This window comes from Thiomonas sp. DCM-2 (assembly GCF_056820905.1).
The window spans coordinates 2,962,960-3,017,712 of sequence record NZ_CM165962.1 but is presented as its reverse complement, the minus strand read 5'-3'; the positions used below and the strand labels follow the sequence as shown (position 1 = coordinate 3,017,712).

Sequence of the window (54,753 nt, the reverse complement as noted above, 5' to 3'; positions counted from 1 at the left end):
CCCAAACTGCGCAGCGTGCAGCCGCGACTGACCATCAACGCGGCGGGCGGCATTCGCCCGGACAACGCCGCGCAGTTTGCCGCCAGCGGCGTCGACGTGCTGGTGACCTCCAGCCTGTACAACGCCAAGGCGGCCGATTTTGGCGCGGTGATGCGGATGGATTGACCTTGGCTGAGCTCAGGGCCGAAGCAGCAGCGCCTCCAGCCGGGGCCACAACCAGGGCAGAATGAGCAGGCCGACGAGTGCAGCCGTCAGGTTGAACAGGGTATGCACCATGGCGACCTGCTGCGCCGCGGTGACAGGCAAGAGCAGCACTTGCGCAATGACAGGCTGCAGCACGCTGGCAAACAGCAGCACGCCCAGCAGATTGAATGCGGTGTTGACAAGTCCCAGACGCCGGGCCAGAGGGCCCAGGCTGGTGCTGGCCAGCAGCGCGGTGGAGGTGGTGCCCAGATTGGCGCCCGCCACCATCCACACGGCGACGCCCGGCTCCAGAATGCCCTGGGAAGTGGCCACCACGGCAAAGCCACTGACCACCGAGGAGGACTGCACAAAGGCGGTCAGCAGGGTGCCAAACAGCAGCGCCACCACAGGCGATTGCAGCAAAGGATGCCACGCCGCAATCTGCGGGCTGTGCGCCAGCGGCGCCAGGGATTGCGCCACCAGATCAAGCGCCAGAAAAATCAGGCCAAAATAAAAAATGGCCTTGCCATACGGCCGCCACGACCGCGGGCCGAGCAGCGACCAGAGCCCGCCCAGCGTGACAAAGATCGGCCCCAGCCCCTCGATTTTGTAAGCCACCAGCCAGGCCGTGACGGTCGTCCCGACGTTGGCGCCGATCATCAGGCCAATGGCGGCCCGCGTGCTCAGAGCGCGCTTTTGCGCCAGCCCCACCACCATCGAGGTGACGGCCGAGGAAGATTGCACCACCGCCGTGACCAACCCGCCCACCAGCGCCGCACGCCAGTCACTTCGCGTGATGCGGTCCAGGGCACGGCGCAGGCGGTCACCACCCAGGCGGGTGATTTCATCCGAAAACGCTTCTAAACCATGCAGAAACAAAAAAATGGCGGCCAGAGCGGAAAACCCCCAGAGCAATATCGTGTTCATGCACTCCTCGCTCTCCCAGGTGAAATGGACTCTTCGCTTGCCACGCTCGCCTCACTTCAAGGGGCTATACATTCCGCACGGCAGTTCTGAAGGAACTCACATGCGCTGCAGGCCCGCACGTCGCCAGGCCCACTTTTCGATCTCGACAGCGGCAAAGACCGTCAGGCTCAGTGCGGCGATCATGGCCCAGGACGAGGCACAGAGCGGTGCGCTGGACAGCAGTTGCTGCATGGGTGGCGCGTAGGTGAAGGCCAGTTGCAGCAGCACCAGCAATGCCGCGACGAGCAGGGCGACCAGGTTGCCGTGCAGCAGGGTGCGGTGCAGGGCGGACGCGGTGTAGGCGCGTACCTGAAACAGGTAGGCCAGCTCGCTGAATGCCAGCATATTCACGGCGGCCGTGCGTGCCACGTCCAGGCTCTGGCCGCGCGCCAGTTCCCACTCAAAGACGCCGAAGGTGGTTGCGCCCATGAGGATGGCGACAAACACGATGCGCGCCAGCATGGTGCGGGTGATGAGCGGCTCGGAGGGCGGCCGGGGCGGTCGCTGCATGATGTCCGTCTCGGCAGGCTCGAACGCCAGCGCCAACGAGAGGGTGACGGCCGTGACCATGTTCACCCACAAAATCTGACTGGCAGTGACCGGCAGATCCAGCCCGGCGAACAGGGCGAACACGATCACTCCAGCCTCGCCGAGATTGGTCGGGAGGATGAACAGCATCGACTTCTTGATGTTGTCGAACACCAGCCGCCCTTCACGCACGGCACGCGCAATGGTGGCGAAGTTGTCGTCAGTCAGCACCAGATCGGACGCTTCGCGCGCGGCGTCCGTGCCTTTGTTCCCCATCGCCACACCGATGTCGGCGGCCTTGAGGGCTGGGGCGTCGTTGACGCCATCGCCCGTCATCGCGACGATCTCGCCATCGGCCTGCAGGGCCGAGACCAGCCTGAGCTTGTGTTCAGGGCTGGCGCGTGCAATCACATCCGTGTTGCGCAGGCTGCGGCGCAGCGCGGCGTTGTCGAACTGGTCGATCATCGCGCCGTCCAGTGGTTGTGCGGTGTTCAGCCCGATCTGCGCGCCAATCGCGGCGGCGGTTGCCGCGTGGTCGCCGGTGATCATCTTCACCCGCAGCCCGGCGCGCTGGCAGTCGGCCACTGCGGCGATGGCTTCGGCGCGTGGCGGATCGATCATGCCCACCAGGCCCAACAGGCTGAAATCTGCGCGGATGTCGGCAACGGTGAGTTGCGTGGTGTTTTCGGGCGCCGTGCGGCGGGCCAGTGCGAGAACCCGCTCCCCCGCCTGCGCTGCCCGCGCGATGGCCGCCTGCCAGTCGTCACGGCGCAGCGGCGCGCCGTCAGCCTGCGTGCGGCACAGCTCGAGCACTTGCTCCGGCGCGCCCTTGAGCAAGACAAAAGCGCCTCCAGCTGGGTCGCGGTGCAGCGTGGCCATATAGCGCAGCTCAGACTCAAAGGGAATGGCGTCGAGACGCGGAAACTGTGCACGCAGGTGCGGCCCCTCCAGTTTGGCCTTATGGGCCAGCGCCAGCAGCGCGCCTTCGGTCGGGTCGCCGAGGAGCTGCCAGGCGCCGTTTGCATCCTGCTGCAATTGCGCGTCGTTGCACAGCAGCGCGCAAGTGGCGAGGGCCTGCAGCGCGGCGTGCTGATGCGCTGTGCGCTGCGCTCCACCGCAAGTGAAGTCGCCATCCGCCGCGTAGCCCGTGCCGCTCACGGTCAGATCGCAGCCCGGCAGCATCACGCGCACTGCGGTCATTTCATTGCGCGTCAGGGTGCCGGTCTTGTCGGTGCAGATCACGGTGACCGAACCCAGGGTTTCGACCGCAGGGAGTTTGCGCACCAGGGCGCGCTGCCGCGCCATGCTCCGCGTGCCGATGGCCAGCACGATGGTGACGATGGCCGGAAGTCCCTCGGGGATTGCGGCCACAGCAAGCCCAACCACGGCGAGAAACACCTCGAAGGTGGGAAGCTGGCGGACCAGTACGCCATAGAGGAAGGCGGTCGCGCCTACGGCAAGAATGGCCCAGGAGATCTGCCGGGCAAAACGATCGAGGCGCCGCGTGAGCGGCGTCTCCAGTGAGGGTGTGCCGCCAACCAGGGTGCCGATACGCCCGATTTCGGTCTCTCGACCGGTTGCGACCACCAGGCCGCGTGCCTGGCCGTAGCGCACTACGGTTCCGGCAAAGGCCATGCTGCTGCGCTCGGCAACGGGTGCGGTTTGCGGCACTGCGGCACTGTCCTTCTCGGTGGCGACCGACTCGCCCGTGAGCGCGGACTCGTCGATGCGCAGGTTTTTGGTCTGGAGCAGGCGCAGGTCGGCGGGCACCCGCGCGCCCGATTCCAGCAGCACCACATCTCCTGGAACCAGATCCGATGCATCCACCTCGGTGCGCTGCCCATCACGCAGCACGATGGCGCGGCTGGCCAACATGGCGCGCACCGCGTCGAGGGCCTTTTCTGCCTTGCCCTCCTGCACGAAGCCAATGACCGCATTGATCAACACGACGCCCAGGATGACTGCAGTATCCACATCGTCGCGCAGCGCCAGAGTGACCAGCCCTGCGGCGAGCAGCACATAAATCAGGGGATTGTGAAACTGGATGGCAAAGCGCAGCAGCGGGCCGCGCCGCGGTGCGCTCGGCAGGCTGTTGGGGCCATGCTCGCGCAGGCGGCGACTCGCCTCAACTGCGGCAAGGCCGCGTTGCGCATCGCTGTGCAACGCGGCCACTGCGGCGGCGGTTTCGATGGCGTGCCAGTGAGCTTGTTCAAGGGAGGACATGGGAAGCCTGCTGACGGCCTGGGTGCGTAAAGAGTAGCAGTGCACGTCACGGGTTCCCATGACACGGCGCACACTTCTGCAAACTGCTTGTCACATCTTCTCACCGCAACGGCTTGGCAGTCGCAGCACAATCAAAAAGCGCCATCGCGCACCCCACGAGGAGACATCGATGTTCCTACTGAAGAGTTCATCACGACTGCGCAGTTCCGCACTCTGGATTTCCGCCCTGGCGCTGTCCGCAGGGCAGGCATATGCCGCAACGGCTCCTGCAGGCAAATTCACCGCAACCGCCAAGGTGTCGTCGATCGACGAAGCAGCGGCGCAGGGCGCGCAGATCTTCGCCAACGACACCTTCGGCACCAAGCAGACCTGGGTGCCGCCCAATGCCTTCAGCAGCCATGCCATGACCTGCGCCGCCTGCCACACCGACGGCGGCAAGACCGAGGGCACCACCCCTGCGGGCGCGCACCTGCCCAGTCTGATCGGCGCTGCGGCCAAGTACCCCAAGTACAAGGCCAAGAAGCACGCCGTCTACACCCTGGAGCGGCAGATCGTGCATTGCGTGCGCGCTGGCATCATGGGCAAGCCGCCTGCCTACAACAGCCCGGAAATGATCGACCTCGTGGCCTATCTCACCCAGCTCTCCAAGGGCGCGACCATGGGGCAGCAGTTCAAATGAGATTGTCGGGTCTGGCGGCGGCGCTGCTCATCTGTGCCGCGACGAGCGCGACTGCGCAGGCGGCGTCTGCCGCCGATATGCACAGGCTGGCGCAGAGCGAGGGATGCTTTTCCTGTCACGCCATCGACCATAAAAAAGTCGGCCCGGCCTACACGGCGGTCGCGCAGCGCTATGCCCACAATCCCAATGCCGCCGCCATCCTGCAGGACGCCATTCTGAATGGGCACCAGGGCACATGGGGCGTCATTCCCATGCCGGCCTACGCGCCCGATGGGTATCTGAATTCCCATCAGGCGCTGGGTCTGGCGCAGTGGATTCTGAGCCTCAAACCCAAATCCTGAGGCGGCTGCCTATCACCCGCGGCTCATTTTTTCTTGTGCCGATCGGGCACGATGGTGACGATTTCCGGCCGTACCGCCTGCGGCGAAATCGGCTTGGCAGGAGACTTGTCTGCCTTGGGTTTCTTGACTTCCTTGTTGGTCCGCTGTTGGCCTTTGGGCATGATGACTTGTCCTTGTCGGGTGCGTGGATGGACGCGGGAATAAAAAAACCGCAGCCGGGGCTGCGGTTTTTTGTCTGAGTCTTGTCAGATCAGAGAGCGGTCACGTTCGAAGCCTGCAGACCCTTCGGGCCTTGCTTGACTTCGAATTGCACGCGTTGGTTTTCAGCCAGGGTCTTGAAGCCATTGCCTTGAATTTCGCTGAAGTGCACGAACAGATCGGCATCGCCGCCGTCCTGGGCGATGAAGCCAAAGCCCTTGCTTTCGTTAAACCATTTGACGGAGCCAGTTTGCATAGCCATTTTTGAGTTCCTAAAAAGTGAATGAGCTGCGCAGCAACATGCCAGCGCAGTGCAGAAACACGCCAGAAATCACTTGGGGAATTCAATCAGGCCGCAATCTGCTGCAAAACAGTCAGACTGGGTTTCGACGATCTTCTTCAAAACGACCTACTTTTGCGTTTACTACGTCGAGCATGGTAATCGATTCTCGGAATGCGTGCCGGGTTGAAGAAAAATAGATTGCCAGATCCTGGCCGGGCAGAGGTCAATCGGGCGGAGTACCGAACGCTTGCTGCGCCCCATGCGGTGCCCGGCTGCGGGCGCATCGCGGGCATGACTTATGCTCCGTTGCCCGACTACAACCCGATTTCCCGACCTGCCGTACCGACTGTCCCGCTTCGATGACTGGCCTCGAACTCACCCTGCTCTACCTCGTTGCCGCCGTGATTGGCGTGGCCTTGTTTCGTGCCATGTCCATGCCGCCCATGCTGGGTTATCTGGCCGTGGGCGTGGTCATCGGCCCCAACACGCTGGCGCTGGCTGGAGACACGACCGGGCTGCAGCATCTGGCGGAATTCGGCGTGGTGTTCCTGATGTTTTCCATTGGCCTGGAGTTCAGTCTGGGCCAGCTCAAGGCCATGCGTTCGCTGGTGTTCGGGCTGGGCGCTGCGCAAATGGCGTCGGCCCTGGCTGTTGCCCTGATCGCCAGCCTGCTGTTCGGCCTGCTGCTGCCGCAACTCTGGCGACAGCCCATCGGTGCGGGCATCGCCATCGGCGGGGCGTTTGCCATGTCCTCCACCGCCATCGTGGTCAAGCTGCTGGCGGAAAAAATCGAACTCGACTCGGAGCATGGCCGTCACATCATCGGCGTGCTGCTGTTTCAGGATCTGGCGGTGGTGCCGCTGCTGATTCTGATTCCGGCGCTGGCCTCGCACAGCGCCGATCTGCCGCGCCTGCTGCTGTTTGCCGCGATCAAGGCGGTGCTGGTGCTGGCGGTCATTCTGCTGGCGGGCGGGCGGCTGCTGCAGCCCTGGCTGCGCATCGTGGTCAAGCGCAAGTCGGATGAGCTGTTCATGCTCAATCTCTTGCTGCTCACCCTGGGGCTGGCGTGGATCACCGAGTTGGCCGGGCTGTCGCTGGCACTCGGCGCCTTTCTGGCCGGGATGCTGATTGCCGAGACGCCGTACAAGGCGCAGGTGGAGGCCGACATCCGCCCCTTCCGTGACGTGCTGCTGGGCTTGTTCTTCATCACCATCGGCATGTTGCTCGACTGGCGCCTGGTGCTGGCGCAATGGTGGCTGGTGCTGCTGCTGGCCTTGCTGCCGCCGGTACTCAAGGCGGCGCTGGTGTTCGGCATCGAGCGCTTGCGCAAGACGCCGCCTGGCCTGAGTCTGCGGGTGGCGCTGTGGCTGGCGCCTGCGGGGGAGTTCGGCATCGTGCTGCTCAATATCGCATCGGGCAACAGGCTCATCCCGCCCGAGGTGCTCAACCCGGTGCTGGCGGCGATGGTGATTTCCATGCTCTATACACCGCTGCTGGGGCAGTACGTCGACCGCATCGTGCTCAAGGTGTCGTCGGCGGACTGGATGCTGGCATCGCTGCAGCTCACCAATATCGCGCGCAGCACCATCAAGGCGCAGAACCACGTCATCATCTGCGGCTTTGGCCGTTGCGGGCAGAATCTGGCGCGCCTGCTCGACACCGAGCACATTCCGCACATCGCGCTCGACCTCGACCCCGACCGTGTGGCGCAGACCAAGGCCGCCGGGCAGAACGTGGTGTATGGCGACTCCACCCGCCTGGCCACGCTGCAGGCGGCGGGGCTGCAGCGGGCCAGCGCGGTGGTCATCACCTATGTGGAAACGCATTCAGCGCTGCGCATCCTGCATCTCATGCGCGAACATGCGCCGCATGTGCCGGTGGTGGTCCGCACCATGGACGATGGTCCGCTGGAAGAGCTGCGTCAGGCCGGCGCTGCCGAGGTGGTGCCCGAGATTCTGGAAGGTTCGCTGATGCTGGCTTCGCACACTCTGGCGCTGGTGGGCGTGCCGTTGCCGCGGGTGCTCAAGCGGGTGCGGCATGCGCGTGCCGCACGCTATGGGCTGTTGCGTGACTGGTTTCATGGCAGCGACGATGCCTCGCTGGAAGATGCCGATCAGCCGCGTCTGCAATCCGTGACCCTGTCTGCCGAGGCGGCCGCCGTGGGGCAGATGCTGCGGGCCGTCAGCCGCGAGGGCGCGCGGGTGACTCAGGTGCGCCGCAGCGACGGGCAGGTGCTCAAGCCAACCCCGACCCTGCAACTGCGCGAAGGCGATACCGTGGTGCTCTCTGGCCTGCCCGACGCGTTGGCCGTGGCGGAAGAAGCGCTGCTGCGCGGTTGATCTATGCTGTGCGCATTCCCAGTTCTTCGCTGCGCCCGCCGTGCCTATCCAACCTGATGCATTCGCCCCCGCCTCGACGCGGCTGATCGACGCCGCGCCGGTGTCGCCGCAGGAATCGGTGGTGGAGCGCGCGCTGCGCCCGCAGCAGCTCGACGACTACGTTGGTCAGACCCGGGTGCGCGAGCAGCTCGACATTTTCATCGGCGCGGCGCGCAAGCGTGCGGAGGCGCTCGACCATGTGCTGCTGTTCGGCCCGCCCGGGCTGGGCAAGACCACGCTGGCGCACATCGTCGCGCGCGAGATGGGCGTGAATCTGCGCTCGACTTCCGGCCCGGTGCTGGAGCGCGCCGGCGATCTGGCGGCGCTGCTCACCAATCTGGAGCGCAACGACGTGCTGTTCATCGACGAAATTCACCGGCTCTCGCCCGTGGTCGAGGAGATTCTGTATCCGGCGCTCGAGGACTATCAGATCGACATCCTCATTGGCGAAGGGCCGGGCGCGCGCAGCGTGAAAATCGACCTGCAGCCCTTCACCCTGGTGGGGGCCACTACCCGCGCCGGCATGCTGACCAACCCGCTGCGCGACCGCTTCGGCATCGTCGCGCGGCTGGAGTTCTACACGGCGGAAGAACTCTCCCGCATCGTGCTGCGCTCGGCGGGGCTGCTCGGTGCGGTCATCGACCCCACCGGTGCGGCAGAAATCGCGCGCCGGGCACGCGGCACGCCGCGCATCGCCAACCGCCTGCTGCGCCGCGTGCGCGACTACGCCGAGATGAAGACCTCCGGGCAGATCACCGCGCCGGTGGCCGACGCCGCCCTGAAAATGCTCGACGTCGATCCGCTGGGCTTTGACGTGATGGACCGCAAGCTGCTCGAGGCCGTGGTGCATCGCTTCGATGGCGGCCCGGTCGGTCTGGACAACCTGGCCGCAGCGATCGGCGAGGAGCGCGACACCATCGAGGATGTGATCGAGCCCTATCTCATCCAGCAGGGCTATCTGCAACGCACCCCGCGCGGGCGCATCGCCACAGCCGCCACCTATGCCCACCTGGGCCTGGCCGCGCCGCAGCGCCCGGGCGGCGATCTGTTCGGTGGTCAGTAAAGCAGGAAGCCGTTGGGCGCGCTGCTGTTGGTGCCTTCCAGGCCGGTGGCGATGGAGCGGCCGTAGAAAAACGGCAGGCCGAGATCGACCAGACCATTGATGGCCGATGTGCCGCCCAGCGCGGGCAAAGCCGCATTTCCGGTCTGGAACATCGACTGCGCATTGCCGATGGTGATGCTCTGCGCCGTACCCGCCACGCCGCCGCTGGCCTGCAGGCTGACTGCGAGGTTGAATGCCTGCGGCGGACAGTAGAAGCCCGCTGCGCTGGAACAGGTCTGAACCCCGCTGAGGGCAAGGTAATAGCCATTCGAGCCGCTGTCGACAAAGCCGGTGCCGACCACGCCGTTGACCGTGAGCGTGAGATTGCCCGAGGTATCGAGCGGATACAGTTGCGCGGCGGTGAACGTATTGTTGGCCTGGGTGTTGATGCCAAAGATCAGCGTTCCGTTCGCACTCGGTGCACCATTTGGCAGCGGGACGCCCGGCAGGGCCAGGACGCTGCCGTTGTTGTCCGTGGCAAATGTGGCAACCGGATTGATGCCTTGCTGGCTGGTGGCGGCGGTCGTGCCCGTGCATGTGCGGCCGCTGCAGGAGAAATACACGCCATTGCTGGCACTTCGCGCGCACGCAGCGCCGCAGTCGTACTTGAAATTGCTGATCCCCAGGATCCCGTTGGCGATGCCGTAAAAATTGCTGGCAAAGTCCACCCCCTGGCTGGCGCAACTCGCTGGTGCGGAGGGCAGCGCCAGATCGTCCATCACTTGCACCGGAATGGCGGTGGTCGAAGCCATCCCCCCCAGTTGGACTGACGCCAGCCGCATGCTGCCCCAGGCATAGCCGGAGGCGAACTGGGCACAGGCCGCGAGCGATCCGCCGCCATTGGCGATCGGGGGCAGGCTGCTGAGCATGGCGCTGTTGAGCGCGCCGGAAAACAGCCGCAATCCGGCCGATCCGGTATCGACCAGCACGTCCGGAATGGTCTGACAGGTGCTGCTCCCCGACGCGCAAACAGTCACGCTCACATAGGGGGAGTTGGCGGTCAGGGTCGTGCTGTTGCTCGTCAGTTGGCGAATGGTGACTGGGACGACGTTGGTCCCGCTCACGGCGGAGACGCTGGGAACGTTCGCTGAATTTGAGCTGTTGGTCGATGTCGGTGCGCTGGCCGTTCCCCCGCCCCCGCCACCACAAGCGCTGAGCAGCAGTGCGGTGCCGAAGGCGGCTGCGATGGACAGGAGGCGGTGCGACAGTGGGCGTTGCGGTGGAGGCATCATCGCGGCGTTCGGTTCAGGTCAAGGGAGGGCGTCAAGGTCTGTGCATTGAAGGCTGATTTGATGACAGCATCATGCAGGCTCACAACGCCCAGTACCCGTCAGGTGCGTTGGAATTGGTGCCCTCCAGCCCGGTGGCGATGGGCCGTCCATAGAAAAACGGCAGGCCGAGGTCGGCGAAGTTGGCGATGGCTGCGGTGCCAGCCAGCGCGGGCAGGGCGGTGAATTGGGTGTTGAACATGGCGCTGGCGTTGCCGATCAACAGGGTTTGCGCGGTGGAGGCCCCCGCGAGTTGAACGGACAGGGCCACTGGATTGCTCGGGCAATACCAGCTGGACGGGTTGTTGGGGGTGCAGCGGGTGACGCTGGAGTCGAGGTCGAGGAAGTAGCCGTTGGAGCCGCTGTCGATGAAGCCCCGGCCCGCGACGCCGTCGATCATGCCGCTGATGTAGGCATCCTGACCGATGGGGAACAGTTGTGCACCGGCGGGCAGAGCGTTGTTGGCCTGGGTGCCGATGCCGAAGGTCAGCGTGCCGGTGGCGCTGATCGCGCCGCCGGGCAGCGGCACGGCCGGTAGGGACAGGATGCTGCCGTTGTTGTCCACGGGGAAGGTGCTGATGGGATTGGTGCCCTGCTGGGACAACTCGGCGCTGGCTTGGCTGCATGCCCCATTGCCGCAGGCGTAATACATCGCCGGGCGCTGACTGGCGGGAGTGGACGCCGTGCAGCTCGCGCCGCAATCGTGGATGAAATTGCTGATGCCCAGAATGCCGTTGGCCACCGGGGCAAACCGGGCCGCGAAGTTGGTGCCCTGCGCGGCACAGGTCGATGGCGCGGCAGGTAGTGCGGGATCGTTCATGAACTGCACGGGGATGGCAGTGGTGCTGGTTTCACCGCCCATGCGGACGATGGCCAGGTGCATGCTGCCCCAGGCATAGCCCGAGGCGAACTGCGCGCAGGCTGCAAGCGTGCCGTTGCCGGAAGCAATGCCGGGCAGGTTCAGGCTGACCTTGCTGGCAAACAGCCGCAGCCCTGCCGAGCCGGTGTCCACCATCACATCGGGAATGGTCTGGCAGTTGTTGTTCGCGTCGCAGACGGTCACGCTGACATACGGCGTGTTGGCGGTGATGGTGTTGGGATTGGTTTCGAGCTGGCGAATGCTGACCGCCACCACGTTGGGCCCCGTTGCCGCGTTGGCGAGCGAGGCGGAAGGCGTGGCGGGCGGTGGGGCGCTGCCGCCGCCACCGCAGGCGGCGAGCTGCAGGCTGGCGAACAGGGCGAGCGCGCACCCCGCAAGACGCCTGCTGGTCGACAGCGTGTTCATGCGCATGGTCACGATGCGCTCAGGGCTGCAGTCTGGAGGGGTCGAACCCGGCGGGGACGAGCGTGGGCACCCAGGCCACACCGAGGAAGCCGCGCATCCGGCCGGCGCTGTGCACGACGATATTTTGGCCCTGGACCATGGACAGATTGAGTTGCTGGGTCTGGGTGTTGGCCGCCTGGATGTAGGGGGAGAAATAGCTGCCGAGAAGTTGCTGCAGATCGGGCTTGAACGGCCCTTTCCAGGTGATGGCAAACACGGTGCCCGCCGCATTGGCATATTCGGTGACCGTGACGCCCTGGGCGGTTTGCACCGTTTGGGTCTGAACGCTGGCTGTCGTGGCCGTCGCGCCTGACGCGGCCTGCGCTGCGTAGCGCTGCACCTGCGCCACCGGCTGTCCGTCTTGCGCGGCGTCGGACAGCGGCCGCCCCAGTCCAGCCTGGGCCGATGCACCCAGCAGCGCGAGCAGCAGGCCGACGGGAAGCAGGAACAACTGGGAACGGAAGGACGTCATGGCTAAGGGTTGGACTAAAAAACACCGTCACAGTCTAACCAACGCCCCAATCAGATCGGGCGCAAAGCTGAAGAAATCTGTCCCGGCCGTGACTTACTCCACGCCTTCATTGAGGCTGCGGTCGAGATGTGCGGTGTCGCCCCATCCCACCAGGGTGAGCTGGCCCTGGGCGAAGAGCAGGCGGTTGAGTGCGGCGTTGCGCAACTCGAAGCTGCGCGGCGCCTGAAGCTCCTGCCCCGTGGCGGCGCGGTAGAAGGCGTCGAGCACGCCGCCATGCACGACCACCACGATGAGCTGGCCGGGATGGCGCACGGCGATGTGCCGCAGGGCGTTCTGCGCGCGCGCGGCGAAATCCCGCAGGGTTTCTCCACCGGGGGCGGCGAACGCCGGGTCGCGGTGGCGCCAGCGGGCGCACAGTTCGGGGTGCTGCGGCTCCAGCGCGGCAAAGCTGTGGCCCTCGAATTGGCCAAAGCAGCGTTCACGCAGGGCCGGATCACGCACCACGGACAGGCCGTGCGGCGTGGCGATCGCTTCGGCGGTTTGCCACGCGCGCTGCAGATCGCTGGCATAGACCGCATCGATGGCCTCGTCGGCCAGCGCCTGGGCGGCGAGTTGCGCCTGCTCGCGTCCGCGCGCGTTCAGGGGGATGTCGGTATGGCCCTGGATGCGCGACGCGGCGTTCCAGTCGGTTTCGCCGTGGCGGATGGCGATGATGCGGGTCGGTTCAAGCTGGCTGTCTGACATGGTGCGCGCATTGTGCCGCACCAGGCCGATGGGTCTTTGGGCTCAGTCGTAGCTGTAGGCCACGCGGACCTGGAAATAGTCTTGCCCGGGGTTGGGCCGCTTGATGTCGGCGTTGGAGTAGTGGGTGAACCGCGCGCCGAGAGTCCAGGGCGTGCCGGAAAAACGGTGCAGCAGGCCGATGGAATCGCCGAACTGGTAGGCGGTGGAGATTTGCTTGCTGCCGATATAGGTGCCGGAGAACACATTGGCGCCGATGCCGAACTCCATCGCGGTATCCGGAGCGAACCACCAGCGCGCAAACGGCGTGAGGCCCACATGGGTGAGGCTGTGGTGGGCAGAACCCGACGGCCCGGTGACCTGGCCCAACGAGCCCTCCAGCACCACATCGAGCGTGCTGTGCGCCAGATTGCGCGTCCACAGCGGGCCGGTCTGCACGGCCAGGGTGGCGTTGTTGTCGCCCCCTTTGCCGGCGCCCCAGAGGGCGGAGACTTCGGCGGCCCGGGTCTGCGCCATGCAGGCAAGGGATGCGGCAGACATCAGCAATGCGGCCAGCGCAGGGCGCAGCAAACGCCTTGCGGGCTGAGACCTCGCCGGTTGATGACGCGGGATTGCCTTGGGTGGATTGACTTGCATGATGGCCTCTTTCTGGGTTTTGAACAACAGATCAATGCGCTGCGGCTGCGGCGTCGCCGCCAGTGGCGCCCTTGGATGGCTTGATGAACCAGACCAGCGCGATCATGGCGAGAAACAGCCAGGCGCTCAGGCGGAACATGTCGTCCACGGCCAGGGTATACGCCTGTTGGTCGATCAGGCGGTTGATCACGCCCAAGGCCTGCTCGTAACTGAAACCCTGCGCCTGCATGCCCTGAATCACCGGGCTGGCCACCGGGCTTCCTGCGTAGATGTGGGTGACCAGTTGCTCATGGTGCAGATCGGCGCGGTCCGTCCACCAGGTGGTGTAGATCGAGGTGCCGAACGACCCTGCGGTGATGCGCGCAAAGTTCGACAGTCCGGAGGCCGCGGCGATGCGGTGCTGCGGCAGGCCGCCGAGAATGATGCCCAGCAAGGGGATGAAAAACGTCGCTGTGGCAATGCCCTGGATCACCGTGGGCACGGAATACTCCCAGTAACTGTCGCCCGTGGTGAACTGCGATCGCATGTAGAACACCACGGCAAACACCACGAAGGAAAACGTGGTGACCCAGCGGGAATCGAGCAGGGGCAGAAACCGCCCGATGATGGGGGAGAGAATCAGCGCGAACAGGCCCACCCAGGCCAGCACCTCCCCGGCATCGGTGGCGGTGTAGCCGATGAATTCCTGCAACCACAGCGGCAGCAGCACCAGGCTGCCGAAGAACATGCCGTAGGCCAGCGCCAGCAACAGGGTGCCGATGGTGAAGGTGGGGATCTTGAACAGGGTGAGATCGACCACCGGATGATCGTCGTAGATTTCCCAGATCAGAAACAGCACGAAGCCCACCACGGCAGCCGCAGCCAGCGTGAGGATGACCGGGGACGAGAACCAGTCGAGCTCCTGCCCCTTGTCGAGCATGATCTGCAGCGAGCCGACCCAGATGACCAGCAGGCCCAGCCCGGTCCAGTCGATCGGCAGTTTGCGGATGGGTGTTTCGCGCCGGATGTAGATCGAGGCCGTGACCGCCGCGGCGATGAGGCCCACCGGCACGTTGATGTAGAAGATCCACGGCCAGGAGATGTTGTCGGTGATCCAGCCGCCGAGCAGCGGCCCCATGATGGGGGCGATCAGCGTGGTCATCGACCACATGGCGATGGCCATGCCCGCCCGCTGCGGTCTGTAGCTGGAAAGCAGCAGGGTTTGCGACAGCGGAATCATCGGTCCGGCGCTGGCGCCCTGCAGCACGCGGAACAGAATGAGGATTTCGATGCTCGGCGCCTGCCCGCAGAGAAACGAGAACAGGGTGAACAGCAGGATGCTGGCGAGGAACACCTTGACCGCGCCAAAGCGCTGGGTGAGAAAGCCCGTCAGCGGCACGGCGATGGCATTGGCCACGCCGAAGGATGTGATGACCCAGGTACCCTGCGACGAGCTCACCCCCAGGTCACCGGCAATGGCGGGAATCGACACATTCGCAATCGAGGTGTCGAGCACGTTCATGAAGGTCGCCAGCGACAGGGCGATGGTGCCCAGCACCAGCGTGCCGCCAGTCAGCGGGGTGAGGTGCGATGCGGTGGTCGGCGCGGCAGGGGTGGCCCCGGCTGCGCTTTCCTCGATTTCCTGTGTGGTGGCCATGGCCTGCCCCCGATCAGCGCTTGCCGCCCGCGTTGGCCGCGATGATGGCGTTCACCAGGGTGTCGGCCTTCTGCCAGTCGGCGGCGTACACATCGGTGCGTGCGGCGGGTTTGGTGGGTGGCAGGTCGGTGACCAGCGGGCCCTTGTGGTCAGCAATGTCGATGGTCACCTCGGTGGACATGCCCACGCGCAGCGGGTGGCTGGCCAGTTGCTGCGGGTCGAGCGCCACGCGCACCGGCAGGCGCTGCACCACCTTGATCCAGTTGCCGGTGGCGTTCTGCGCAGGCAGCAGCGAGAAGGCCGCGCCGGTGCCCGCAGACAGGCCGACCACATGGCCGGTGTAGGTGAAGCTGCCGCCGTAGGTGTCTGCCGTGACCGTGGCCTTCTGGCCGATGCGCACGTTGCGCAACTGGGTTTCCTTCAGGTTGGCGTCGATCCACACATCGTTCAGCGGCACCACCCACATCAGCGGAGCACCCGGCCCCACGCGCTGGCCGAGCTGCACCGTGCGCCGCGCCACCACACCGCTGACCGGCGCGGGAATCATGGTGCGCTCATAGGCCAGATAGGCTTCGCGCACCTTGGCCGCAGCCAGCTTGACGGCCGGGTTGTTGGCGATCACCGTTCCCGCAGTGAGTGCCTCGCCGCTGGCCAGCTGTTCCTGCGCGGCCTTGACCCCGGCCTGCGCCGTCTGCAGCTGCGCCTGCGCGGTGGCGAATTGCGCCCTGGCCGCCTGCAGTGCGATCTGCGCCTGGCGCAGTTCCTCGGCACCGACCGCGCCGGTGCCTGCCAGTTCCTGGCGGCGGCGCAGCGCATCTTCGGCCTTGGCGACATTGGCCTGCGCGGTCTGCAGATTGCTCTGCGCCGTGGTCACGTCGGTCTGACGCACCGCGACCTGCGCGGCCAGGGTGCCGTTGTTGGCAAAGCTCACCCGCACCTGGCGCACCGCCTGTGCCAGCATGGCCTCGGCCTGCTGCAGGGCAACGTGGGTGTCGGCGCCATCGAGCTGCACCAGCGGTTGTCCGGCCTTCACCAACTGGGTGTCGTCGGCGTCGATGGCGATCACCGTGCCGCCCACCTGGGGCGTGACCTGCACCAGATTGCCCTGCACATAGGCGTCGTCGGTGTAGGCATAGCGCAGCGACTGCCAGTAGTGATAGGCGCCGTAGATCAGGCCGACGATGATGAAAAAAACGATGGCGCTGAGCATCAGGGTACGGCGCCGGGCTGCCTTGCCGTTGCCGTTCTGGGGCGGCGTTGCCGCGCTGCTGTTGTCGGGGGTACTCATGGATGCGCTCCGTGGGGATTCGGGTTGTTGTTGGATGGAGGAATCATTGCGCCTGGGCGGTTGGCCCAGGGAGGTTCGGCGCGGTGTAGCCGCCGCCCAGCGCGCGGATCAGCGCCACGTCGTCGGCCAGGGCCTGCGCCTTCAGGTCCACGCCCGCCTGCTGCAGCTTGAGCACGGCAGACTGCACGGTGAGCACCGTGAGGTAGTTGGACAGTCCGGCCTTGTAACGCTGGTCGACCAGGCGCATCGCGTCCTGCGCGGCGGCCAGCGCCTGCTCCTGCTGCGCGATCTGCCGGGAGATGGACTGACGCGCGGCGATGGCATCAGCCGCTTCATGTACGGCGTCCACCAGCGTGGCGTTGTATTGCGCGATGGCCTGATCGGCCAGGGCGGACTTGCCGCGCAGCTGCGCGCGCAGCGCCCCACCCTCGAAAATGGGCAGGGTCAGCGCCGGACCGACGCCCAGCGTCTGCGCGTTGCCGGTCAGCCATTGGCTGAAGCCCAGTGCGCTGAAACCCGCAAATGCGGTGAGGTTGATGTCGGGGTAGAACGCGGCGCGCGCGGCCTTCACGCCATGCAGCGCGGCTTCCACCTGCCAGCGGGCAGCCACGATGTCGGCGCGGCGGCCCATCAGCGCGGCGGGCAGGGTGTCGGGCAGGCCCAGGGTTGGAAGGCTGTCCAGACGCGGGCTCAGCGTGGCCGTGGCCTGCGGGCCCTGGCCCGTCAGCGCCGCGAGCAGGTTGCGCGCCTGCGTGATCTGCACGGCGGTCTGGTCGAGCTGCAGCCGGATCTGCGGCACTTCGGCCAGGGCCTGCTTTTCCTGCACCGTGGTTTCCAGGCCCGCGCGTACCCGGTCGCGCACCAGAGCAAGCATTTGCTCGCGCTGCTGCAGGGTTTGCTGCAGCACGTCCTGTACCGCCAACAGCCGGGCCAGGTTGACATAGGCGCTGGCGACATTGGCCGACAGCAGCACCCGCGCGGCCTGCTCCTGCGCGGCGGCAGCGTGCGCTTCGCCAATGGCGGCCTGCAGGGTCTGGCGGTTCTTGCCGAAAAAGTCCAGCTCCCAGCTGCCTTGCAACAGCGCGGAATTGTCGGTGTACCAGTTGCCGCCAAACGGGCCGTAGATGGAACTGTTGCTGAACTGCTGGCGGGTGGAGCTGACCGCGGCGCCCAGTTTGGGTTCGAGGGCGCTGCCCGCGCCCTGCACCTGCGCGCGGGCCTGCGCCAGCCGCGCCTGCGCAATCTGCAGGCTGGGGTTGTCGGCCAGCGCGGTGGCGATCAGACGGTCGAGTTCAGGATCATCAAAGGTGGTCCACCAGTTGGCCTTGGGAAAGGCGGTCTGCGCGGGCTGCAGGCCGAGTTGCTGCGGCTGGGTCATCTTGGCCGTGGGCGCAATGCCTTCGGTGCTGGCGCAGCCTGCGAGCAGCAGGGCGGCCAGCAGCGGGGCGGCCAGCGTGGCGCGGGAGGGCATCAATCGTGTGGGGAACATGATGGGAACGAGTCAGGAGTCGATCTTGTCGTCTTGGCTTTCCAGGGTGCGCTCCTGCACCACCAGATCGGGCCCGGGCGCGGCCTGGTTGGCCTCCGCCAGCGCCTCGCCATTGGCGATGAAGCGTTGCAGCAGGGTGAGCATCTGCGCGAATTCCTTGGGGCTGAACCCGCGCAGGTGCTCGTTGAGCACCTCGGCGAGCACATGCGGAATCTGCGCGGCCACTTCGGCGCCGCGGGGGGTGAGCGCCAGGTTCACCACCCGGCGATCGGTACTGCTGCGTTCGCGCACCAGCAGCCCCTTGGCTTCCAGACGGTCGAGCATGCGGGTCATCGCCCCGGCGTCGGTCTGCATCTCGCGGGCGCAGGCGGCCACGGTGTCGCAGCCCTGATGCACATGCAGCAGCGGATGCCACTGCGTGCCGGTGAGGTCGAGCGCCTGCATCTGATGTTCCAGATTGCGCACCAGAATGGCCAGTCCGCGCTTGATCAGAAAGCCCACGGACTGTTCCTTGCAGTACTGCGAGCCGTCGTAGTAACGCGGCGGTGGCGTGTCGGGGTGAGGGTTCGGTGAATGCATGCCGTGCAGTTTATTGCTTAGGCAAATACTGCCGAACACACAATTTGATACCTGTGTCGAAATCAGGGATTTGGCTGCCGCCCGGCGTGCCTTGCCCCTGCGTGCAGCAGCATGCGGTCTTACCATCGCGTGTCATCTCGTCACTGCCTCATTCGCCACTCATGGATCGCGCCCCGGATTTCGTGGCTTCACTCCAGCATGCGCACAGCCTGTTACGCGCGGCGTTCGACGCGGCACCCTACCCGGATTGGGCCTTGCGCCGCGACCGCCTGCAGCGTCTGCAGGCGCTGTTGCGCACGCATGCGGCCGAATTCGCCGAGGCGATCGATGCCGACTTCGGTGGGCGACCGCCGCCGGAAACCGGGCTGCTCGAAATCGTTCCCAGCCTGGAGAGCATTGCCGACGCGCTGCGCCACGGCAAACAGTGGATGCGGCCCCGCGCGGCCCCGGTGTCGCGCTGGTTTCTGCCCGCGCGGGCGCATGTCCTGCCACAGCCCCTGGGCGTGGTCGGCATCATCGCGCCGTGGAACTACCCGCTCGTGCTGGCCGCCGCGCCGCTGACGGCTGCGCTGGCGGCGGGCAACCGGGCGATGGTCAAGTTGTCCGAGTTCTCCCCGACTTTCAGCGCCGTGTTCGCGCAACGCGCCGCGCAGGCGTTCGCGCCAGACGAGGTCGCCGTGGTGCAGGGCGACGCCGACGTGGGCGCGGCGTTCAGCGCACTGCCGTTCGATCATCTGCTGTTCACCGGCTCAACAGGCGTGGGCAAGCGCGTCATGGCGGCGGCTGCGGCCAATCTCACCCCGGTCACGCTGGAACTGGGCGGCAAGTCCCCGGCGGTCGTCACCCCTGGCTATGACCTGCGGCACGCGGCGCAGCGCATCGTCTACGGCAAGCTGATCAACGCCGGGCAGACCTGCATCGCGCCCGATTACGTCTTGCTGCCGCGCGGGCAGGAGGCGGCGTTCGTGGACGCCTGCCGCGCTGCGGCGCAGCGGCTCTATCCGCAAGGCCTGCGCAGCCCTGACTACACCAGCATCATCGACCATCGGCAGTACAGTCGTCTGCTCAGTCTGCTGGGCGAAGCCCGGGCGGGTGGGGCGCGTGTTCATGCGCTGTTCGACGGGGTACAGGCCGACGACCTGCGTCACCGCCTCGCACCCGCGCTGGTGTGCGACGCGCCGCCCAGCGTGCGGCTGATGACCGAGGAAATTTTCGGCCCGCTGCTGCCCGTGGTGTCTTACGACGACATGGCGCAGGCGCTGGCCATCCTGCGCAGCCAGCCTCGGCCGCTGGCGCTCTACTGGTTCGACCACGATCGCCGCCGCGTCCATGATGCGCTGCTGCACACCCATGCCGGCGGGGTGACGATCAACGACACCTTGCTGCACTTCGCGCAGGAGGGGTTGCCCTTTGGTGGCGTCGGCGCCTCGGGCATGGGGAGCTACCACGGCCGGTGGGGTTTCGACACCTTCAGCAAGCTCAAGCCGGTGATGCTGCAGTCGCGTCTGTCCGGCGTCGGTCTGGCGGCGCCGCCATACGGCCAGCGCACCCGCTGGCTGATGAAGCTCATGGGGCGGCTGTGATGTGCCGGTGCGGTGCCGCCCTCATCGCCGGAATGCTGCTTTGGGCAACTGCGGCGCATGCGGACGGTGCAACTGCGGTGCCGGCGCAGGCGGCGTCCCAGGTCTCCCGCGTCGCCGCCCCAGGGTTGCGTTTCGCCACCCCGGCCGCTGCGGCGGCGCAGACCGCAGACAGCCTGCAACTGCTCAGCCCCATCGGCGTGCCGGTGCCTGGACTTCTCAGGATCACGGGCGATCTGGCGGTGATCGAACCCGACGTGCCGCTGTCCGGCTGCACCACTTACACCCTGCAGCGCACAACCCCCACACAACGCAGCGCCTTCACCACGACCTGCAGTGCGTGGAGCGCGCCCGTGCAGATCGACGAGGCCCGCACCGCGCGGCAAGTCGATCTTCCGGTCAATGGCGTGCAGGTGGCGGCCACACAGGACGGCGGTTTTGTCGCCGTGTGGTTTCAGGACGATGGGGGACGCCGCGCCATCCTCGCCAGTCACTTCAATGCCGACACGCAGAACTGGAGCGCCCCGCAGGCCATCGACCTGCACGGTCCGCAGGCCGGGGCGTCCAGCATTCCCGCCATCGTTGCCGATGCGCAGGGCCAGATCACCGTGGTCTGGTTTCAGCTGGTGGATGGGCGCGACGGCATATTTTCCGCCCGGTGGCAGGGGGCAGCATGGACGCCGCCGCAGCGCCTCGACTCCTCCACATTGCCCGGCAATGCCACCAACCCCCAGCTTGCCGCAGACGCCGCTGGCAACGTGACCGTGGTCTGGCAGCAACCCGATGGGCGCCACACCGGCATCTATGCCGCCCATTGGCTCAGCGCGCGGCATCGCTGGCAGGCGGCGCAGCGTGTGGACCGGCTCTCGGCCAGTGCCTACAACCCGGTGGTCGCTGCCACGCCCGGCGGGTCTGTGGTGGCGGCGTGGCAGCAGGGGATGTCCGGGCATGAGGGGGTGTATGCGGCGGTGCTGCCGGAGGCTGGCGGGAAGTGGGTTGCTCCCAAGCGTCTCAGCCCGGCTGGCGCGACAGCGACGTCTGCGGCACTGGTCGCCACACCGCAAGGCGAAGTCGTTGCAGCATGGATCCAAGGGCGCGGGGATGCACGACGGATCGCAGTCCGCAGCGCATTGCCCGGCGCGGGGGCGCAGTGGAGTGCGGTGCGCCTGCTGCAGAGTGCCGCATTCAACGGCCCGGCGGTGTCCCCGGTTCTCGCGGCAGATGCAGCGGGCAACATCGTGCTGGTCTGGGGGCAGGCCGACGCGGCGCGAAGCAGTGTGCAGCGCGAGGCCATGCTCTGCGCCCGTTGGCAGGCGGCAACCCGGCGCTGGACGGCGCCGCAACAGATCGACAACCCCGCCCTGCGCAGCGCAGGCAATCCGGTGGTCGTGGTGGATTCAGCGGGCAATGTCCATGCCGCCTGGTATCAGGACGGGCCGCAGGGCATGCAGGTGGAGACGGCGCGCTACGACCCGTCGCAACACCGCTGGCTGGCGCCGCAGACCCTGTCAGACCCCGACGCCACGGTGCAGGCCAGTTTTCCGGCGCTCGCCGTCAACGCGGCGGGCAGTGTGATGGCGGTGTGGCAGCAGTTCAACGGTTGGCGCACCATTGCCGTGGCGCGCTGGTTGCCGTGAGGTGCAAATTTCAGGCCGTTTCCGGGCAGCGGCCAAACAGCCAGAAACAGCGCCACTGCCGCATGGCCGACTTGAACCAGTAGTCGATCTGCCCGGTCTGGTTTTCCACCAGGGCGTCGAGGTGACTTTGGTAGTTGTCTTCTGGCAGCTCCAGATAGGCCTCGGTTTCGCCGCCCTCGTTGTGCACCGTCATGCCCGCGCGGCGGGCGATCTTGAGCATGGCGCCATTGCTGCTCAGACATTGCATGTACAGCACCCGCAGGCCACGGTTGCGCGCATCCACCGCTGCGCGGGCGAACAGCCGTGTGCCAATGCCCAGTCCCCGGCCGCGCGACAACACCGACACGCCAAATTCCGCCCGCTCGGTCTGCCCCGGCTCGATCGCGATATGCGCCACGGCGAGCAGTTCCAGCTTGCGGTTGAACACGCCGAAAATCTCGTCCTGGCCGAAGCGGATGGAGTCGACATAGGCGCGAATGCGCTCGTCGCTGGCGGCGTAACCGAAGCGCAGGTAGCGGTCATCCGTGCTCAATGCCAGAAAATGCCGCAGCAGCTGGGCGCGATGCTCCGGCCCGATCGGGCGGATCGGCACGATGGGGGCTGGCGCCTGGTTGAAATAAGGCAGAACGACGGGCGTGCTGCCCGGGTCTTTCGCCCGTGACGGATCGGGAATCGTGGGCATGATGAGGGGTTTGCTGGATTTGCTGCAGTGCAACATAGTTTAGGCGCTCGGCGTCCAAATGCAAGACACAGAGGTGTCCGCAGGGCGCAAGCCGCAAGCAAACCACAACGTTTCAGAAAATCAACGACTTGGCCGCGACAAAACCGCGCGCATGTCTATAATGGTGGGCTTGGCTTTGAGCGAGGGCCAAGACAGCCCATGCCGGTGGGCGCGGTTTTGCCCGACGGCGTTGCCCGAACGCGGCAGCCGCACATCACTGGTGGGTGCCTTCATTTCTCGCTCAGCAATCGTTCATAGGAACAACCATGAAAACCTTCAGCGCCAAACCGGCCGAAGTCGTGCATGAGTGGTTCGTGATTGACGCCGCAGACAAGGTTCTCGGTCGGGTCGCCAGCGAAGTGGCCCACCGTCTGCGCGGCAAGCACAAGCCCATCTACACCCCGCACGTCGATACCGGTGACTTCATCATTGTCGTCAACACGTCCAAGATCCGCGTGACCGGCAACAAAGCCAACGACAAGACCTATTACCGTCACACCGGCTATCCCGGCGGCATCTATGCCACCAAGTTCAAGGACATGCAGGCGCGTCACCCCGGCCGTGCGCTGGAACTGGCAGTCAAGGGCATGCTGCCCAAAGGCCCGCTCGGTTACGCCATGATCAAGAAGCTCAAGGTCTATGGGGGTGCCGAGCATCCGCACAGCGCCCAGCAGCCCAAGACCCTCGACATCTAAGGACAGGCGATGATCGGAAACTGGAATTACGGCACAGGCCGTCGCAAGAGCTCCGTGGCCCGCGTCTTCATCAAGAAGGGCAGCGGCAAGATCACGGTCAACGGGAAAGACGTCGAGCAGTATTTCGGCCGTCAGACCTCCATCATGATCGTCAAGCAACCCCTCGTTCTCACCGAGAACGTCGAGAACTTCGACATCAAGATCAACGTCCATGGCGGTGGTGAAACCGGCCAGGCCGGTGCCGTGCGTCACGGTATCACCCGCGCGCTGATCGACTACGAGGCCACCCTCAAACCCGCGCTGTCCAAGGCCGGCTTCGTCACCCGCGACGCCCGCGAAGTGGAACGGAAAAAAGTGGGCCTGCGCGGCGCCCGTCGCGCCAAGCAGTTCTCCAAGCGCTGATTTTCGCTTTTGCGCTGTCCCCCAAGAACCCGCCTCGTGCGGGTTCTTTTTTGGGTCGACTCGCCCTGTGCGGATCTTCTGCCCGGCCAAATCTCCCTGCTGACATTAAAGTCTTTAGTTGACTATAAACTTTGGATTCGATCCTCGATTGCTCATCCCCATGCAGGTCACCACGGATTCCCCCGACACCACACGCCTGACCATCGGCGCCCTCGCGCAGCGCGCGGGGCTGGGGGCGGAGACCCTGCGGTATTACGAGCGCCTGGGACTGCTGGCGCCGGTGCGGCGCACCGCCAGCGGCTACCGGCAATATGCCCCGCAGGCGCTGGAGCGGCTGGATTTCATCCGCCGTGCGCAGGCGCTGGGGTTTTCGCTGGCGCAGATCGGCGAGCTGCTCGATCTGCACGCGCGTCCCGAGGCCGATATGGGCACGGTGCGTGCCGTCGTCGCGCAGCGTCTGGCCGAGATCGACGCCAAGATGGACGACCTGCAGCGCATGCGCGCCGGGCTGGAGGCGCTGCTGGCCGCCTGCCCTGGTCATGGGCCGAATGCGCAGTGCCCGATTCTCGCCGCGCTGCGCGGCGAACCCCCCACGGAGGTTGGGCATGCGCACGACTGAGCACATCACAGAACCAACCGCCTGCCCGGTCGAACTTCGACCGGAGGTTGCGCCGCAGCCCGCGCCGCCATCCTCGGCGCCGCCCGCTGGCCCGACCCAGGTGCTGCGGCTCGGGGTGGACGGCATGACCTGCGCCTCCTGCAGCGCGCGGGTGGAGCGCGCGTTGCGCAAGCTCCCCGGGGTGCGGGCCGCCAGCGTCAACCTGGCGATTGCGCAGGCCGAGGTCGCCTACGACCCGCAGACCGTCACGCCGCAGGCGATCGTTGATGCGGTGGCGGCTGCGGGCTATACCCCACTGGTCTCCGAGGCCACGCTGGATGTGGAGGGCATGACCTGCGCGTCGTGCGTGGGGCGGGTGGAGCGGGCGCTGCGCAAGCTGCCCGGTGTGCTCGCGGCGACGGTGAATCTGGCGGTCAACCGGGCGCAGGTGCGGTTTCTTTCGGCGATGCTGCAGCCCGACGCGCTGGCGCAGGCGGTGGTCGCCGCGGGCTATGCCGCGCGCGTGGTGCAGGACGGCAACGCGCTGGCCGAAGACGCCAGCGCCGCAGCGCACGCCCGGGTTCTGGCGCGCATGCGCCGGGATGTGATCCTGGGCGCGGCGCTTGCGCTGCCGGTGTTGCTGCTGGCGATGCTGCCCATGGTCTGGCCCGCGCTCGATGCCGCGCTGCTGCGCACCGCGCCCGTGCCGCGGTTCTGGGACGGGGTGCAGTGCGCGCTCACCACCGCGGTGCTGTTCGGCCCGGGGCGGCGATTCTTTCGCGCCGGAGCGATCGCCTACCGGCATCTGTCGCCCGACATGAACTCCCTGGTCGCCACCGGCACCGGCGCGGCGTGGGCGTACAGCACGCTGGTGCTGCTCGCGCCGCAATGGTTCCCGGCAGAGTCGCGGCATGTGTATTTCGACTCGGCCGCCGTGGTCGTCGCGGTGATCCTGGGCGGCAAGTACCTGGAAGAACTCGCCAAGGGCCGGGCATCGACCGCGATCCACAAGCTGCTCGGGCTGCAGGCCAAGCAGGCCACGCGGCTGGATGCGCAAGGCGCCGAGCAGCAGGTCAGCGTGTCCGCGCTGCAAATCGGCGACCGCGTGCTGGTGCGCCCGGGCGAGCGCGTGCCGGTCGATGGGCGGGTGGTCGAAGGCGACAGCCATGTGGACGAGTCCATGCTCACCGGCGAGCCCTTGCCGGTGCGCCGCAGGCCGGGTGATGCGGTGGTCGGCGGCACGGTCAACGCCGAGGGTCGGCTGGTGATCGAGGCCACCGCGCTCGGCGCCGATACCGTGCTCGCGCAGATCGTGCGGCTGGTCGAGGGCGCACAGACCGGCAAGCTGCCGGTGCAGCGCGTGGCCGACCGCGTGGTCGCGGTGTTCACCCCGGTGGTGCTGCTGATCGCCGTGGCCAGCTTTGCCGCCTGGCTGCTGTTCGCAGGCGACCTGAGCGCCGCGCTGGTGGCCGCAGTGGCGGTGCTGGTCGTGGCCTGCCCGTGCGCGATGGGGCTGGCCACGCCCGCGGCGATTCTGGTCGGCAGCAGCCGCGCCGCGGAAATGGGCGTGTTGTTCCGCAAGGGCGAGGCGCTGGAGACGCTCTCGCGCATCGACACCGTGCTGCTGGACAAGACCGGCACGGTGACCCTGGGCCGCCCTGCGCTCACCGCGCTGCACACCAGCGTGAACGACGCTGCCGCGCTGCGCCTGGCCGCCGCGCTCGAGGCCGACTCGGAACACCCGCTCGCCCGCGCGGTGCGCGACGCGGCATCGGCACGCGGGCTGGACGTTCCCGCGGTGCAGGACTTTGCCGCGCTGCCCGGTTACGGCGTGCGCGGCGTGCTGGGCGGACATCGCCTGCTGCTCGGCGCGCGCCGGTTGATGCAGCGTGAAGGCGTGGCGCTGGGCGAACTCGCCGCGATTGCCGATGCGCTCGAGGCGCAGGGGCAGACCGCGGTGTTTCTGGCGCAGGACGGGGTAGGCGTGGCGGTGCTAGGCATCGCCGATCCGGTCAAGCCTGACGCTGCCGCAGTGGTGCAGGCGCTGCGCCAGCGCGGTCTGGAAATCGCGCTGGTGACCGGCGATGCACAGCGCACCGCACAGGCGGTGGCCACGCAACTGGGCATCGCCCAGGTGCATGCCGAGGTGCTGCCGCAGCACAAGGCGCAGGTGGTCAAGGACTTGCAGGCGCAAGGGCGGCGCGTGGCCTTCGTCGGTGATGGCCTCAACGACGGCCCGGCGCTGGCGCAGGCCGATGTCGGCCTGGCGCTGGCCAGCGGCACCGATGTGGCGATCGAGGCCGCCGACGTGAGTCTCGCCCGCGGCGATCTCGCCACCCTGCCGACTGCGATCGACACCGCACGCCGAACCCTGCGCACCATCCACGGCAATCTGTTCTGGGCGTTTGCCTACAACATCGTGCTCATCCCGCTGGCCGCCGGCGTGGCCGCGCCGTGGGGCGTGCATCTGCACCCCATGCTCGCCGGAGTGGCGATGGGGCTGTCTTCGGTGTTCGTGCTCGGCAACAGCCTGCGGCTCAAGCGGCTCTCGCCCTGGATTGCCGCGGATGCGCCAGCGCCCGCACCATCGCTTCGACTCAACCCCCTTCCTCCCACCCCCTGAAAGGACGCACCATGCCCTCCATCGTGTTTTCCGCCCAGCCCTGCTGCGCCTTCGACGACGCGGTCAACCGCACCACCGAAGCGCTGAAGGCGCAGGGCTTTGGCCTCATCAGCGACATCGACGTGGCGGCCACGCTCAAGGCCAAGCTCGGCGTCGAGCGCCCGCGTTACCGCATCCTCGGCGCCTGCGCGCCGACCTATGCGATGCGGGCGCTGGACTTCGACCCGCACATCGGCGCGCTGCTGCCGTGCAATGTGGTGGTGCGCGAGGACGCCGCGAACGGCCAGGTCGTGGTCGATTTCATGGACCCGACCTCGGTGCTCGGCCTGATCGACAAACCCGAAGTCCACGCCATCGCCAAGGAGGTCTGCGGCAAGCTGATGCAGGCGAGAGACGCGCTGGCGCAATCTGCCTGAACCAATCGACCGAACCACAAGGAGAACCCGATGCCTACCGTACAACTACAAGTGACCGGAATGACCTGCAGCCACTGCGTCGCCGCCGTGACCAAGGCGATCAAATCCGTGCCCGGAACCGAGGACGCGCAGGTCGATCTGACCAGCGGCCGCGCCACCGTGCATGGCAGCGCCGCGCCCGAGGCGCTGGTCAAGGCGGTGGAAGAAGAAGGCTACAGCGCCGTGGTCAAGCAGTAGGCGATTGGGCTGCGCTCAGACTCCCCGCGCCCGATCCGCGTGGAACCGGGCGACGAAGGCGTCGAAGCTGCCTGCGTCGAGCGCGGCGCGCATGTCGCGCATGAGCTGCAGGTAGTAGTGCAGGTTGTGCGTGGTGGCGAGCATGCCGAACAGCATTTCGCCGCAGCGGTCGAGGTGGTGCAGATAGGCGCGCGAAAACTGCCGGCAGGTGGGGCAGGTGCAGGTGTCGTCGATCGGGCGTTCGTCGAGCTTGAAGCGGGCGTTGCGGATGCGCAGGTCGCCAAAGCGGGTGAACAGATGGCCGTTGCGCGCATTGCGCGTGGGCATCACGCAGTCGAACAGGTCGATCCCGGCGGCAACGCCTGCGACCAGGTCTTCAGGCGTGCCCACGCCCATGAGGTAGCGCGGCTTGTTCGCGGGCAGGCGCGGCGCGGTGTGGCGCAGCAGCCGCAGCATGTCGTCCTTGGGCTCGCCCACGCTGAGTCCGCCGATGGCGTAGCCCGACAGATCGAGTGCGGCAAGTCCGTCGAGCGAGGCGTCGCGCAGGTGCTCGAACATGCCGCCCTGCACGATGCCGAACAGCGCATTGGGGTTTTCGAGCCGCGCGAACTCGACCTTGCAGCGCGCGGCCCAGCGCAAGGAGAGCTCCATCGACGCGCGCGCCTCGGCCTCGGTGGTGATGTGCTTGTGCCCGCCGCGATCGACGTCGTACGGCGTGCATTCATCGAACTGCATGACGATGTCGGAATTCAACACGGTCTGGATCTGCATGCTCACCTCGGGGGTGAGGAACAGCTTGTCGCCGTTGACCGGTGAGGCAAAGCGCACGCCCTCTTCGCTGATGCTGCGCATCGCCCCCAGGCTCCACACCTGGAAGCCGCCGCTGTCGGTGAGGATCGGCGCGTCCCAGCCGATGAAGCGGTGCAACCCGCCGAACTGCCGCACCACGTCCAGCCCGGGGCGCAGCCAGAGGTGGAAGGTGTTGCCCAGAATGATCTGCGCGCCCGCAGCCTTCAGGCCATCGGGCGTGATGCCCTTGACCGTGCCATAGGTGCCCACCGGCATGAACTGCGGAGTGTCGAGGGTGCCGTGGTTGAGCGTGAGGGTGCCGCGGCGCGCTTCGGCCGAGGTGTGGTGAACGGTGAATTGCAGCATGGGCGCATTGTTTCAGACTCGCCGCTTGCCAGTGCCCGATCCGCTACGCTCTCTGCTGCCTGAACCGATCCCCATGACCGCCCGCGCGTCCACTTCCCCACCCGAAGCCGCTGCCCTCGTCTGGACAGCGCAGGAGTCGACTTCGCACAGCCAGGTGTGTCAACTCCAGGGCGCGTGGAATGCGAGCGGGCTGCGGCGAGCGCCGGACACCCGCCTGCCCGAGGCGACGCAGCACATCACTCTCAATGCCAGCGCCACGACGCTCGACACCAGCGGCGCGCTGCTGCTGGCGCGCAGCATGGCTCAGTGGCAGGCCGCCGGGGCGACGGTGGATACCAGCGGCCTGAGCGACGCGCAGCGGCAGTTGCTCGATCTGGTGCGCCAGCGCGCACTGGCCATACCTCCGAGCGCACGCAGCCTGGGCCTGCTGGGCGACATCGGCCGCGCCACGCTCACCGCGCTGGACGAACTGCGCGCGCTGCTGGCCTTCGTCGGCGAACTGGCATGGCGCGGCGCGCCGCTGCTGCTGCAGCCGTGGCGGCTGCGCTGGCGCGAAGTCATCCACGAAATCGACGCCGCGGGGCTGCGCGCGCTGGGCATCATCGGGCTGCTGTCGTTTCTGATCGGCATGGTCATGGCGTATCAGGCCGGGGCGACGCTGGCCACCTATGGCGCCAACATCCTGATCGTCAATCTGGTGTCCATCATCACCCTGCGCGAACTCGGGCCTCTGCTCACCGCCATCCTCGTGGCCGGGCGCACCGGGTCGTCGTACACCGCGCAGATCGGCACCATGCAGATCACCGAAGAGGTGGACGCGCTGCGCGCGCTCGGGATGTCGCCGTTCGACATGCTGGTTTTGCCGAAAGTGGTTGCGCTGGTCATCACCCTGCCGCTGCTGGCGCTGTTTGCCGATGTCATGGGGCTGGCGGGTGGCGGAGTGGTCGCGGCGCTGGGCTATGGCGTGCCGTTTGCCGACTATGCCACGCGCATTCCGCAGGTGGTCGGCCTCAAGACCCTGGTGCTCGGGCTGGTGAAGGCGCCGGTGTTCGCCGTGGTCATCGCGCTGGTGGGCTGCATGCAGGGGTTGCGGGTCGAGGGCAGCGCGGCGGCCGTGGGGCGGGCGACGACGGTGAGCGTGGTGCAGGCGATCTTTCTGGTCATCGTGATCGATGCCAGTTTTTCGGTGCTCTACAACCTGCTGCGGCTATGAGCGCGGCGCCTGAGCTGGTCATCGACGCGCGCGGCATCGTCAACCGCTTTGGCGATGTGGTGGTGCACGAGGGGCTGAACCTCGCGGTGCCGCGCGGCACCATCATGGCGCTGGTCGGCGGCTCGGGCACGGGCAAGACCGTGCTGCTGCGCAGCCTGCTGCTGTTGCGTGCACCCGACGGCGGTACGCTCGACTTGTTCGGCCAGGACGCGCTGGCCACAGGCGAAGCGCAGCGGCAGGCGCTGCGCCGGCGCATTGGCGTGCTGTTTCAGGGCGGCGCGCTGTTCACCGGTCTGACCGTGCTGGAAAACGTGCTGCTGCCGCTGCGCGAGCAGGGCCAGGTGGATGCGCGCCTGCTGCCCGAACTGGGCATGCTCAAGATCGGCCTGGCCGGGCTGCCGGCGGACGCAGCGCACAAATATCCGGCAGAGCTTTCCGGCGGCATGGTCAAGCGCGCCGCGCTGGCGCGTGCGCTCGCGCTGGACCCCGAATTGCTGGTGCTTGACGAACCCACCTCCGGTCTGGACCCGATCGGCGGCGCCGCGTTCGATCGTCTCGTGCGCGAGCTGCGCGACCTGCTCGGGTTGACCATTCTGCAGGTCACGCACGATCTGGACTCGATCTGGCATGGCAGCGACACCGTGGCCTTTCTCGCGCGCAAGACCGTGCTCGCGGTCGGCCCGGCAGCCGAACTGGCGCGGCGCGACGAGCCCGAGCTGGTGGCGTATTTCCGCGGCAGCCGCTCGGCGCCCTATCTGCAAGAATCGATGACGAGGTCGCAATGGAATCCAAAGTGAACTACGCCGCGGTCGGCGCATTCGTCCTGTTGCTGGGCGCACTGCTCGCTGCGCTGGGCTGGTGGCTGGCCACCGGCGGCAAGCAGGTCGCCACCCGCCCTTACCTGATCTATGCCACCGACAATGTCAGCGGCCTGCGCGCCGACAGCAATGTGCTGTACCGCGGCGTGACCGTCGGCAAGGTGGCGAGCATCGCGATCGACCCGAACAACCCGGCGCTCATCCGCATCAAGGTGGATATCGACCGTAATGTGCCGGTGCGCAGCGACACCGTGGCGCAGCTCAGCCCCCTGGGTGTCACCGGGCTGTCTGCGGTCAACCTCATCGGCGGCGCCTCGTCCTTGCCGCTGAAGGCGCCGCCGGGCGAGCCCGATCCGGTGATTCCGTACAAGCCCTCGGTGTTCACCCAGATCGAGGGCGGGATCAACGATGCGGCGATCACCCTGGCACGCATCAGCCAGCGGGTGGACGCGTTGCTCAGCCCCGCCAATGTGCAATCGCTCAGCGACAGCCTGCGCAACCTGCAGTCGCTCACCGCCACACTGGCGGCCAACCAGAACAATATCGACCAGATGTTCGCCAATGCCCGCCAGACCAGCGCCAACCTGGCGCAGATGAGCGCGCAGGGCGACACGCTGATGCGGCAGAGCCAGGCGCTGGTCGCGCGGCTCGATGCCGTGTCGGCGCAGCTTGGCAAGGTGATGCCGCAGATCGGCGCCGCCGCCAGCAGCGTGGCCCGCGCGGGCAACACCTCCTCGGCGTTCGCCACCGCGGGCGCGCAAACCATGACCCAGCTGCAGACCCGCACCCTGCCCGAGGTGGACGCGCTGATGCGCAATCTGCAGCAGTTCAGCAGTCAGCTTGGCGCGCTGACCGACAGCCTCAAGGCCAACCCCAGCCAGCTGCTCTATGGCGCGCCGCTGCCGCCTCCGGGGCCGGGAGAACAAAAATGATCGCGTCCGTGAAGATTCTCTCCGCCCCCTCGCGCCGCGCCTTGCTCGCGCTGCTGCTCACCGGCAGCGCTGCGCTGCTGGGCGCCTGCGCGCTGCCGGTCAACCGCGCGCCGGTGCAGCAGACCTACCGCCTCACCGGGGCAGACATTGCCAGCGCGCCGCTGCCGCAGCCCGTGGTGGTGCAGTTGCTGCCGGTGCGCGCCGCGGCCGGGCTGCAGTCGGCGGCCATGCTCTACAGCCGCAGCCCCGACCAGCTCGCCCCCTACCGCGACAGTCGCTGGCTCGCGCCTCCGGCGCAGCTCATCGGGGACGCGATCGCGCAGACGCTCAGTCGCCAGCCCTGGGTCAGCGCGGTGCAGCAGCAAGCCGTGCTGGCGAATGCCCCCTGGGCGCTGCACTGCAGCCTCTACCGGCTGGAGCACGATCTGCGCGGCAGCCGGGGCACGGTGCATGTGGAACTGGTGTGCGCGCTGGCAAACCCACGTTCGCGCCAGATCGCCGCGCACTGGCGCTTCGACGGCCACGCGCCGCTGGCGGTCAACGACGCGGCGCACTTTGCGCAGGGCGCGCAGGCGCTGCTCGATCAGGCGCTGGGCGAGATGGTGCAGCGCGTGCACGACGCGGTGCAGGCGGCGCAGGCGGTTCAAGCCAAGGCTGAAGCGCGCTAAAGCCGCGGGATCAGCAGCTCTCGTGCTCGCTCCAGGCCACGGCCTCGAAATCGCCCAGGCTCATGTATTGCGGCACGTATTCGCCGCGATGCTGCTGCAGATGGCGATGGAACGCGCGCAGATGGTTGCGTGAGCCGCGCTCCAGATCGGCATAGACCGCGAGGATTTCCGGCTGGCGGGTGCGGCTTTTGGCCTGGGCCAGATCGAAAATGTCGAGCTCCTCGATCAGCAGCCCGACCTGGATCGCGTCGAGCGCGCTGCGCAGGCCGCGCGCGACAAGCTGGTCGTGCAGCGTCTGGAAGTCCGGGGTGCGAAAGCGGCCAACCGGCAGATCGTGCGCCGGGTCGGGCAGGTCGTAGTGGTCGAGCAGCGCGGCAATCGCATCCATGTGCGCCTGCTCGGCGCCGCTGATGTTGAGAAACGGCCGCAGCGCCCAGCGTTCGGCGAGTTGCAGGTAGACATCGCGGGCGATCTTTTCTTCCTCGCGCATGTGCAGCAGGTCGTGTTCCTCTTCGGCGCTCAGCGGCTGCGCGCTGTGTGACGCGATGCGCTGACGGATGGCCGCGATGTGTTCGATGCGGTGTTGATGCCGGTCCTGCATGAACCGGGGGGAGACAAGCTGTTCCATCGTGGCGTCCTGTTGAGTCGGTGTGCCGATTCTGGACGCACGCGACCGGCAGGGATTTGTGTCAGCGCAAATTCGCGCCGGAATCGTCCTGCCGCGTCAGCCACATCGCGTCGCCATAGCTGAAAAAGCGGTAGCGCTGCGCGATCGCATGGGCGTAGGCGGTGCGGATGGTGTCCATGCCGGCGAAGGCTGACACCAGCATCAGCAGGGTCGACTTGGGCAGGTGAAAGTTGGTCAGCAGGCAGTCGACCACGCGGAAGCGGTAGCCCGGGGTGACGAACAGCGCGGTGTCGCGCGCGCCGGGCAGCACGGTCCCCAGCGGCAGCCCCTGGTCTTCGGCGGCGAGCGCCGCCGATTCGAGCGCGCGCATCGCGGTCGTGCCCACCGCCACCACGCGCGGCGCGTCCTGTGTCCGGCCCGCGGCGCGCGCCTGCGCCTGCTGTGCGCGCACCTCGGCAATCGCCTGCGCGGTGTCTTCGGGCACGGTATACCACTCGCTGTGCATCTGGTGCTGGCGCAGATCGGTCACGCGCACCGGCTGAAAGGTGCCCGCGCCCACATGCAGGGTGACACTGGCGCGGCGCGCGCCCAGCGCGTCGATGCGCGCGAGCACTTCGGCGTCGAAATGCAGCCCGGCGGTGGGCGCGGCCACCGAGCCGGGATGGCGCGCATACACCGTCTGGTAACGCTCGGCGTCCTCGCTGTCGGGCGCGTGGGTGATGTAGGGCGGCAGCGGCACCGCGCCAAAGCGCTGCAGCAGCGCCAGCGGCTCGCTCGGGAATTCCAGCTCGAACAGGCTGCCCTGAGGCCCCGCGCGGCCGACGGTGCGCACGGCAAACGGCGCGGGCCGGGTGGCTGCCGACACGACGGCTGTTGCATCGGTCTGCCTGTCTTCATCAGGCCGCGCCGCGCCCAGCCAGAGCACCTGGCCCGGCTTGGGCGATTTGCTCGCCCGCACATGCGCCCAGACACGGTTGTCCTGCAGCACGCGCTCGACCAGCACTTCCACCGAGCCACCGCGCGACGAGGCGCCCGCCTGTTCGGGGCTCTGCGTCGCGGCCGCCTTCCAGCCCCACAGCCGCGCTGGAATCACCCGGGTGTCGTTGAACACCACCAGATCGCCCGCACGCAGCAGGCCAGGCAGATCGCGGAACATCCGGTCGTGCAGCGCGGGTGGGCTGCCCGCATCGAGCAGGCGGCTGGCGCTGCGCTCGCGCGCCGGATGCTGCGCAATGAGCTCGGGCGGAAGAAAAAAATCGAAATCGTCGGTGGTCAAGGCGGTGCGGGTCGGCAGGGTGCCGCCGCTGCCTTGGCCGGGTTGATGTGCATCCATGGCCTGTGCGGAAAGTCGATGCGACCAGCCGCATCTCGCCGTGATCTTAGGGCGTTGGGCCAGCGCGGGCGCGGCGGGCGCGCATCCAGTTCAGCACGCCAGCCGGCATGGCGATCTTGAACAGGGTGCGCAGCGTCTGGCCCTTGACGTAGTGATAGACGAACACGCTGCTCGCCAGCAGTCCGAGTGCTTGCCCTGGCTCCATTTCAGCCAGAACGTCTGCAGCGCTCAGGCTCAGGGCGCCGAGGTGGCGCCATTTCAGCCGGAATGTCCCCGGGGGCTGACCGGCCTCGCGCGCATGAATCTTGCGCGCGACCCGAAGCGAATCGACTGCCGCGCGCGGATCGGAAGAAATCTGTGTCGGGCTGCGGCGATAGTTCAGCAAGGGCAGGTCGAGATAGGCGACCGGGCCGGCCTGCGCCACGCGCACGAACCACTCCCACTCGCAGATGATCTTGATGTCCGGGTCGAACCCTCCAGCGCGCTGCAGCGCCTCGCGCCGGAACATCACCGTCGGCGGATGGATGAAATTGCCCTGCACCAGTTCGTCATGGACCTGGCCCCAATACACGCGGACAGGGTCCTCGCCCGCGATCGGCGAAAACGATGTGGCATGCGGATAGCGCGCCCGCACGCCGCCGTGTGCCGGGCTGCAGCGGTGGTAATAGACGCCGCAATACGACGTGCCGAGCGGCCCGCTGTCGTCAAACGCGCTGAAGTCCGAACTGCACAGCAGGATGTCCGGATGGGTCTGCAGGTAGTGCAACTGCACCGCCAGGCGCTGTGGCATGCACAGATCGTCGGCGTCGAGCAGGGCAATGAATTCGCCGCGTGCGGCCTGCACGCTGGCGTTGCGCGCCGCGCCGATACCTGCGTTGGCCTGCCGGATCGCGCGCACGCGATCGCCATAGCGCTGCAACACGTCCCAGGTGCCGTCGGTGGAGCCGTCATCCACCACCACGATGTCGAGGTTCTGGTGGGTCTGCGCCAGCAGGCTGTCGAGCGTCTGCGCAATCGTGGCTTGCGCGTTGTAGGCGGGAATCGCCACAGACACCAGGGTGTCGGCGGAGGCGCTTGGGCTCGGGCCTGGCATCATGCGCGCTGCTCCGCGACAGGCGGCGCATCCAGCACCGCGGTGTCCTCGGGTTGCTGTTGCCGCGGATGGGGCTGGCGCTCCAGCCGCCATTGCTTGATGCGGTAGAGCAGATGGATCAGGCCCGGGCGATGCACGCGGATGTTCACCGTCTGCCGGGTTTGCTGAAAGAAATGGCGCTTGTGGCCATAGTCGCCCTTGAGCATGTCGAACCGGGTGCAGCCCGCACCGATGGCTGCTTCGATGACATAGCCCATGAGCACTTCGCCGGGGCTCAGCGCAGCGTGTTGCGGGTCGAACCCGGCCTGAAAGTAGTAGCAGGTCTGCGCATGGCGAAAGCCGTAGAACATGGCGATGATGTCGCCGTTCATTTCGAGTGCGTAGAGCAGCAGACTGTTGCGCTCGAGCAGGGCGCGCATCACATCGCGATGAAACCCGAGGTACTGCGTCGACGTGAAGCCGAGTTCGTCGGTGCGCCCCTGCCAGCGTCTGCGATGCAGTTCGGCGAGCCGTTCGAACGCCGGGTCGAGCTGCGCCGCATCCACGATCTGCTCAAAGCGTGCACCCGGTTGCTGTTCGAACCTGCGCCGCTTGCGGCCGAGCACCTCGCGCCGGTTGCGGCTCAGGCTCTGGCGATAGCTGTCCCAGTTGGCGGGCAGATCGCCGTAGGTGATGCGATTGGGCGGTTCGCGATGAATCAGGGCGGGCTGTTGCGCGGCCTGCCGGGCCAGACAATCGACCAGCGCCGAATCCGAGGGCAGATCGACCAGATCCAGCAGGTGCCAGCGCTCTGGGCTGGTCAGGATGTGGTGGACAAAGGCCTGCGCGACCGCCTGTTCGCAGGACGGCTCGGCCAGGATGCCCAGATCGTCCGGGGATGTATCGCCGCCCGCGCCAATGGGCCTGAGCTTGCGCACCCGAAGGATTCTGGCGACGCGGTGATGCTCCAGGTAAAGCGGAAAGAGGCCGACGACCGCATTGTCGGCTCGCGCAATCAGAATGCGAAGCTGCCGCCCGCAGCCGTAATGGGTCCACCACAGCCGCTGCCAGTCCCAGCTGAGAAACACGCTGCCGCGCGCAGACCGGGCTTCCAGCGCGCGCCAGTCCGCTTCCAGGGCATCGAAAGCCTGCGTGGACGTGACAAGTTCAATCTGCATGAGAGGGCCTCTCACGCGCTCAGGCCCAGGGCCGGTGCATGCGCCAGGCCAGCAGGGGCAGGTGCGAGGTGATCGGGATGCGCGGAATCGCGATCGGGTCGACCGTGGAAGTCACCATGCCTTCTTCCGTGGTCAATGCGGCGCGGTAGATGGAGCGGGCAATCTGGCGCACGCGGGCATCGGTCGAGCCGTTGGGGAAGCAGAACACATCGACCGTCCTGCTCAGTTGATGCTCCAGCACGTCGCGGCTGTCCTGCAACTCCTGCTGGATTTCCGGCACGGTCAACGTGGGCAGGATGGGGTGTGTCATGGTGTGCGACCCGATGGCCATGAGCCCGCGATCGCAGGCGCGGACTTCATCCCAATCCATCAGGTCGTAGGCATCGTGCTCTTGTTGCGTGGGGACGAAATGTGCCGTGCAGTCGCGCAACTGCGCTTGCACGCGCAGGCGGTCCGGCAAGGCCAGGGTTTTCATCCAGGCGATCGCGCCCTCGGTCTGCTGCGATGGCGCACCGACCGCCTGCGCCCATTCCCGGAAGGCGCCTGGCTGCAGCCGGTTCAGGCGGGCGCGGGCGTCGTGGTTCCACATCCACTGGCCGGTTTCCACCAGGCCCGGGCAGACAAAGATCGTTGCCGGAATGCCGAGCTGTTCGAGCACCGGACGCGCAATGTGGCATTGATTGCGCAGACCATCATCGAATGTGATGGCCAGCTGGCTGCGCCCGGCACCCGCAGGCGCAGGCGTGCCACTCAGGACGTCCCGAATCATGGCATCGAGCGCAACGATGTCGTAACGCTGCTTGAGCCAGGACATCACGCGATGGAAGTCGCTTGCTGTCATCCGCGCATCACCAACGCCGTGCAGCATGAGGATGCGCCGCACCGGTCGCCGGTGCGCCAGCCAGTGCGACATGCCGCTGCTCAGCGCCACCGACAGCGCGGAGGTGCGGGCAAGGCTTTTCAGCGCGCCTGGGGTTGCGGGAGAGGAATCATCCATGGAGCGGAAGGTGTACTTGCCTCGGCACGAGAACACCAGATCTTGATGTGAAAGTATGCGGCAACTGCGCTGCAGTCGCCATACAGAAATTTACAAATGTGAACAAAACCGCCCCCATGAACCAGTGGATTGGAGGGCAGTGCGGTGAACAGGCTCGCGTCTCCTTCGCTCTTGGATGGTCTGGGCAGATCGTTTCACAGATGCCGTGCGAATCCCAGGAAAAAAGTCACCGATTCCGCCGCTGTGAGCGCCGACTGAGTCGGTATGCGACACAGTGTCTAGTTTTACTCTATCAATTGCATAACAACTTTTAATTGTTCTTTTCAATTTTGACGGCCTAAGCTCCATTCGTCGCAGCGTGAAGGCGGGCGGCGACAGCATGAACCGCAAGCCCGCCCTGGCGGCACCCCGAAGCCGCGAGGTCAAACGCAGAGTCAGCATCACCCGATTTGAACCAGCCGCACTTTTTTTCAGCCAAAGGAGAACATGATGTCAAACGATTTGAAATGCCCGGTGGCACACAACACACCTGCGCGCGCCGTCGCTGGTGCCAAGGGCAACACGGACTGGTGGCCCAGCCAGCTCAACCTGGGCATGCTGCACCAGCAGTCTGCGGTCTCCGATCCGATGGGCTCATCCTTCAATTACGCCGAGGCCTTCAAGACCCTCGATCTCGACGCCGTGGTGGCCGACCTGAAGGCGCTGATGACCGACTCGCAGGACTGGTGGCCGGCCGACTATGGGCACTACGGCCCTCTGTTCATCCGCATGGCCTGGCATGCTGCAGGCACCTATCGCATTGGTGACGGTCGCGGCGGCGCGGGCCACGGCCAGCAGCGGTTCGCCCCGCTCAACAGTTGGCCCGACAACGTCAACCTCGACAAGGCGCGCCGCTTGCTGTGGCCGGTGAAACAGAAATATGGCCGCAAACTGTCTTGGGCCGATCTGCTGGTGCTGGCAGGCAATGTGGCGCTGGAGAGCATGGGCTTCAAGACCTTCGGTTTCGCCGGTGGCCGCCCCGACCAGTGGGAGCCGGACGAATCGGTGTACTGGGGCTCGGAAGGCAAATGGCTCGACGACCAGCGCCAGGGCACCAAGGCCGCCGAGTTCGAGAATCCGCTGGCAGCGGTGCAGATGGGCCTGATCTACGTCAACCCAGAAGGGCCGGGCGGCAAGTCCGATCCGCTGGTGTCTGCACAGATGGTGCGCGAGACCTTCGCCCGCATGGCCATGGACGACTATGAAACCGTGGCGCTCACGGCGGGGGGGCACACCTTCGGCAAGTGCCACGGCGCTGGCCCGGCCAGCAATGTCGGCCCGGAACCCGAGGCCGCGCCCATCGAGGAAATGGGCCTGGGCTGGATCAGCAAGTACAAGAGCGGCAAGGGCGCAGACCAGATCGGCAGCGGACTGGAGGGCTCGTGGACACCGACGCCCACGCAGTGGGACATGAGCTACCTCGAGGTGTTGTTCGGCAACGAGTGGGAGCTGACCCGGAGTCCGGCCGGGGCGAGCCAGTGGACGCCCAAGGTTCATACCGACAGCAATATGGCCCCTGCGGCGGACGACCCGAACAAAAAAGTGCCGATCATGATGACCGACGCCGACATGGCGATGCGCATGGACCCGGCCTACGCGAAAATCGCCCGGCACTTCCTCTCCCACCCGGATGAGTTTGCCGACGCCTTCGCCCGCGCCTGGTTCAAGCTCACCCACCGCGACATGGGGCCGCGCAGCCGCTACCTGGGCAAGCTGGTGCCCAAGGAGGTGCTGATCTGGCAAGACCCTGTCCCCGCGGTCGATCACCCGCTGATCGACGCCAAGGACATTGCCGCGCTGAAGACCAAACTCCTGTCCAGCGGCCTGTCCATCAGCCAACTGGTCAACACCGCCTGGGCGTCGGCATCGACGTTCCGTGGCAGCGACAAGCGGGGGGGCGCCAATGGCGCGCGCATCCGTCTGGCCCCGCAGAAAGACTGGGAAGCCAACCAGCCAGCCGAACTCGCCAGGGTGCTGTCCCGGCTCGAAGCCATCCAGCACGAGTTCAATGCGCAGGCGGCTGGCGGCAAGAGGGTGTCGCTGGCCGACCTCATCGTGCTGGGCGGTGGCGCAGCCATCGAAGCGGCGGCAAAGAAGGCGGGTGTCGAAGTGACGGTGCCGTTCTCGCCGGGGCGCACGGACGCCTCGCAGGAGCAGACCGACGTAGCCTCGTTCGCGGTGCTGGAGCCCAAGGCCGACGGCTTTCGCAACTATGCCCGCAAGGGGCTCGCGGGTTATGCCGCCGAAATGCTGATCGACCGGGCACAGCTCATGCAGCTCAGCACCCCGGAAATGACCGTGCTGATCGGCGGCATGCGCGCGCTCAATGCCAACGTCGGGCAGTCGCAGCACGGGGTGCTCACCAAGCGGCCCGAAACCCTGAGCAATGACTTTTTCGTCAACCTGCTCGACATGGGCACGAAGTGGGAGCGCACCGGAACCGAAGGCGTGATGGAAGGCCGCGATCGCAAGACCGGCGCACCGAAGTGGACGGCCACCGTGGTCGATCTGGTGTTCGGCTCCAACGCCCAGTTGCGCGCCATTGCCGAGGTATACGCCGCGGCCGACGCACAGACCAAGTTCGTGCACGACTTCGCCGCAGCCTGGGGCAAGGTGATGAACCTCGACCGTTTCGACCTTGCGTGAAGCGATTCACGCGCCTGACCAAGGGAGGCACATCATGAACTTGCTGCGTTGCATCCTGGAGCGCCTGCACTGGTGGCGCGAGACCCAACAGGTGCTCGCCGATCTGGCCAGCGGCACCGCCTGAACCTTGAGGTAGCCGGTCACTGCGCAAGCCGTGGCCGGCTGGCTGGACTTTGCCGGGCGCGTCCCGGCTTTTTTTGTTCAGCGCGCGCGGTCTTGCCGCCGCGCCCGCGCAGCACCAGCGAGGGGGCCAGACCCCGTGCGGCGGTGAGATCGCAATGCGGGAATGGTTGCAGGCTCGGGGGGCAAGGCTTAATATAACAACCGTTATAACTTCATTGCCTAAGCGCCAGGAGAACAGCATGTCCGCTCTCAAACTCACCCAGATCGGCAATTCCGTTGGCGTCATTCTGCCCAAGGAACTCCTCGCCCGCCTGCGGCTGGAAAAGGGCGACACCCTGTTCGTCACCGAGGCGGCGAATGGGATCACCCTGACGCCTTACGACCCCGCTCTCGATGAGCAATTGCAACTCGGCCGCGAGTTCATGCGCGAGTACCGCGATACGTTTCATCAGCTTGCGAAATGAGCTGGCGCTTTATCGACCGGCGTGCGCTGCTGCTGTTGCACGACGAAAGCCTGGCCGAGCACGGCGGAGCGCCGGGGTTGCGCGACGTGGGACTGCTCGACTCGGCGCTCGTGCGTCCCCTGAATCGGGTGGCCTACGGCGAGCCGGACCTGGCCGCACTTGCCGCCGCGTATGGCGTGGGACTGGCGAAAAATCATGCTTTTGTCGACGGCAACAAGCGCGCCGCTTTTCTCGCGGTGGGTTTGTTCCTCGCGCTCAACGGCCAGCGTCTTGCCACCACGCAAGCCGATGCGACACTCACCATGCTGGCCGTCGCTTCTGGCGACATGAGCGAAGACGCCTTCGCAGCGTGGATCCGGGCGCATCTGTGACGTGGGTCAGGCCGAGCTCCGCAGCATCACTTCACTGAGATTGGGACGTCTCCTGTCCGATCCATCTCAAGCACAGTCACTTGCCCGACCAAGCTGGTCTGGCGCAGCAATTGGGTGAGGCTTTGCAATTCCAGCGGACATTTCTTTCTGGCGGGCAATCGGCGCGCCAGGGCTGTTGCGCGCTGAGCTGCGGTGGGAGGCGTCGCCGTAGCGCGATGTGCCCAACCTTGCGGGGTGACTACACTCTCGCCTCCGCCTGAAAATCCCGCAGTGCGTGGTTGCGTTTTCGCCTGTCGGGCTGCAGCGGCAGGCTGCACTGTTCTGTTGCTGGGGTTTGCGCTGCAAGCGGCAATACATGACGCCGCGCCTCTGGCGGCGTCACTCCGGCTGTTCCCTCCTCCATGACTTCTTCGCCACAAGGCACGCTCGGCATTGATTTTGGGACGTCCAACTCGGCGGTGTCCTGGGCCGGGCCGCGGGAACCTGCGCGACTGCTTGCGCTGGAGGGCACGGCGCTGGCCATGCCCACGGCGGTGTTCTTCAACGCGGAAGACCATCGCACGCACTTCGGGCGTGACGCGGTGGCGCAATACCTCAGTGGCACGGAGGGGCGGTTGATGCGCTCGCTCAAGAGCCTGCTGGGCAGCGCACTGCTGCAGGAGAAGACGGAGGTCAATCACCACAAGATCAGTTATCAGGAGATCGTGGCGATCTTTCTGGCGGAACTGCGGCAGCGCGCCGCGCAGGCCTTGGGTGGTGCTCCGACTCGGGTGGTGATGGGGCGGCCAGTGCACTTTGTCGATGATGACCCGGTGCGCGATGCGCAGGCCGAACGCTCGCTGCTGGACGCGGCGTTGTCGGTCGGTTTCGAGCAGGTGTCGTTTCAGCTGGAGCCCATCGCGGCCGCACTCGACTATGAGCGCCGCCTGTCGCGTGAGCGTGTGGTGCTGGTGGTCGATCTGGGCGGTGGCACGTCGGACTTCACCGTGGTGCGGTTGGGGCCAGACCACATGGCGCGGGCCGACCGCAGCCGCGACGTGCTGGCCACTTCGGGGGTGCACATTGGTGGCACCGACTTCGACCACAAGCTCAGTCTGGAGCGGGTGATGCCGCTGCTGGGCTACCGGCATCTGGGGCCGCAGGGGCGCGAGGTGCCGAGCCGGGTGTTTTTCGATCTCTCCACCTGGCACCTGATTCAATGGCTGTATTCGCCGCGCGCACTGAGCCAGGCTCAGGCCTTGCGCGCTGAGTATGCGGAGCCCCGGCTGCATGCGCGCCTGATGACGGTTCTGCGCCACCGCGACGGTCACCGCCTGGCGCATGCGGTGGAGCAGGCCAAGATTGGCTGCTCGCAGAACGACGCGGATGCGGCGGTGTCGCTGGCGTTCATCGAGGCCGGGCTGCAGGCAACGCTCACTCCGGACGATCTGCGCGGTCATCTGGCCGACCTGCTGGCGCGCACTGTGGCCTGCGCGCGCGACTGTGTCCAGCGCGCCGGTGTGGCGGATGGCGCGCTGGACGCGATCTACCTCACGGGCGGTTCGAGCGCGCTGCGCCCGTTCCAGCGTGCGCTGCAGGCCGAGTTCGCCGGAGTGGAACTGGTGGTGGGCGACCTGTTCGGCGGCGTGGCCACGGGCCTGGCCTACAGCCGAGGCTGAGGTCGTTCGGCGAGATACATCTTGGCATCAAGTTTCGGGAGCAGTGTGGTACGTTCAAACACCTTTGCCGACTCACCTGCGTACGCCGATGTCCCGATTCCTCCGCCCGTCCCGCTTGTTCGTTCCCCTGCTGTTGGCCGCTTCCCTGCTTGCAAGCGGCGCGGCGCGAGCGGCATCGCTGGAGCGGGTTGACGCACTTCTGGAGGCGGGGCAGTTGTCTCAGGCGGACCAGATGATTGCCCAGGTTCTCGCGGCGCAGCCCAATTCGGCTCAGGCCCACTATCTGGATGCGCGACTGCTTGCCCGGGAGGGCAAGTGGCCCCTGGCCGAGCAAGAGCTGGAGCTGGCGCGGCGTCTCGATCCCACGCTCGCCTTTGCACCGGCGCAGCAGGTGCAGAGTCTGACCCAGACCATTCTGGAGCACCGCTGGAAAAGCCCGGCCGGTCTGGCCGGTTATGGACAGGCCGCGCTGGCAGCGCTGTTCGTGCTGGTGTCAGGGTATCTGATCTTTGGCGTGATGCGCAGCCGGGGCAAGCGCTTCAAGGCCTGAAGGCGCCCTCCACACCGCGCAGGCGACCCGCAGCCGGGTCGTGGCGTGAACACGGCGGGGCAGTGCATTGCCCCGCAATGCTCAATACGCATGCTCCGCGTCGGGATCGATCTTGCCGCGAAACACGATGTACTGATAGACGTTGTATGTGATCATCACCGGAATCAGCATGCCGATGCCGATGAGCATGAACACCAGAGTGCTGGTGTCTGATGCAGCCTGGTCGATGGTGACCGAGCCGGGCACGATGTACGGATACCAGGTGGCGGCCAGCCCGGCGAAGGAGAACAGGAAGATCATCATGGTCCACACGAACGGCGCCACTTCGGCCTGTCGCTTGAGCGCGCGCAGCAGCATGGCAAAGCTGAGCACGGCCAGCGCGGGCAGCACGGCGAAGAAGTAGATGTTGGGCGTGGTCAGCCAGCGGGCGAAGATCTGCGGATATTGCAGCGGCGTCCACACCGTGACCACGGCGCCGACGGCCAGCATGATCCAGGCGAGCAACTGCCCACGCTGATAGCAGCCCGCCTGAATCTCGTCCTTGGTCTTGATGATGAGATAGGTGGAACCGAGCATGGAATACCCGGCCACCACGCCCAGCACCACAATGAGGCTGAAGGGCGAAAGCCAGGCCCACACACTGCCCACATACAGGCCATCGACCACCTTCACCCCGTTGAGCAGACCGCCGAGAGCAAAGCCCTGGGCGATGGTGGCCAGCAGGCTGCCCACCCCGAACATCGCGCCCCAGAACGCCTTGCGCTCGGAGAGTTCATGGAACTCGAACGACACCCCGCGCAGCATGAAGCCCAGCAGCATCAGGATGATGGGAATGTACAGCCCATGCAGCACCGTGCCGTAGGCCAGCGGGAAGGCGCCGAACAGCGTGCCGCCGATGACCACCAGCCAGGTCTCGTTGGCGTCCCAGATGCTGCCCAGGCTGGACATCATCACCTTGCGGCGGCGCTCGCCGACGAACAGCGACAGCACCCCCACGCCGAGGTCGAAGCCGTCGAGCACCACATAGAACACCATGAACAGGCCGATGATCAGGAACCACACCGTGGCCAGGATGTGATGCAGTTCCTGCGGGTTGTTGAAGTCCATGTCACTGACCTCCCTTGACTGCGAGCTTGGCGCTCACCGTGGCGGACGGCACGGGCGGGGTGAAGGGAACGTGTCGGGGCGCAGCAGGCGCGACGGGCTGGCCACCGTGGCCGGGCGGATGCGGTGGCGGCTCGAAGCGCGGGCCCTTGCGAATGGTGCGAACCATGAACACCAGCGCGGCCACGCCGATCACGCCGTAGAACAGCATGTACATCACGAAAGACCACAGCACCGCATCGGCCGGCAGATTGCTCACGCCTTCGCTGGTGCGCATCATGCCGTAGACGATCCACGGCTGGCGGCCCACCTCGCGCGTCATCCAGCCGGCTTCCACGGCGGTGTAGATCGCGGGAATGGCCAGCAGCCAGCCGCGCAGCAGCCATTTGTTTTCGCTGATGCGCGCAGCCGTCATGCGGTCACGTCTGCGCCACAGCATCCACAGCGTCCAGAATGCCATGACGGCGACAAACACCCCGGCGGCCACCATCACGCGGAAGGCGTAGAACGGCACCCATACCGGCGGCTGGTCCTGCGGCTTGAAATCGGTCAGGCCGACCACCTTGCCGGTGGGCGAGTGGGTCACGATCAGGCTGAGCGCGTCCGGCACTTCCAGCGCCCAGTCGTTCTTCTGCTCTTTCTGGTTGGGGATGGCCAGCAGCGCCCAGGGTGCGCCTTCGCCCGGCTTGTTGGTGTGCCAGTGCGCCTCGATCGCGGCCAGCTTGGCCGGTTGGGTTTCGGCCAGCGCGCCGCCTGCGGAGTCGCCAATGAAAATCTGCAGCGGGGCGACGATGAACAGCGCCACCACGGCCCACTTGAACGCCGGGCGGAAGAATTCGACATGCCGCCTTTTCAGCAGGTAGTAGGCGCTCACTCCGGCCATGACCACCAGGCTCAGCTCGATCGCGGCGGTGAACATGTGGCCGAAGCCATAGGGCAGATCGGGGTTGAACACGGCGTCAAGCCAGTTGGTGATGACGAACTTGCCGTCCACCAGTTTCACCCCGGTCGGGGTCTGCATCCAGGAGTTGGCCACCATGATCCAGAACGCCGACAGCGTGCTGCCGAAGGCCACCATCGCGGTGGCGAACAGGTGCATCTTCGGCCCCACGCGGTTCCAGCCGAACAGCATGATGCCGAGGAATCCGGCCTCGAGCATGAACGCCATCGCGGTTTCGAAGCCCAGGATGTTGCCCATGAAGTCGCCGGCCGAGGTGGAGAACGGACCCCAATTGGTGCCGAAGGAGAACTCCATCGGAATGCCGCTGATCACGCCCACGCCGAAGTTGATGAGAAACAGCTTGGTCCAGAACTTGGTCTGGTGGAAATAAAAAATATTCTTCGTTTTCACCCACGCGGCTTCCATGCCGAACAGCACCAGCGCCAGGCCGATGGTGAGCGGCGGCCACATGATGTGGAACATCGCAATGAAGCCAAACTGCGCCCGGGCGAGGAATTCCGGGTTTTGAAGCCAGTCCATGATGCACTCCAGAAAAGGATCGAATCGACAGTCGAACCGCAGTTCGCACGCCGGAGCGTGCACGCAGTCCTGCGCAGGGGGATGGGGCGCTCAGAGAGTCGCCATGGCCTGCGGCGGTGGCAGGTTGTTGCGCAAGGTCCAGGCGCTGGAGGTGCACATCTTCAGTTCTCCACCGCCTTGAGCACAGGGCGGGTGCGCGCGCCGCGCTTGCGTGTGGCGACCTGCTTGACGCGGCCCTTGAACGCCAGCAGTTTCTGCACCGCGCCGCCCAGCAGCATGAGCTGGCGCACGTCTTCGCTGGGCATGCGCTGGATGTCGTCGAACCACTGCGTGGCCAGCTCGATGAGGTCGTGCATCTGCCGCATGCGCTCCTGCGCGTGGCGCTCGGCCTGCCCCTCGGGCTGCTCCAGCAGGGCTTCGCGCAGCATGGACAGGGTGGGGTCGATCTCGCGCTTGCGACGCTCTTCGGCCAGGGTGCGGAAGATGGCCCAGACATCGTCGGGCGCGGAAAAATAGTCCCGCCGGTCGCCCGGAAGGTGCTGCATGCGCACCAGCTTCCAGGCGCCGAGTTCCTTCAGCCCCATGCTGACATTGGAGCGCGAGAAGTTCAGCGCTTCGGCAATCTCGTCGGCGTTGAGCGGGCGCTCGGCAATGAACAGCAGGGCGTAGATCTGACCGACCGTGCGGTTGATGCCCCAGCGGCTGCCCATTTCACCAAAATGCAGCACAAAGCGCTGATTGAGTTCGGGGAGTTGCATCAGGAGTTTGATCTGAGTTTTCAGGAATTTCTGAAATTGCGGAAATTCTCTGACTCAGATCAACAGATTGAAGTAACCGAATGTGTTGACCCCATACCCAACGGGGTATTTGCAGGGCGTACCCGGCGGCAGGCTAGGTAAGACTGAATCAGTCCTTGTGATGCTGCGCGCCGGGGACTTGTTCAGTGTTGCCTTAGTGGAGGCCGAGGAGGTGTGCGCCGCGAGGTCGTCGCGCTCGCATAGCACCACGCGCAGGCCGCGCCCGGCCAGATCGCGCGCAATGCCCACGCCATTGATGCCACCGCCAACGACGAGGACGTCGCAGGTGGCCTGCGCAGCTGCGGCTTCTGCGGTCGATCCGGGCATGGCGAAATGGTAGAGGCTCTGCAGATTCCGGTGCCCAGCTGCGCGCCCGAGCTGCTGTTGAACACGTGCCACGCACAAAACCCTCTCCCTTGTAATAGTTCTAATGCGAACTAATATGCGCATCAACTCCTGTCGCTGCCGCACACCATGCCCAAGCCCACCGCCAAACCCGCCCCATTTCTGCCCCTGCTGCGCGAGCTGGTGCGCACCTACCAGGCTTTCGAGCGTTACTCGGCAGGACATGTGCAGAGCATGGGGCTGACGCCCGCGCAGTTCGACGTGCTGGCCACGCTGGGCAATACCGAGGGCATGAACCCCGGCCAGCTGGGTCAAAGGACGCTGATCACCAAAGGCACGCTCACCGGCGTGGTGGATCGGCTGCAGGCCAAGGGGCTGGTGCAGCGTCTGCCCGACCCAAGCGATGGGCGCGGGCAGATCGTGCGGCTCACGCCAGAAGGGCAGGCCTTGTTCGAGCAGGTGTTCCCCGCGCATGGAGCGCATCTGGCGAGGGCGTTTGTGCGGCTGGATGCAGCGCAGCGCGCCGCTGCCGTGCAGGCGCTGCAGAGCGTGCGCCTGGCGCTGGAACAGGCGAGCGCCACAGGAGCGGACGAATGAACGCACGGACACCCCCCAGGATGGCCCGCTACACCCTGCCGGCGCAGCTGCTGCACTGGCTGATCGCGCTGCTGATCTTCGGCCTGTTTCCGCTGGGGCTGTACATGCACGATCTGCCACTGTCGGTGTGGAAGATCGAGCTGTATGCCTGGCACAAGTGGTTCGGCATCACCGTGCTGCTGCTGGTGGTGCTGCGCATCGCCTGGAGGCTCACCCACCGGCCGCCGCCACTGCCAGACGCCATTCCGCGCTGGCAGCAGGCCGCTGCCGGGCTGATGCACGAGCTGTTGTATCTGCTCATGCTGTTCATTCCGCTCACCGGCTGGGCATTGAGTTCCGCTGCCGGGGTGCCCGTGGTGTGGTGGGGGCTGTGGCGGCTGCCCAGCCTGCTGCCCGCCAACAAGGACGCCGCGCATCTGCTGGCGCTGGTGCACGCCACGCTGAACTACACCCTGGCGGCGCTGGTGGCCGCGCATGTGGCTGCAGCCATCAAGCACCAGTTCATCGACCGCGACGGCGTGCTGCTGCGCATGCTGCCCAAATTCAAGTCTTGAGGAGAACGCATCATGATGAATCGTCTTTGCAGAACGCTTGCCGTGCTGGCGCTGGCCGCGCTTGGTGGCGCACATGTCTGGGCGCAGCCGGTGGCCTATACCCATGCATTGCCCGCCAGCAGTGTGACCTTCAGCGCCACACAGATGGGCGTGCCGATGTCAGGCCGCTTCAAGACCATCGCTGCGCAGGTGGACTTCATGCCGAGCGACCTCGCCAGATCCCACGTCAGTGTGGCGGTGCAGACCGCCAGCATCGATGCGGGCAGCGCGCAGACCAATGCGCTGCTGACTGGTGCCGACTGGCTCGCGGCACAGGCCGATCCACAGGCGCGCTTCGTGTCCAGCAGCTTCGCGCCGGACGGGCCGGGCCGTTACTGGCTCACGGGCACCCTCACCGCCAAGGGGCGCAGCCAGCCGCTGCGCCTGCTGGTGACCGCGCATCCCGCAGGGGCCGACCTGGTTCTGGACGCCAGTTTCACCCTCAATCGCACTGTCTTCGGCCTGGGCACCGGGTCGTGGGCCGATACCAGCGTGGTGGCCGCGGCCATTCCCGTGCAGGTGCACCTTGTTCTTTCACCCCAATGACAACACGCATCACAACTCCCTGAAAGGTCCATCATGTCGAAACACCGTGTTTCCGTTTTTCTGAACACCATCAGTCTGGCCGCCGCTCTGTGCGCCGCTCCTGCCTGGGCGGCAGGCAGCGCCGCGCCGCAGGCGTATGGCCACTTGCATGCCAACCCGGCAGGCAGCTATCAGGTCGACCCCGACCATTCCGGCGTGCAATTCACCATCGGCCACGCCGGGGTGGGCCGCTTCACCGGCGTGTTCAAGCAGGTGAGCGGCAGCTATACCTTCGACCCCGCCGATCCCAAGATGGACAAGGCCGACATCACCATTCCGGTCAAGAGCCTGGACACCTTCCTGCCGCAGCGCGATACCGACCTGCTGGCCGCGCCCTTCTTCGACGCTGCAGCCCATCCCGACATGCATTTCGTCAGCACACGCTACGTCCCGCAGGGCAAGGATCGCGGCATGCTGTATGGCAATCTCACCCTGCGCGGTGTCACCCGGCCTGCGGTGTTTCATGTGCGGCTGATCGGCGCGGGCGACGTGGCCTATCTGCCCAAGCCCTGGGGCGGCTATCTGAGCGGCTTTGTCGCGACCGCCACCATCAACCGCATGGACTACGGCATGACCGCGTACCCGACAGGGTTGAGCCACGAGGTTCGGGTGCGTGTCGAGATCGAAGGGGTGAAAGCCGCATCATGACCGCAGCGCCGATGCCCACGGTGTTCGTCTCGCACGGCTCGCCCATGCTGCCGCTGGAGCCGGGGACGGCAGCACCCATGCTGCAGGCGCTGGGCCACGGCTTGCCGCGTCCTGCCGCCATTCTCGCGTTCTCGCCGCACTGGATGGCGCGCCAGCCCACCATCGGCACCAGCGCGCAGCCGCAGACCCTTCACGACTTCGGCGGATTCGACCCGGCGCTGTACGCCCTGCGCTACCCCGCGCCGGGCGCGCCGCATCTGGCCCCGCGCATTGCCGCACTGCTGCAGGGCGGCGGCTGGACGGTGCATGAGGATGCGCATCGCGGCCTCGACCATGGCGTGTGGTCGCCGCTGCGCCTGCTGTTTCCGCAGGCCGATGTGCCCGTGGTGCCGCTGGCCATGCCCTGGCCGCTGGATGCCGCAGCAGCCTACCGCCTGGGCGCGGCACTGGCGCCGCTGGTCGATGAGGGCGTGCTGTTGTTTGGCACCGGCAGCCTGACGCACAACCTGCACGAGTTCCACCCCGCGGCCCGCACCGACGATCCCCCGGCGGCCTATGTGCAGGCCTTTGTCGACTGGATGCGCGGCATGCTCGACCGGGCCGATACCGCCGCGCTGCTTGACTATCGCCGCCGCGCCCCGCACGCGGCGCGTGCGCATCCCACCGACGAGCACCTGCTGCCGCTGTTCTGGGCGCTGGGCGCTGCGGGCCCGGCTGCCAGCGCGCGACACCACGAGGGCGGCGTGCACTACGGCAATCTCAGCATGGATGCCTGGACGTTCCAGCCGGTGTAATCAGAACGCCGCGATGCCGGTGATGGCGCGGCCAAGGATGAGGGCGTGGATGTCGTGCGTGCCCTCGTAGGTGTTGACCACTTCGAGGTTGACCAGATGCCGCGCCACGCCGTACTCATCGGAGATGCCATTGCCGCCGAGCATGTCGCGTGCGGTGCGGGCGATGTCCAGCGCCTTGCCGCAGTTGTTGCGCTTGAGCAGACTGGTCACCTCGGGTGCGGCGCTGCCCACTTCCTTCATGCGCCCCAGCCGCAGTGCGCCCTGCAGACCCAGGCTGATTTCGGTGGCCATGTCGGCCAGTTTTTTCTGGATGAGCTGATTGGCCGCCAGGGGCCTGCCGAACTGCTGGCGCGCGAGCACGTAGTGCCGCGCCCGGGTGTAGCAGTCCTCGGCTGCGCCCATCGCGCCCCAGGCAATGCCGTAGCGCGCGCTGTTCAGGCAGGTGAACGGGCCCTTGAGCCCGCGCACCACGGGGAAAGCGTTTTCCTCGGGGCAGAACACCTTGTCCATCACGATCTCGCCGGTGATCGAGGTGCGCAGCCCCACCTTGCCGTGAATGGCCGGCGCGCTCAGGCCCTTGGCGCCCTTGTCGAGCACGAAGCCGCGAATCTCGCCCGCATCGTCCTTGGCCCAGACCACGAACACATCGGCAATCGGGCTGTTGCTGATCCACATCTTGTTGCCGGTGAGCGCATAGCCGCCGGGCACGGCGTGCGCCCGCGTGCGCATGCCGCCGGGATCGGAGCCGTGGTCGGGCTCGGTCAGGCCGAAGCAGCCGATCCAGTCGCCGCTGGCCAGGCGCGGCAGGTACTTTTGTTTCTGCGCTTCGGTGCCGAAGGCGAAGATCGGCAGCATCACCAGCGAACTCTGCACGCTCATCATCGAGCGATACCCCGAGTCCACCCGCTCCACCTCGCGGGCGATCAGGCCGTAAGCCACATCGTTCAGCCCGGCGCCGCTGTAGTTGGCGGGAATGGTGGGGCCGAGCAGGCCGAGCGCGCCCATTTCACGAAAGATCGATGGATCGGTCGTCTCGTGGCGGAAGGCGCTGAGCACGCGCGGCATGAGCTGGCCCTGGCAGTAGGCATGCGCCGCATCGCGCACCGCGCGTTCGTCGGCAGTGAGCTGGGCGTCGAGCTGCAGCGGGTCGTCCCAGGCAAACACGGGGCGGGTAGTGGACATGACGGTACTCCATCGAATGGACGATCGCCTTCATCGTATCCGCCGCGCAATCTCCCGGCAGCCACGTGGCTCAGGCGCGCAGCACCCACGCGACGAACCGCCGCCCGTACTCCGGCTGCATGCGGATCAGCCAGCCCACCACCACGGCGTTGAACAGGGCCACGGTGAGCAGCAGCACCGGTACGCCCACGCCAGCGGTCAGCAGCGTGGCGCAGTAGGCGGCGCAGGCGATCATGAACAGCGCGTTGAGCACATTGCTCGCGGCAATCACCCGGGCGCGGTGGGTCTCGGTCACGCGGTGCTGGATGAAGGCATAGAGCGGCACACTGTAGATGCCAGCGCTGGCCGAGATCAGCAGCAAATCCCCCATCAGCCGCCAGTGTTCGCCCTCGCGCAGGAACAGGGTGAGGGTCTGCAGTTGCCCGTTGTGCGGCAGATGCTGCGTGGCGAAGTAGAGATCGACGCCGAACACTGACATGCCGAGAGCGCCGAGCAGCACCAGCCCGATTTCCACCCGGCCGTGCGCCATCCACTCGCAGGCCACCGACCCCAGGCCGATGCCCACGGCAAAAATCACCAGCAACAGCGACGCCACCGCCTCGCTGCCATGCACCACCTCGCGGGTGAACACCGGGAACTGGGTGAGGAAGGCCACGCCGTAGAACCACATCCAGGCGATCGCGATCAGCGCCACCAGCACCGCCCGGTCGGCGGCGGCGAGCCTGAGGCTGCGTGCCGTGGCGCTGAAGGGGTTCCAGTTGATGCGGGCATCCAGGGTCAGCGACGGCGTGTGTGGCACGAAGCGCGCCATCACCCATCCCATCAGCGCCACGACCAGGCAGGCCACCCCGGCGAACACCGGGCCTTGCGGATAGGTCATCAGCACCCCGCCGACCATGCTGCCCAGCAAAATGGCGACAAAGCCGCCCATCTCGGTCATGCCGTTGCCCCCGGTGAGTTCGGCCGTGTGCAGGTGGCGCGGCAGATAGGCGAATTTCACCGGGCCGAACAGGGTGGAATGCAGCCCCATGCCCAGCACGCACAGCAGCAGCAGTGGCACGTTCACCGTGATGAAGCCCCAGAGCGCCGCGAGCATGATGACGATCTCGAAGGTCTTGATGCGTCGCATGATCACGCCCATGTCGCACTTGTCCGCCAGTTGCCCGGCCGTGGCCGACAGCAGCACGAAGGGCAGCACATACAGCGCGGCGATCAGATTGACCATCAACCCGGCAGGCAGCCCGGTCTGCGCCTGCGCGCGGTAAGTCACCAGCATGGTGAAGGCGAACTTCAGCAGATTGTCGTTGCCCGCGTTGGTGAACTGCGTCCAGAAAAACGGCGCAAAGCGGCGCTGACCGAGCAGCTTGAACTGGTTGACGGACAGCGGTGGGTCTTGCGGCGATCGGGGTGGGGGCGACATGCTCTGGCAGACGGACAAACGCGGGAATGTTCGCACAGTCGGCCAGGTGGCGCGGCCCTGGTCCCTGTTTGGCCCTCCTGCTCCCTCAAGCCCGCTGCCGCGCCCAGGCCAGGAAGCGCTGGCCGTACAGCGGCTGGCGCCAGACCAGCCACAGCGCCGCTGCCGCATTGAGCAGCGCCACGCTCAGCAGCAGCGCAGGCACGCTCACCCCTGCCGCCAGCAGCGCGGCGCAATAGCCCGCGCACACCACCATGTAAATCGCGTTGAGGATGTTGTTGGCCGCAATCACCCGCGAGCGGTGCGTGATCGGGGTGTGGTGCTGGATCAGCGCGTACAGCGGCACGCTGTACACCCCGGCGCTGGCCGACAGCAGGAACAGGTCGAGCATCACCCGCCAGTGCGCGCGCTGCTGCACGAACGCTGCGACATCCTGCAGCGCCGCAGCGTGCGGCAGGCCCTGCACCGCGAAGTACAGATCGACGCCGAACGCGGTCATGCCGATCGCGCCCAGCGGCACCAGGCCGATTTCCACCCGCCCGCGCGCCAGCCACTCGCAGGCGAGCGACCCGAACGCGATGCCCACCGAAAACACCGCCAGCAGCAGCGAAGCCACCGCCTCGTTGCCGCCGAGCACGTCCTTGGCGAACACCGGAAACTGGGTGAGAAACGCCACGCCGTAGAACCACATCCACGAAATCGCCAGCAGCGCCTGCAGCACGGTGCGGTCGGCCGCGGCCAGCCTGATGTTGCGCGCGGTTTCGGTCAACGGGTTCCAGTTGATGCGCAACTGCGGGTCCACCGGCGGGGTCGCGGGGATGAAGCGCGCAGCCAGCCAGCCCAGCAGCGCCACCGCCACACAGGCCAGCCCGGCCAGCAGCGGCCCGCTCCCGAAGCTCATCAGCAGCCCGCCGGCGAGATTGCCGAGCAGGATGGCGACGAATGTGCCCATTTCGGTCATGCCGTTGCCGCCGGTCAGTTCCGCCGTGTTCAGGTGCTGCGGCAGGTAGGCATACTTGGCCGGGCCGAACAGGGTGGAATGCAGCCCCATGCCAAAGGTGCAGACCAGCAGCGCCGCAATATTGCCCGCAACGAACCCCCACAGCGCGAGCGCCATGATGGCGATTTCCAGGGTCTTGACCCGGCGCATCAGCACCGCCTTGTCGAACTTGTCTGCCAGTTGCCCGCTGGTGGCCGAGAACAGGACAAAGGGCAGGATGTAGAGCGCGGCGATGAGGTTGACCATCAGTCCGGTGGACAGCGCGCTGGCTGCCTCGGCGCGATACGCCACCATCACCGTGAACGCGAACTTGAACAGATTGTCGTTGCCCGCGCCGCCGAACTGCGTCCAGAAAAACGGCGCGAAGCGACGCTGGCCGAGCAGGGCGAATTGATTGGGGCGGGCGCTGTCAGTCATGGGGATGTACGGGAGCGAGGTAGGCCGGGCGATGGTACCGCCCGATAATGGCCGCCATGACGACACCGCTAACCAACGCCACGCCCGCCGTGGTCAACATCTCCTGTTACAAGTTCGTTCGCCTCGATGATCTGCCCGGCTGGCAGGCGCGGCTCAAGGCGCAGTGCGACGCGCTGCAGCTCAAGGGCACCATCCTGCTCGCGCCCGAGGGCATCAACCTGTTTCTTGCGGGGTCACGCAGCGCCATCGATGCGGTGATGGCCACGCTGCGCGCCGCCCCCAGTCTGGCCGATCTGACGCCGAAAGAGTCGCTCTCGCAGACCCAGCCCTTCAAGCGCATGAAGGTGAAAATCAAGCGCGAGATCATCACCCTGCACCGCCCGCAGATCCGCCCCGAGGCGGGCCGCGCGCCTGCGGTGACCCCCGAGCGCCTCAAGGCCTGGCTCGACGCGGGTTGCGACGACGCTGGCCGCCCCGTGGTGCTGCTCGACACCCGCAACGCCTTCGAGTGCGACCTTGGCAGCTTTTCCGGCAGCATCGACCTGCGCATCGGCAAGTTCAGCGAGTTTGCCCCTGCGGTGCAAGCCCATGCCGCCGACTTTGCCGGACAGACCGTGGTGACCTTCTGCACCGGCGGCATCCGCTGCGAGAAGGCCGCGCTGCTCATGCAGGACTGCGGCATCGACCACGTCTATCAGCTCGAAGGCGGCATCCTCAAGTATTTCG

53 protein-coding genes and 2 pseudogenes (2 of these 55 cut by a window edge) are annotated in these 54,753 nt (G+C 66.5%); 28 read left to right on the top strand and 27 right to left on the bottom strand.

Features of this window, described 5'->3' with window-relative positions:
- Positions 1-165: the 3' portion of a ModD protein gene (gene modD / locus AC1ZQA_RS14685; protein ID WP_482677582.1), read on the top strand. 678 nt of this gene lie to the left of the window's left edge; 165 of the gene's 843 nt are visible here — the last part of the coding sequence; the start codon falls outside the window, past its left edge; its stop codon occupies positions 163-165.
- A gap of 12 nt (positions 166-177) precedes the next feature.
- Here the strand turns inward: modD and AC1ZQA_RS14680 are convergent, their stop codons facing one another.
- Positions 178-1,110: a Na/Pi cotransporter family protein gene (locus AC1ZQA_RS14680; RefSeq protein ID WP_482677581.1), complete on the bottom strand. Its 933-nt coding sequence runs from the start codon at positions 1,108-1,110 to the stop codon at positions 178-180.
- A gap of 96 nt (positions 1,111-1,206) precedes the next feature.
- Positions 1,207-3,900 carry a cation-translocating P-type ATPase gene (locus AC1ZQA_RS14675; RefSeq protein ID WP_482677580.1) on the bottom strand — a complete coding sequence of 898 codons (2,694 nt, stop codon included), beginning with the start codon at positions 3,898-3,900 and terminating at the stop codon, positions 1,207-1,209.
- A 169-nt stretch (positions 3,901-4,069) separates the two neighbouring features.
- Between AC1ZQA_RS14675 and AC1ZQA_RS14670 the strand changes: the two genes are divergently transcribed.
- On the top strand, positions 4,070-4,579 hold the full coding sequence (locus AC1ZQA_RS14670) for a c-type cytochrome (RefSeq protein ID WP_482677579.1): 510 nt from the start codon (positions 4,070-4,072) through the stop codon (positions 4,577-4,579).
- A complete protein-coding gene (locus tag AC1ZQA_RS14665; RefSeq protein WP_482677578.1) occupies positions 4,576-4,920 on the top strand; it encodes a c-type cytochrome in 345 nt (114 codons plus the stop codon). Before AC1ZQA_RS14670 ends, AC1ZQA_RS14665 begins: the two co-directional genes overlap by 4 nt.
- A gap of 23 nt (positions 4,921-4,943) precedes the next feature.
- Here the strand turns inward: AC1ZQA_RS14665 and AC1ZQA_RS14660 are convergent, their stop codons facing one another.
- Positions 4,944-5,081, bottom strand: coding sequence for a hypothetical protein (locus AC1ZQA_RS14660; RefSeq protein WP_482677577.1), 138 nt, complete (start codon positions 5,079-5,081; stop codon positions 4,944-4,946).
- An 89-nt stretch (positions 5,082-5,170) separates the two neighbouring features.
- A complete protein-coding gene (locus AC1ZQA_RS14655; RefSeq protein WP_079418163.1) occupies positions 5,171-5,380 on the bottom strand; it encodes a cold-shock protein in 210 nt (69 codons plus the stop codon).
- Between the two features lie 380 nt (positions 5,381-5,760).
- Between AC1ZQA_RS14655 and AC1ZQA_RS14650 the strand changes: the two genes are divergently transcribed.
- Both AC1ZQA_RS14650 and ruvB read left to right on the top strand, forming a co-directional pair.
- Positions 5,761-7,740 carry a cation:proton antiporter domain-containing protein gene (locus tag AC1ZQA_RS14650; RefSeq protein ID WP_482677576.1) on the top strand — a complete coding sequence of 660 codons (1,980 nt, stop codon included), beginning with the start codon at positions 5,761-5,763 and terminating at the stop codon, positions 7,738-7,740.
- A 40-nt stretch (positions 7,741-7,780) separates the two neighbouring features.
- Positions 7,781-8,842 (top strand): Holliday junction branch migration DNA helicase RuvB, encoded by a 1,062-nt coding sequence (gene ruvB / locus AC1ZQA_RS14645; protein WP_482677575.1) that lies wholly within the window; start codon positions 7,781-7,783, stop codon positions 8,840-8,842.
- On the opposite strand, the gene AC1ZQA_RS14640 is transcribed toward ruvB, so the two are convergent.
- The 9 genes from AC1ZQA_RS14640 to AC1ZQA_RS14600 form a co-directional block, all read right to left on the bottom strand.
- On the bottom strand, positions 8,836-9,945 hold the full coding sequence (locus AC1ZQA_RS14640; RefSeq protein ID WP_482677574.1) for a DUF3443 domain-containing protein: 1,110 nt from the start codon (positions 9,943-9,945) through the stop codon (positions 8,836-8,838). The two genes, ruvB and AC1ZQA_RS14640, sit on opposite strands and share 7 nt — an antisense overlap.
- 247 nt (positions 9,946-10,192) lie before the next feature.
- Entirely contained in the window at positions 10,193-11,440 is a 1,248-nt protein-coding gene (locus AC1ZQA_RS14635; protein WP_482677573.1) for a DUF3443 family protein, read from the bottom strand.
- A 13-nt stretch (positions 11,441-11,453) separates the two neighbouring features.
- Positions 11,454-11,945, bottom strand: coding sequence for a DUF2844 domain-containing protein (locus tag AC1ZQA_RS14630; protein WP_482677572.1), 492 nt, complete (start codon positions 11,943-11,945; stop codon positions 11,454-11,456).
- Between the two features lie 93 nt (positions 11,946-12,038).
- Entirely contained in the window at positions 12,039-12,689 is a 651-nt protein-coding gene (locus AC1ZQA_RS14625) for a histidine phosphatase family protein (protein ID WP_482677571.1), read from the bottom strand.
- Positions 12,690-12,731: 42 nt separating this feature from the next.
- Positions 12,732-13,226, bottom strand: coding sequence for an acyloxyacyl hydrolase (locus AC1ZQA_RS14620; RefSeq protein WP_482677570.1), 495 nt, complete (start codon positions 13,224-13,226; stop codon positions 12,732-12,734).
- Between the two features lie 127 nt (positions 13,227-13,353).
- Positions 13,354-14,958 (bottom strand): DHA2 family efflux MFS transporter permease subunit, encoded by a 1,605-nt coding sequence (locus tag AC1ZQA_RS14615; protein ID WP_482677569.1) that lies wholly within the window; start codon positions 14,956-14,958, stop codon positions 13,354-13,356.
- 13 nt (positions 14,959-14,971) lie between these two features.
- A complete protein-coding gene (locus tag AC1ZQA_RS14610) occupies positions 14,972-16,246 on the bottom strand; it encodes an EmrA/EmrK family multidrug efflux transporter periplasmic adaptor subunit (protein WP_482677568.1) in 1,275 nt (424 codons plus the stop codon).
- 43 nt (positions 16,247-16,289) lie between these two features.
- Complete coding sequence (locus AC1ZQA_RS14605; RefSeq protein WP_482677567.1) at positions 16,290-17,735, bottom strand: efflux transporter outer membrane subunit; 1,446 nt, start codon at positions 17,733-17,735, stop codon at positions 16,290-16,292.
- 12 nt (positions 17,736-17,747) lie between these two features.
- Positions 17,748-18,314 (bottom strand): MarR family winged helix-turn-helix transcriptional regulator, encoded by a 567-nt coding sequence (locus AC1ZQA_RS14600; RefSeq protein WP_482677566.1) that lies wholly within the window; start codon positions 18,312-18,314, stop codon positions 17,748-17,750.
- A 161-nt stretch (positions 18,315-18,475) separates the two neighbouring features.
- Between AC1ZQA_RS14600 and AC1ZQA_RS14595 the strand changes: the two genes are divergently transcribed.
- Together AC1ZQA_RS14595 and AC1ZQA_RS14590 are read left to right on the top strand one after the other, a co-directional pair.
- Entirely contained in the window at positions 18,476-19,897 is a 1,422-nt protein-coding gene (locus tag AC1ZQA_RS14595) for a coniferyl aldehyde dehydrogenase (RefSeq protein ID WP_482677565.1), read from the top strand.
- 32 nt (positions 19,898-19,929) lie between these two features.
- Positions 19,930-21,531, top strand: a complete 1,602-nt coding sequence (locus AC1ZQA_RS14590) for an Ig-like domain-containing protein (RefSeq protein ID WP_482677564.1) — start codon at positions 19,930-19,932, stop codon at positions 21,529-21,531.
- A 10-nt stretch (positions 21,532-21,541) separates the two neighbouring features.
- Here AC1ZQA_RS14590 and AC1ZQA_RS14585 read toward each other — a convergent pair whose 3' ends face one another.
- Positions 21,542-22,213 carry a GNAT family N-acetyltransferase gene (locus AC1ZQA_RS14585; protein WP_482677563.1) on the bottom strand — a complete coding sequence of 224 codons (672 nt, stop codon included), beginning with the start codon at positions 22,211-22,213 and terminating at the stop codon, positions 21,542-21,544.
- 305 nt (positions 22,214-22,518) lie between these two features.
- On the opposite strand from AC1ZQA_RS14585, the gene rplM reads away from it, so the two are divergent.
- The 6 genes from rplM to AC1ZQA_RS14555 all read left to right on the top strand — a co-directional run bounded on the left by rplM (position 22,519) and on the right by AC1ZQA_RS14555 (position 27,223).
- Positions 22,519-22,947, top strand: a complete 429-nt coding sequence (gene rplM, locus AC1ZQA_RS14580) for a 50S ribosomal protein L13 (RefSeq protein WP_482677562.1) — start codon at positions 22,519-22,521, stop codon at positions 22,945-22,947.
- 9 nt (positions 22,948-22,956) lie between these two features.
- Positions 22,957-23,349 carry a 30S ribosomal protein S9 gene (gene rpsI / locus AC1ZQA_RS14575; RefSeq protein WP_482677561.1) on the top strand — a complete coding sequence of 131 codons (393 nt, stop codon included), beginning with the start codon at positions 22,957-22,959 and terminating at the stop codon, positions 23,347-23,349.
- Positions 23,350-23,509: 160 nt separating this feature from the next.
- The gene (locus AC1ZQA_RS14570) at positions 23,510-23,968 is read left to right on the top strand and encodes a heavy metal-responsive transcriptional regulator (protein ID WP_482677560.1); all 459 of its coding nucleotides are present in this window, start codon (positions 23,510-23,512) and stop codon (positions 23,966-23,968) included.
- Complete coding sequence (locus AC1ZQA_RS14565; protein WP_482677559.1) at positions 23,955-26,570, top strand: heavy metal translocating P-type ATPase; 2,616 nt, start codon at positions 23,955-23,957, stop codon at positions 26,568-26,570. Before AC1ZQA_RS14570 ends, AC1ZQA_RS14565 begins: the two co-directional genes overlap by 14 nt.
- Before the next feature lie 11 nt (positions 26,571-26,581).
- Complete coding sequence (locus tag AC1ZQA_RS14560; RefSeq protein ID WP_482677558.1) at positions 26,582-26,986, top strand: DUF302 domain-containing protein; 405 nt, start codon at positions 26,582-26,584, stop codon at positions 26,984-26,986.
- 30 nt (positions 26,987-27,016) lie between these two features.
- Positions 27,017-27,223 (top strand): CopZ family metallochaperone, encoded by a 207-nt coding sequence (locus AC1ZQA_RS14555; protein WP_482677557.1) that lies wholly within the window; start codon positions 27,017-27,019, stop codon positions 27,221-27,223.
- Between the two features lie 15 nt (positions 27,224-27,238).
- On the opposite strand, the gene tgt is transcribed toward AC1ZQA_RS14555, so the two are convergent.
- Positions 27,239-28,378 carry a tRNA guanosine(34) transglycosylase Tgt gene (gene tgt, locus AC1ZQA_RS14550; RefSeq protein WP_482677556.1) on the bottom strand — a complete coding sequence of 380 codons (1,140 nt, stop codon included), beginning with the start codon at positions 28,376-28,378 and terminating at the stop codon, positions 27,239-27,241.
- 73 nt (positions 28,379-28,451) lie between these two features.
- Here tgt and AC1ZQA_RS14545 point away from each other — a divergent pair, with 73 nt between their 5' ends.
- From AC1ZQA_RS14545 to AC1ZQA_RS14530, 4 genes are read left to right on the top strand one after another with little or no spacing between them, the layout of a single operon-like run.
- Positions 28,452-29,591, top strand: a complete 1,140-nt coding sequence (locus AC1ZQA_RS14545; RefSeq protein WP_482677555.1) for an MlaE family ABC transporter permease — start codon at positions 28,452-28,454, stop codon at positions 29,589-29,591.
- Complete coding sequence (locus tag AC1ZQA_RS14540) at positions 29,588-30,388, top strand: ABC transporter ATP-binding protein (RefSeq protein WP_482677554.1); 801 nt, start codon at positions 29,588-29,590, stop codon at positions 30,386-30,388. Before AC1ZQA_RS14545 ends, AC1ZQA_RS14540 begins: the two co-directional genes overlap by 4 nt.
- The gene (locus AC1ZQA_RS14535; RefSeq protein ID WP_482677553.1) at positions 30,373-31,341 is read left to right on the top strand and encodes an MlaD family protein; all 969 of its coding nucleotides are present in this window, start codon (positions 30,373-30,375) and stop codon (positions 31,339-31,341) included. Before AC1ZQA_RS14540 ends, AC1ZQA_RS14535 begins: the two co-directional genes overlap by 16 nt.
- Positions 31,338-32,009 carry an ABC-type transport auxiliary lipoprotein family protein gene (locus AC1ZQA_RS14530; RefSeq protein ID WP_482677552.1) on the top strand — a complete coding sequence of 224 codons (672 nt, stop codon included), beginning with the start codon at positions 31,338-31,340 and terminating at the stop codon, positions 32,007-32,009. The genes AC1ZQA_RS14535 and AC1ZQA_RS14530 overlap by 4 nt, the downstream gene beginning before the upstream one ends.
- A gap of 10 nt (positions 32,010-32,019) precedes the next feature.
- Here the strand turns inward: AC1ZQA_RS14530 and AC1ZQA_RS14525 are convergent, their stop codons facing one another.
- The 5 genes from AC1ZQA_RS14525 to AC1ZQA_RS14505 all read right to left on the bottom strand — a co-directional run bounded on the left by AC1ZQA_RS14525 (position 32,020) and on the right by AC1ZQA_RS14505 (position 37,217).
- A complete protein-coding gene (locus AC1ZQA_RS14525) occupies positions 32,020-32,637 on the bottom strand; it encodes a DUF2202 domain-containing protein (RefSeq protein ID WP_482677551.1) in 618 nt (205 codons plus the stop codon).
- 61 nt (positions 32,638-32,698) lie between these two features.
- Positions 32,699-33,970: a tRNA preQ1(34) S-adenosylmethionine ribosyltransferase-isomerase QueA gene (queA, locus tag AC1ZQA_RS14520; RefSeq protein ID WP_482677550.1), complete on the bottom strand. Its 1,272-nt coding sequence runs from the start codon at positions 33,968-33,970 to the stop codon at positions 32,699-32,701.
- A 46-nt stretch (positions 33,971-34,016) separates the two neighbouring features.
- Positions 34,017-35,066 carry a glycosyltransferase family 2 protein gene (locus AC1ZQA_RS14515; protein WP_482677549.1) on the bottom strand — a complete coding sequence of 350 codons (1,050 nt, stop codon included), beginning with the start codon at positions 35,064-35,066 and terminating at the stop codon, positions 34,017-34,019.
- On the bottom strand, positions 35,063-36,220 hold the full coding sequence (locus tag AC1ZQA_RS14510; protein ID WP_482677548.1) for a GNAT family N-acetyltransferase: 1,158 nt from the start codon (positions 36,218-36,220) through the stop codon (positions 35,063-35,065). Before AC1ZQA_RS14510 ends, AC1ZQA_RS14515 begins: the two co-directional genes overlap by 4 nt.
- Before the next feature lie 19 nt (positions 36,221-36,239).
- Complete coding sequence (locus AC1ZQA_RS14505; protein ID WP_482677547.1) at positions 36,240-37,217, bottom strand: polysaccharide deacetylase family protein; 978 nt, start codon at positions 37,215-37,217, stop codon at positions 36,240-36,242.
- A gap of 489 nt (positions 37,218-37,706) precedes the next feature.
- Here AC1ZQA_RS14505 and katG point away from each other — a divergent pair, with 489 nt between their 5' ends.
- The 5 genes from katG to AC1ZQA_RS14480 all read left to right on the top strand — a co-directional run bounded on the left by katG (position 37,707) and on the right by AC1ZQA_RS14480 (position 43,068).
- Positions 37,707-39,902 (top strand): catalase/peroxidase HPI, encoded by a 2,196-nt coding sequence (gene katG / locus AC1ZQA_RS14500; RefSeq protein ID WP_482677546.1) that lies wholly within the window; start codon positions 37,707-37,709, stop codon positions 39,900-39,902.
- 362 nt (positions 39,903-40,264) lie between these two features.
- Positions 40,265-40,489: an AbrB/MazE/SpoVT family DNA-binding domain-containing protein gene (locus tag AC1ZQA_RS14495; RefSeq protein ID WP_482677545.1), complete on the top strand. Its 225-nt coding sequence runs from the start codon at positions 40,265-40,267 to the stop codon at positions 40,487-40,489.
- Positions 40,486-40,860, top strand: a complete 375-nt coding sequence (locus tag AC1ZQA_RS14490) for a type II toxin-antitoxin system death-on-curing family toxin (RefSeq protein WP_482677544.1) — start codon at positions 40,486-40,488, stop codon at positions 40,858-40,860. Before AC1ZQA_RS14495 ends, AC1ZQA_RS14490 begins: the two co-directional genes overlap by 4 nt.
- Before the next feature lie 401 nt (positions 40,861-41,261).
- The gene (locus AC1ZQA_RS14485) at positions 41,262-42,518 is read left to right on the top strand and encodes an Hsp70 family protein (RefSeq protein ID WP_482677543.1); all 1,257 of its coding nucleotides are present in this window, start codon (positions 41,262-41,264) and stop codon (positions 42,516-42,518) included.
- Positions 42,519-42,606: 88 nt separating this feature from the next.
- Positions 42,607-43,068: a prenyltransferase gene (locus tag AC1ZQA_RS14480; protein WP_482677542.1), complete on the top strand. Its 462-nt coding sequence runs from the start codon at positions 42,607-42,609 to the stop codon at positions 43,066-43,068.
- Positions 43,069-43,149: 81 nt separating this feature from the next.
- Here the strand turns inward: AC1ZQA_RS14480 and cydB are convergent, their stop codons facing one another.
- The 4 genes and pseudogenes from cydB to AC1ZQA_RS14460 all read right to left on the bottom strand — a co-directional run.
- The gene (cydB, locus tag AC1ZQA_RS14475; RefSeq protein ID WP_482677541.1) at positions 43,150-44,175 is read right to left on the bottom strand and encodes a cytochrome d ubiquinol oxidase subunit II; all 1,026 of its coding nucleotides are present in this window, start codon (positions 44,173-44,175) and stop codon (positions 43,150-43,152) included.
- A gap of 1 nt (position 44,176) precedes the next feature.
- Entirely contained in the window at positions 44,177-45,652 is a 1,476-nt protein-coding gene (locus AC1ZQA_RS14470; RefSeq protein WP_482677540.1) for a cytochrome ubiquinol oxidase subunit I, read from the bottom strand.
- Between the two features lie 161 nt (positions 45,653-45,813).
- Positions 45,814-46,410 carry a GbsR/MarR family transcriptional regulator gene (locus AC1ZQA_RS14465; protein ID WP_482677539.1) on the bottom strand — a complete coding sequence of 199 codons (597 nt, stop codon included), beginning with the start codon at positions 46,408-46,410 and terminating at the stop codon, positions 45,814-45,816.
- Between the two features lie 192 nt (positions 46,411-46,602).
- A pseudogene (locus AC1ZQA_RS14460) lies at positions 46,603-46,902 on the bottom strand (FAD-dependent oxidoreductase); the annotation flags it as partial.
- A 21-nt stretch (positions 46,903-46,923) separates the two neighbouring features.
- On the opposite strand from AC1ZQA_RS14460, the gene AC1ZQA_RS14455 reads away from it, so the two are divergent.
- Genes AC1ZQA_RS14455 through AC1ZQA_RS14435 form a run of 5 tightly spaced genes read left to right on the top strand, consistent with a single transcriptional unit; the run spans position 46,924 to position 50,011 of the window.
- Positions 46,924-47,391, top strand: a complete 468-nt coding sequence (locus tag AC1ZQA_RS14455; protein ID WP_482677538.1) for a MarR family winged helix-turn-helix transcriptional regulator — start codon at positions 46,924-46,926, stop codon at positions 47,389-47,391.
- Positions 47,388-47,945: a cytochrome b gene (locus tag AC1ZQA_RS14450; protein ID WP_482677537.1), complete on the top strand. Its 558-nt coding sequence runs from the start codon at positions 47,388-47,390 to the stop codon at positions 47,943-47,945. The genes AC1ZQA_RS14455 and AC1ZQA_RS14450 overlap by 4 nt, the downstream gene beginning before the upstream one ends.
- 12 nt (positions 47,946-47,957) lie before the next feature.
- Positions 47,958-48,530, top strand: coding sequence for a YceI family protein (locus tag AC1ZQA_RS14445; RefSeq protein ID WP_482677536.1), 573 nt, complete (start codon positions 47,958-47,960; stop codon positions 48,528-48,530).
- Between the two features lie 33 nt (positions 48,531-48,563).
- Complete coding sequence (locus AC1ZQA_RS14440) at positions 48,564-49,217, top strand: YceI family protein (RefSeq protein ID WP_482677535.1); 654 nt, start codon at positions 48,564-48,566, stop codon at positions 49,215-49,217.
- Positions 49,214-50,011, top strand: a complete 798-nt coding sequence (locus AC1ZQA_RS14435) for a dioxygenase family protein (protein WP_482677534.1) — start codon at positions 49,214-49,216, stop codon at positions 50,009-50,011. Before AC1ZQA_RS14440 ends, AC1ZQA_RS14435 begins: the two co-directional genes overlap by 4 nt.
- Here AC1ZQA_RS14435 and AC1ZQA_RS14430 read toward each other — a convergent pair whose 3' ends face one another.
- From AC1ZQA_RS14430 to AC1ZQA_RS14420, 3 genes and pseudogenes are all read right to left on the bottom strand, one after another.
- Positions 50,012-51,193 (bottom strand): acyl-CoA dehydrogenase, encoded by a 1,182-nt coding sequence (locus AC1ZQA_RS14430; protein WP_482677533.1) that lies wholly within the window; start codon positions 51,191-51,193, stop codon positions 50,012-50,014. It lies immediately after the preceding gene.
- Between the two features lie 70 nt (positions 51,194-51,263).
- A complete protein-coding gene (locus AC1ZQA_RS14425) occupies positions 51,264-52,613 on the bottom strand; it encodes an MFS transporter (protein WP_482677532.1) in 1,350 nt (449 codons plus the stop codon).
- Between the two features lie 91 nt (positions 52,614-52,704).
- A pseudogene (locus AC1ZQA_RS14420) lies at positions 52,705-54,027 on the bottom strand (MFS transporter); the annotation flags it as partial.
- Positions 54,028-54,083: 56 nt separating this feature from the next.
- On the opposite strand from AC1ZQA_RS14420, the gene AC1ZQA_RS14415 reads away from it, so the two are divergent.
- Positions 54,084-54,753 carry the 5' portion of a sulfurtransferase gene (locus AC1ZQA_RS14415; RefSeq protein ID WP_482677531.1) on the top strand. The gene runs 122 nt beyond the window's last position, so only the first 670 of its 792 coding nucleotides appear in the window; its start codon is at positions 54,084-54,086; its stop codon lies off the right edge, out of view.

Excerpts from the sequence above, each read along its gene's own strand:
- AC1ZQA_RS14680 (WP_482677581.1), bottom strand. The coding sequence starts at position 1,110 with ATGAACACGATATTGCTCTGGGGGTTTTCCGCTCTGGCCGCCATTTTT.
- AC1ZQA_RS14675 (WP_482677580.1), bottom strand. The coding sequence starts at position 3,900 with ATGTCCTCCCTTGAACAAGCTCACTGGCACGCCATCGAAACCGCCGCC.
- AC1ZQA_RS14670 (WP_482677579.1), top strand. The coding sequence starts at position 4,070 with ATGTTCCTACTGAAGAGTTCATCACGACTGCGCAGTTCCGCACTCTGG.
- AC1ZQA_RS14665 (WP_482677578.1), top strand. The coding sequence starts at position 4,576 with ATGAGATTGTCGGGTCTGGCGGCGGCGCTGCTCATCTGTGCCGCGACG.
- AC1ZQA_RS14660 (WP_482677577.1), bottom strand. The coding sequence starts at position 5,081 with ATGCCCAAAGGCCAACAGCGGACCAACAAGGAAGTCAAGAAACCCAAG.
- AC1ZQA_RS14655 (WP_079418163.1), bottom strand. The coding sequence starts at position 5,380 with ATGGCTATGCAAACTGGCTCCGTCAAATGGTTTAACGAAAGCAAGGGC.
- AC1ZQA_RS14650 (WP_482677576.1), top strand. The coding sequence starts at position 5,761 with ATGACTGGCCTCGAACTCACCCTGCTCTACCTCGTTGCCGCCGTGATT.
- AC1ZQA_RS14635 (WP_482677573.1), bottom strand. The coding sequence starts at position 11,440 with ATGCGCATGAACACGCTGTCGACCAGCAGGCGTCTTGCGGGGTGCGCG.
- AC1ZQA_RS14630 (WP_482677572.1), bottom strand. The coding sequence starts at position 11,945 with ATGACGTCCTTCCGTTCCCAGTTGTTCCTGCTTCCCGTCGGCCTGCTG.
- AC1ZQA_RS14625 (WP_482677571.1), bottom strand. The coding sequence starts at position 12,689 with ATGTCAGACAGCCAGCTTGAACCGACCCGCATCATCGCCATCCGCCAC.
- AC1ZQA_RS14620 (WP_482677570.1), bottom strand. The coding sequence starts at position 13,226 with ATGTCTGCCGCATCCCTTGCCTGCATGGCGCAGACCCGGGCCGCCGAA.
- AC1ZQA_RS14615 (WP_482677569.1), bottom strand. The coding sequence starts at position 14,958 with ATGGCCACCACACAGGAAATCGAGGAAAGCGCAGCCGGGGCCACCCCT.
- AC1ZQA_RS14610 (WP_482677568.1), bottom strand. The coding sequence starts at position 16,246 with ATGAGTACCCCCGACAACAGCAGCGCGGCAACGCCGCCCCAGAACGGC.
- AC1ZQA_RS14605 (WP_482677567.1), bottom strand. The coding sequence starts at position 17,735 with ATGTTCCCCACACGATTGATGCCCTCCCGCGCCACGCTGGCCGCCCCG.
- AC1ZQA_RS14600 (WP_482677566.1), bottom strand. The coding sequence starts at position 18,314 with ATGCATTCACCGAACCCTCACCCCGACACGCCACCGCCGCGTTACTAC.
- AC1ZQA_RS14595 (WP_482677565.1), top strand. The coding sequence starts at position 18,476 with ATGGATCGCGCCCCGGATTTCGTGGCTTCACTCCAGCATGCGCACAGC.
- AC1ZQA_RS14590 (WP_482677564.1), top strand. The coding sequence starts at position 19,930 with ATGCTGCTTTGGGCAACTGCGGCGCATGCGGACGGTGCAACTGCGGTG.
- AC1ZQA_RS14585 (WP_482677563.1), bottom strand. The coding sequence starts at position 22,213 with ATGCCCACGATTCCCGATCCGTCACGGGCGAAAGACCCGGGCAGCACG.
- rplM (WP_482677562.1), top strand. The coding sequence starts at position 22,519 with ATGAAAACCTTCAGCGCCAAACCGGCCGAAGTCGTGCATGAGTGGTTC.
- rpsI (WP_482677561.1), top strand. The coding sequence starts at position 22,957 with ATGATCGGAAACTGGAATTACGGCACAGGCCGTCGCAAGAGCTCCGTG.
- AC1ZQA_RS14570 (WP_482677560.1), top strand. The coding sequence starts at position 23,510 with ATGCAGGTCACCACGGATTCCCCCGACACCACACGCCTGACCATCGGC.
- AC1ZQA_RS14565 (WP_482677559.1), top strand. The coding sequence starts at position 23,955 with ATGCGCACGACTGAGCACATCACAGAACCAACCGCCTGCCCGGTCGAA.
- AC1ZQA_RS14560 (WP_482677558.1), top strand. The coding sequence starts at position 26,582 with ATGCCCTCCATCGTGTTTTCCGCCCAGCCCTGCTGCGCCTTCGACGAC.
- AC1ZQA_RS14555 (WP_482677557.1), top strand. The coding sequence starts at position 27,017 with ATGCCTACCGTACAACTACAAGTGACCGGAATGACCTGCAGCCACTGC.
- tgt (WP_482677556.1), bottom strand. The coding sequence starts at position 28,378 with ATGCTGCAATTCACCGTTCACCACACCTCGGCCGAAGCGCGCCGCGGC.
- AC1ZQA_RS14545 (WP_482677555.1), top strand. The coding sequence starts at position 28,452 with ATGACCGCCCGCGCGTCCACTTCCCCACCCGAAGCCGCTGCCCTCGTC.
- AC1ZQA_RS14540 (WP_482677554.1), top strand. The coding sequence starts at position 29,588 with ATGAGCGCGGCGCCTGAGCTGGTCATCGACGCGCGCGGCATCGTCAAC.
- AC1ZQA_RS14535 (WP_482677553.1), top strand. The coding sequence starts at position 30,373 with ATGGAATCCAAAGTGAACTACGCCGCGGTCGGCGCATTCGTCCTGTTG.
- AC1ZQA_RS14530 (WP_482677552.1), top strand. The coding sequence starts at position 31,338 with ATGATCGCGTCCGTGAAGATTCTCTCCGCCCCCTCGCGCCGCGCCTTG.
- AC1ZQA_RS14525 (WP_482677551.1), bottom strand. The coding sequence starts at position 32,637 with ATGGAACAGCTTGTCTCCCCCCGGTTCATGCAGGACCGGCATCAACAC.
- queA (WP_482677550.1), bottom strand. The coding sequence starts at position 33,970 with ATGGATGCACATCAACCCGGCCAAGGCAGCGGCGGCACCCTGCCGACC.
- AC1ZQA_RS14515 (WP_482677549.1), bottom strand. The coding sequence starts at position 35,066 with ATGATGCCAGGCCCGAGCCCAAGCGCCTCCGCCGACACCCTGGTGTCT.
- AC1ZQA_RS14510 (WP_482677548.1), bottom strand. The coding sequence starts at position 36,220 with ATGCAGATTGAACTTGTCACGTCCACGCAGGCTTTCGATGCCCTGGAA.
- AC1ZQA_RS14505 (WP_482677547.1), bottom strand. The coding sequence starts at position 37,217 with ATGGATGATTCCTCTCCCGCAACCCCAGGCGCGCTGAAAAGCCTTGCC.
- katG (WP_482677546.1), top strand. The coding sequence starts at position 37,707 with ATGTCAAACGATTTGAAATGCCCGGTGGCACACAACACACCTGCGCGC.
- AC1ZQA_RS14495 (WP_482677545.1), top strand. The coding sequence starts at position 40,265 with ATGTCCGCTCTCAAACTCACCCAGATCGGCAATTCCGTTGGCGTCATT.
- AC1ZQA_RS14490 (WP_482677544.1), top strand. The coding sequence starts at position 40,486 with ATGAGCTGGCGCTTTATCGACCGGCGTGCGCTGCTGCTGTTGCACGAC.
- AC1ZQA_RS14485 (WP_482677543.1), top strand. The coding sequence starts at position 41,262 with ATGACTTCTTCGCCACAAGGCACGCTCGGCATTGATTTTGGGACGTCC.
- AC1ZQA_RS14480 (WP_482677542.1), top strand. The coding sequence starts at position 42,607 with ATGTCCCGATTCCTCCGCCCGTCCCGCTTGTTCGTTCCCCTGCTGTTG.
- cydB (WP_482677541.1), bottom strand. The coding sequence starts at position 44,175 with ATGGACTTCAACAACCCGCAGGAACTGCATCACATCCTGGCCACGGTG.
- AC1ZQA_RS14470 (WP_482677540.1), bottom strand. The coding sequence starts at position 45,652 with ATGGACTGGCTTCAAAACCCGGAATTCCTCGCCCGGGCGCAGTTTGGC.
- AC1ZQA_RS14465 (WP_482677539.1), bottom strand. The coding sequence starts at position 46,410 with ATGCAACTCCCCGAACTCAATCAGCGCTTTGTGCTGCATTTTGGTGAA.
- AC1ZQA_RS14455 (WP_482677538.1), top strand. The coding sequence starts at position 46,924 with ATGCCCAAGCCCACCGCCAAACCCGCCCCATTTCTGCCCCTGCTGCGC.
- AC1ZQA_RS14450 (WP_482677537.1), top strand. The coding sequence starts at position 47,388 with ATGAACGCACGGACACCCCCCAGGATGGCCCGCTACACCCTGCCGGCG.
- AC1ZQA_RS14445 (WP_482677536.1), top strand. The coding sequence starts at position 47,958 with ATGATGAATCGTCTTTGCAGAACGCTTGCCGTGCTGGCGCTGGCCGCG.
- AC1ZQA_RS14440 (WP_482677535.1), top strand. The coding sequence starts at position 48,564 with ATGTCGAAACACCGTGTTTCCGTTTTTCTGAACACCATCAGTCTGGCC.
- AC1ZQA_RS14435 (WP_482677534.1), top strand. The coding sequence starts at position 49,214 with ATGACCGCAGCGCCGATGCCCACGGTGTTCGTCTCGCACGGCTCGCCC.
- AC1ZQA_RS14430 (WP_482677533.1), bottom strand. The coding sequence starts at position 51,193 with ATGTCCACTACCCGCCCCGTGTTTGCCTGGGACGACCCGCTGCAGCTC.
- AC1ZQA_RS14425 (WP_482677532.1), bottom strand. The coding sequence starts at position 52,613 with ATGTCGCCCCCACCCCGATCGCCGCAAGACCCACCGCTGTCCGTCAAC.